The organism is Rhizobium sp. R635, from assembly GCF_002211285.1.
Lineage (GTDB): Bacteria > Pseudomonadota > Alphaproteobacteria > Rhizobiales > Rhizobiaceae > Rhizobium.
Genome location: NZ_LOKX01000007.1, coordinates 55259 through 111601, shown reverse-complemented (window position 1 = coordinate 111601; position 56343 = coordinate 55259). Strand labels below are relative to the sequence as shown.

Annotated in this window: 57 protein-coding genes (2 of these 57 only partly in view); 33 read left to right on the top strand and 24 right to left on the bottom strand. The window is 61.9% G+C overall.

Annotation, left to right across the window (positions count from 1 at the left end; translation table 11 throughout):
- Positions 1-603, top strand: the 3' portion of a protein-coding gene (locus ATY78_RS08105) for a LacI family DNA-binding transcriptional regulator (RefSeq protein WP_088681830.1). 471 nt of this gene lie to the left of the window's left edge; 603 of the gene's 1074 nt are visible here — the last part of the coding sequence; its start codon lies off the left edge, out of view; the stop codon is at positions 601-603.
- 6 nt (positions 604-609) lie between these two features.
- Here ATY78_RS08105 and ATY78_RS08100 read toward each other — a convergent pair whose 3' ends face one another.
- Both ATY78_RS08100 and ATY78_RS08095 read right to left on the bottom strand, forming a co-directional pair.
- Complete coding sequence (locus ATY78_RS08100; protein WP_088681829.1) at positions 610-1641, bottom strand: L-idonate 5-dehydrogenase; 1032 nt, start codon at positions 1639-1641, stop codon at positions 610-612.
- Positions 1642-1651: 10 nt separating this feature from the next.
- Positions 1652-2593, bottom strand: coding sequence for a 2-hydroxyacid dehydrogenase (locus tag ATY78_RS08095; protein WP_088681828.1), 942 nt, complete (start codon positions 2591-2593; stop codon positions 1652-1654).
- 135 nt (positions 2594-2728) lie between these two features.
- On the opposite strand from ATY78_RS08095, the gene ATY78_RS08090 reads away from it, so the two are divergent.
- The 12 genes from ATY78_RS08090 (at position 2729) to ATY78_RS08035 (ending at position 14583) form a co-directional block, all read left to right on the top strand.
- Positions 2729-3493 (top strand): SDR family oxidoreductase, encoded by a 765-nt coding sequence (locus tag ATY78_RS08090; RefSeq protein WP_088681827.1) that lies wholly within the window; start codon positions 2729-2731, stop codon positions 3491-3493.
- 13 nt (positions 3494-3506) lie between these two features.
- Entirely contained in the window at positions 3507-4061 is a 555-nt protein-coding gene (locus ATY78_RS08085) for a gluconokinase (RefSeq protein ID WP_088681859.1), read from the top strand.
- Positions 4051-4944: an NAD(P)-dependent oxidoreductase gene (locus tag ATY78_RS08080; RefSeq protein WP_088681826.1), complete on the top strand. Its 894-nt coding sequence runs from the start codon at positions 4051-4053 to the stop codon at positions 4942-4944. The genes ATY78_RS08085 and ATY78_RS08080 overlap by 11 nt, the downstream gene beginning before the upstream one ends.
- A 107-nt stretch (positions 4945-5051) precedes the next feature.
- Positions 5052-6548: a sugar ABC transporter ATP-binding protein gene (locus ATY78_RS08075; protein ID WP_088681825.1), complete on the top strand. Its 1497-nt coding sequence runs from the start codon at positions 5052-5054 to the stop codon at positions 6546-6548.
- An 18-nt stretch (positions 6549-6566) separates the two neighbouring features.
- Entirely contained in the window at positions 6567-7607 is a 1041-nt protein-coding gene (locus ATY78_RS08070) for an ABC transporter permease (RefSeq protein WP_088681824.1), read from the top strand.
- Between the two features lie 51 nt (positions 7608-7658).
- On the top strand, positions 7659-8756 hold the full coding sequence (locus ATY78_RS08065; protein ID WP_088681823.1) for a substrate-binding domain-containing protein: 1098 nt from the start codon (positions 7659-7661) through the stop codon (positions 8754-8756).
- A 94-nt stretch (positions 8757-8850) separates the two neighbouring features.
- Positions 8851-9189 carry a hypothetical protein gene (locus ATY78_RS08060; RefSeq protein ID WP_088681822.1) on the top strand — a complete coding sequence of 113 codons (339 nt, stop codon included), beginning with the start codon at positions 8851-8853 and terminating at the stop codon, positions 9187-9189.
- A gap of 241 nt (positions 9190-9430) precedes the next feature.
- Positions 9431-10456, top strand: a complete 1026-nt coding sequence (locus tag ATY78_RS08055; protein WP_088681821.1) for an ABC transporter substrate-binding protein — start codon at positions 9431-9433, stop codon at positions 10454-10456.
- A gap of 32 nt (positions 10457-10488) precedes the next feature.
- On the top strand, positions 10489-11388 hold the full coding sequence (locus ATY78_RS08050) for an ABC transporter permease (protein ID WP_088681820.1): 900 nt from the start codon (positions 10489-10491) through the stop codon (positions 11386-11388).
- Positions 11364-12113 carry an ABC transporter ATP-binding protein gene (locus ATY78_RS08045; protein WP_088681819.1) on the top strand — a complete coding sequence of 250 codons (750 nt, stop codon included), beginning with the start codon at positions 11364-11366 and terminating at the stop codon, positions 12111-12113. Before ATY78_RS08050 ends, ATY78_RS08045 begins: the two co-directional genes overlap by 25 nt.
- A gap of 20 nt (positions 12114-12133) precedes the next feature.
- Positions 12134-13501, top strand: coding sequence for an LLM class flavin-dependent oxidoreductase (locus ATY78_RS08040; RefSeq protein ID WP_088681818.1), 1368 nt, complete (start codon positions 12134-12136; stop codon positions 13499-13501).
- A gap of 59 nt (positions 13502-13560) precedes the next feature.
- Positions 13561-14583 (top strand): LLM class flavin-dependent oxidoreductase, encoded by a 1023-nt coding sequence (locus ATY78_RS08035; RefSeq protein ID WP_088681817.1) that lies wholly within the window; start codon positions 13561-13563, stop codon positions 14581-14583.
- Between the two features lie 16 nt (positions 14584-14599).
- Here the strand turns inward: ATY78_RS08035 and ATY78_RS08030 are convergent, their stop codons facing one another.
- Complete coding sequence (locus ATY78_RS08030; protein ID WP_245313515.1) at positions 14600-16225, bottom strand: GGDEF domain-containing protein; 1626 nt, start codon at positions 16223-16225, stop codon at positions 14600-14602.
- A gap of 679 nt (positions 16226-16904) precedes the next feature.
- Between ATY78_RS08030 and ATY78_RS08025 the strand changes: the two genes are divergently transcribed.
- Positions 16905-18866, top strand: coding sequence for a methyl-accepting chemotaxis protein (locus ATY78_RS08025; RefSeq protein WP_088681816.1), 1962 nt, complete (start codon positions 16905-16907; stop codon positions 18864-18866).
- A 120-nt stretch (positions 18867-18986) separates the two neighbouring features.
- On the opposite strand, the gene ATY78_RS08020 is transcribed toward ATY78_RS08025, so the two are convergent.
- From ATY78_RS08020 to ATY78_RS07955, 14 genes are all read right to left on the bottom strand, one after another.
- The gene (locus ATY78_RS08020) at positions 18987-19694 is read right to left on the bottom strand and encodes a glycosyltransferase (protein WP_088681815.1); all 708 of its coding nucleotides are present in this window, start codon (positions 19692-19694) and stop codon (positions 18987-18989) included.
- 32 nt (positions 19695-19726) lie between these two features.
- Positions 19727-20650 (bottom strand): glycosyltransferase family 2 protein, encoded by a 924-nt coding sequence (locus ATY78_RS08015; RefSeq protein ID WP_088681814.1) that lies wholly within the window; start codon positions 20648-20650, stop codon positions 19727-19729.
- Between the two features lie 2 nt (positions 20651-20652).
- Positions 20653-21372 carry an ABC transporter ATP-binding protein gene (locus tag ATY78_RS08010; RefSeq protein ID WP_088681813.1) on the bottom strand — a complete coding sequence of 240 codons (720 nt, stop codon included), beginning with the start codon at positions 21370-21372 and terminating at the stop codon, positions 20653-20655.
- A gap of 2 nt (positions 21373-21374) precedes the next feature.
- Entirely contained in the window at positions 21375-22109 is a 735-nt protein-coding gene (locus ATY78_RS08005; protein WP_190237419.1) for an ABC transporter permease, read from the bottom strand.
- A gap of 54 nt (positions 22110-22163) precedes the next feature.
- A complete protein-coding gene (locus ATY78_RS08000; protein ID WP_088681811.1) occupies positions 22164-23462 on the bottom strand; it encodes a glycosyltransferase family 4 protein in 1299 nt (432 codons plus the stop codon).
- A gap of 8 nt (positions 23463-23470) precedes the next feature.
- Positions 23471-24337: an SDR family oxidoreductase gene (locus ATY78_RS07995; RefSeq protein ID WP_088681810.1), complete on the bottom strand. Its 867-nt coding sequence runs from the start codon at positions 24335-24337 to the stop codon at positions 23471-23473.
- Positions 24338-24361: 24 nt separating this feature from the next.
- Positions 24362-24910, bottom strand: coding sequence for a dTDP-4-dehydrorhamnose 3,5-epimerase (gene rfbC / locus ATY78_RS07990; protein WP_088681809.1), 549 nt, complete (start codon positions 24908-24910; stop codon positions 24362-24364).
- Entirely contained in the window at positions 24895-25791 is an 897-nt protein-coding gene (gene rfbA, locus ATY78_RS07985) for a glucose-1-phosphate thymidylyltransferase RfbA (protein ID WP_088681808.1), read from the bottom strand. The genes rfbC and rfbA overlap by 16 nt, the downstream gene beginning before the upstream one ends.
- The gene (gene rfbB / locus ATY78_RS07980) at positions 25788-26867 is read right to left on the bottom strand and encodes a dTDP-glucose 4,6-dehydratase (RefSeq protein WP_088681807.1); all 1080 of its coding nucleotides are present in this window, start codon (positions 26865-26867) and stop codon (positions 25788-25790) included. The genes rfbA and rfbB overlap by 4 nt, the downstream gene beginning before the upstream one ends.
- Before the next feature lie 560 nt (positions 26868-27427).
- Positions 27428-28903 carry a sodium:solute symporter family monocarboxylate transporter gene (mctP, locus tag ATY78_RS07975; protein WP_088681806.1) on the bottom strand — a complete coding sequence of 492 codons (1476 nt, stop codon included), beginning with the start codon at positions 28901-28903 and terminating at the stop codon, positions 27428-27430.
- The gene (locus ATY78_RS07970) at positions 28893-29090 is read right to left on the bottom strand and encodes a DUF3311 domain-containing protein (RefSeq protein ID WP_088681805.1); all 198 of its coding nucleotides are present in this window, start codon (positions 29088-29090) and stop codon (positions 28893-28895) included. Before ATY78_RS07970 ends, mctP begins: the two co-directional genes overlap by 11 nt.
- Positions 29091-29362: 272 nt before the next feature.
- Entirely contained in the window at positions 29363-30007 is a 645-nt protein-coding gene (locus ATY78_RS07965) for a response regulator transcription factor (protein ID WP_088681804.1), read from the bottom strand.
- Complete coding sequence (locus ATY78_RS07960; protein WP_088681803.1) at positions 30004-31389, bottom strand: cache domain-containing protein; 1386 nt, start codon at positions 31387-31389, stop codon at positions 30004-30006. The genes ATY78_RS07965 and ATY78_RS07960 overlap by 4 nt, the downstream gene beginning before the upstream one ends.
- An 87-nt stretch (positions 31390-31476) precedes the next feature.
- Positions 31477-31941, bottom strand: coding sequence for an Lrp/AsnC family transcriptional regulator (locus tag ATY78_RS07955; protein WP_088681802.1), 465 nt, complete (start codon positions 31939-31941; stop codon positions 31477-31479).
- A gap of 163 nt (positions 31942-32104) precedes the next feature.
- On the opposite strand from ATY78_RS07955, the gene ATY78_RS07950 reads away from it, so the two are divergent.
- From ATY78_RS07950 to ATY78_RS07915, 8 genes are all read left to right on the top strand, one after another.
- Positions 32105-32884, top strand: coding sequence for an ATP-binding cassette domain-containing protein (locus ATY78_RS07950; RefSeq protein WP_088681801.1), 780 nt, complete (start codon positions 32105-32107; stop codon positions 32882-32884).
- Between the two features lie 46 nt (positions 32885-32930).
- Positions 32931-33704: a transporter substrate-binding domain-containing protein gene (locus ATY78_RS07945; protein WP_088681800.1), complete on the top strand. Its 774-nt coding sequence runs from the start codon at positions 32931-32933 to the stop codon at positions 33702-33704.
- A 9-nt stretch (positions 33705-33713) separates the two neighbouring features.
- The gene (locus ATY78_RS07940; protein WP_088681799.1) at positions 33714-34439 is read left to right on the top strand and encodes an ABC transporter permease subunit; all 726 of its coding nucleotides are present in this window, start codon (positions 33714-33716) and stop codon (positions 34437-34439) included.
- Between the two features lie 12 nt (positions 34440-34451).
- On the top strand, positions 34452-35141 hold the full coding sequence (locus ATY78_RS07935; protein WP_088681798.1) for an ABC transporter permease: 690 nt from the start codon (positions 34452-34454) through the stop codon (positions 35139-35141).
- A gap of 77 nt (positions 35142-35218) precedes the next feature.
- The gene (locus ATY78_RS07930) at positions 35219-36127 is read left to right on the top strand and encodes a homocysteine S-methyltransferase family protein (protein WP_088681797.1); all 909 of its coding nucleotides are present in this window, start codon (positions 35219-35221) and stop codon (positions 36125-36127) included.
- 175 nt (positions 36128-36302) lie between these two features.
- Positions 36303-37421 (top strand): ABC transporter substrate-binding protein, encoded by a 1119-nt coding sequence (locus ATY78_RS07925; protein WP_088681796.1) that lies wholly within the window; start codon positions 36303-36305, stop codon positions 37419-37421.
- A 69-nt stretch (positions 37422-37490) separates the two neighbouring features.
- The gene (locus ATY78_RS07920; RefSeq protein ID WP_088681795.1) at positions 37491-38543 is read left to right on the top strand and encodes an iron ABC transporter permease; all 1053 of its coding nucleotides are present in this window, start codon (positions 37491-37493) and stop codon (positions 38541-38543) included.
- Positions 38540-39328 carry an ABC transporter ATP-binding protein gene (locus ATY78_RS07915; RefSeq protein ID WP_088681794.1) on the top strand — a complete coding sequence of 263 codons (789 nt, stop codon included), beginning with the start codon at positions 38540-38542 and terminating at the stop codon, positions 39326-39328. The genes ATY78_RS07920 and ATY78_RS07915 overlap by 4 nt, the downstream gene beginning before the upstream one ends.
- A gap of 18 nt (positions 39329-39346) precedes the next feature.
- Here ATY78_RS07915 and ATY78_RS07910 read toward each other — a convergent pair whose 3' ends face one another.
- Entirely contained in the window at positions 39347-39781 is a 435-nt protein-coding gene (locus ATY78_RS07910; RefSeq protein WP_088681793.1) for a helix-turn-helix domain-containing protein, read from the bottom strand.
- Positions 39782-39993: 212 nt separating this feature from the next.
- Here ATY78_RS07910 and ATY78_RS07905 point away from each other — a divergent pair, with 212 nt between their 5' ends.
- From ATY78_RS07905 to ATY78_RS07895, 3 genes are all read left to right on the top strand, one after another.
- Positions 39994-41808, top strand: coding sequence for a chloride channel protein (locus tag ATY78_RS07905; protein ID WP_088681792.1), 1815 nt, complete (start codon positions 39994-39996; stop codon positions 41806-41808).
- A gap of 93 nt (positions 41809-41901) precedes the next feature.
- On the top strand, positions 41902-42168 hold the full coding sequence (locus ATY78_RS07900) for a type II toxin-antitoxin system prevent-host-death family antitoxin (RefSeq protein ID WP_088681791.1): 267 nt from the start codon (positions 41902-41904) through the stop codon (positions 42166-42168).
- The gene (locus ATY78_RS07895) at positions 42165-42587 is read left to right on the top strand and encodes a type II toxin-antitoxin system VapC family toxin (RefSeq protein ID WP_088681790.1); all 423 of its coding nucleotides are present in this window, start codon (positions 42165-42167) and stop codon (positions 42585-42587) included. Before ATY78_RS07900 ends, ATY78_RS07895 begins: the two co-directional genes overlap by 4 nt.
- Positions 42588-42625: 38 nt before the next feature.
- Here ATY78_RS07895 and ATY78_RS07890 read toward each other — a convergent pair whose 3' ends face one another.
- The 5 genes from ATY78_RS07890 to ATY78_RS07870 form a co-directional block, all read right to left on the bottom strand.
- Complete coding sequence (locus tag ATY78_RS07890) at positions 42626-43396, bottom strand: ABC transporter ATP-binding protein (RefSeq protein WP_088681789.1); 771 nt, start codon at positions 43394-43396, stop codon at positions 42626-42628.
- A 9-nt stretch (positions 43397-43405) separates the two neighbouring features.
- On the bottom strand, positions 43406-44389 hold the full coding sequence (locus ATY78_RS07885; RefSeq protein WP_088681788.1) for an ABC transporter substrate-binding protein: 984 nt from the start codon (positions 44387-44389) through the stop codon (positions 43406-43408).
- 39 nt (positions 44390-44428) lie between these two features.
- A complete protein-coding gene (locus ATY78_RS07880; RefSeq protein WP_088681787.1) occupies positions 44429-45280 on the bottom strand; it encodes an ABC transporter permease in 852 nt (283 codons plus the stop codon).
- A gap of 10 nt (positions 45281-45290) precedes the next feature.
- The gene (locus ATY78_RS07875) at positions 45291-46643 is read right to left on the bottom strand and encodes an LLM class flavin-dependent oxidoreductase (RefSeq protein ID WP_088681786.1); all 1353 of its coding nucleotides are present in this window, start codon (positions 46641-46643) and stop codon (positions 45291-45293) included.
- A 316-nt stretch (positions 46644-46959) separates the two neighbouring features.
- Positions 46960-47745: an IclR family transcriptional regulator gene (locus ATY78_RS07870; RefSeq protein ID WP_088681785.1), complete on the bottom strand. Its 786-nt coding sequence runs from the start codon at positions 47743-47745 to the stop codon at positions 46960-46962.
- A gap of 240 nt (positions 47746-47985) precedes the next feature.
- Here ATY78_RS07870 and ATY78_RS07865 point away from each other — a divergent pair, with 240 nt between their 5' ends.
- From ATY78_RS07865 to ATY78_RS07830, 8 genes are read left to right on the top strand one after another with little or no spacing between them, the layout of a single operon-like run.
- Positions 47986-49056 carry an ABC transporter substrate-binding protein gene (locus ATY78_RS07865; protein ID WP_088681784.1) on the top strand — a complete coding sequence of 357 codons (1071 nt, stop codon included), beginning with the start codon at positions 47986-47988 and terminating at the stop codon, positions 49054-49056.
- Between the two features lie 34 nt (positions 49057-49090).
- A complete protein-coding gene (locus ATY78_RS07860; protein WP_088681783.1) occupies positions 49091-50605 on the top strand; it encodes a sugar ABC transporter ATP-binding protein in 1515 nt (504 codons plus the stop codon).
- Positions 50602-51567, top strand: a complete 966-nt coding sequence (locus tag ATY78_RS07855) for an ABC transporter permease (protein WP_088681782.1) — start codon at positions 50602-50604, stop codon at positions 51565-51567. The genes ATY78_RS07860 and ATY78_RS07855 overlap by 4 nt, the downstream gene beginning before the upstream one ends.
- Complete coding sequence (locus tag ATY78_RS07850; RefSeq protein ID WP_088681857.1) at positions 51564-52505, top strand: ABC transporter permease; 942 nt, start codon at positions 51564-51566, stop codon at positions 52503-52505. The genes ATY78_RS07855 and ATY78_RS07850 overlap by 4 nt, the downstream gene beginning before the upstream one ends.
- Entirely contained in the window at positions 52502-53458 is a 957-nt protein-coding gene (locus ATY78_RS07845) for an amidohydrolase family protein (RefSeq protein WP_088681781.1), read from the top strand. The genes ATY78_RS07850 and ATY78_RS07845 overlap by 4 nt, the downstream gene beginning before the upstream one ends.
- Positions 53451-54761 carry an alanine racemase gene (locus ATY78_RS07840; protein ID WP_088681780.1) on the top strand — a complete coding sequence of 437 codons (1311 nt, stop codon included), beginning with the start codon at positions 53451-53453 and terminating at the stop codon, positions 54759-54761. Before ATY78_RS07845 ends, ATY78_RS07840 begins: the two co-directional genes overlap by 8 nt.
- Before the next feature lie 34 nt (positions 54762-54795).
- Positions 54796-55140, top strand: coding sequence for a RidA family protein (locus tag ATY78_RS07835; RefSeq protein ID WP_088681779.1), 345 nt, complete (start codon positions 54796-54798; stop codon positions 55138-55140).
- A 31-nt stretch (positions 55141-55171) separates the two neighbouring features.
- On the top strand, positions 55172-56185 hold the full coding sequence (locus ATY78_RS07830; protein ID WP_088681778.1) for a succinylglutamate desuccinylase/aspartoacylase family protein: 1014 nt from the start codon (positions 55172-55174) through the stop codon (positions 56183-56185).
- Here ATY78_RS07830 and ATY78_RS07825 read toward each other — a convergent pair.
- Positions 56182-56343 carry the 3' end of a hypothetical protein gene (locus ATY78_RS07825; protein WP_088681777.1) on the bottom strand. It continues 1023 nt past the right edge of the window, so only the last 162 of its 1185 coding nucleotides appear in the window; the start codon falls outside the window, past its right edge; its stop codon occupies positions 56182-56184. The genes ATY78_RS07830 and ATY78_RS07825 overlap by 4 nt on opposite strands.

Here is a 56343-nt window from a genome sequence, read left to right as displayed (position 1 = left end):
CCGGTGGTCGAAACCTGGGAAATTCCGGAGGAGCCGATCAATCATGTCGTCGGCTTTTCCAACGGCGAGGCGATGTCCCTGCTGGTGCGGACGCTTGCGAGCCAGGGCTATCGGCGGTTCGGCTATATCGGCGGTACGACGGCGCGTGATACGCGCGGCAGCCAGCGGCGAAGCGGTTTCCTGAAGACCGTCGAAGAACTGGGCCTGGGACCGGGCCGGGCGATTTCCTTCGGCGTGCCGCCGATCACCATGGAACAGGGCGGCCAGGCGGTGGTGAGCCTGCTGGAACGCTGGCCGGACACGGAAGTGGTTCTCTGCGTCTCCGACCTTTCCGCCTTCGGCGCGATCATGGAATGCAAGCGCAGGGGAATGAGCGTGCCGGGTGATATCGCCATTGCCGGCTTCGGCGATTACGAGATCTCGTCGATCTGTCATCCCAGCATCACCACCATCAATGTCGACTGTTACGGCATCGGCCGCCAGGCCGCCGCCCGCCTGCTCGATGCCCTGCAGGGCAGCGGCGAGGCGACCGGTGACGAGATCACGTTGACGGGCTACAGGGTCGTTCTGCGCGAAAGCACGGATCGCGGCGGCGCCGCATAGCTGACTCTAGAAGGCGATCTGCACTTTCATCGATTTGCTGCGGTCGCTGGCCAGTTCGAAGGCGGCGACAGCCTCTTCGATGGCAAAAACCCCTGTCAGCAGCGGCTTCAGATCGACGCGGCGCGCGTTGATCAGCTCGACGGCGAGCCCGAATTCCTCGTGAAAGCGGAATGTTCCGCGCATCTCGATTTCCTTGGCAACGATCATGTTCTGCGGAATGGAGACATCGCCGCCAAGGCCGAGCTGCACGAGAACGGCACGGGGCCTCAGCACCTCGATGCCCGCGCGCACGGCCCGCTCATTGCCCGACGCCTCGAACATGACGTCGAAATATCCCTTGTCGGCGCCATAAGCGGCAAGGTCGGCGGCATGCGTGGCAACGTTGATCGTGCGATCCGCGCCGCTGGTGCGGGCGATGGCGAGAACGCTGTCGGTGACGTCGGTCGCGACGATTTCACGGGCGCCGAGAACGCGGGCGGCAACGATCGCCAGCATGCCGATGGGGCCGCAGCCGGTGACCAGCACCCGCTTGCCGAGCAGCGATCCGGCGCGGCTTGCCGCATGCAGCGTCACGGCAAAGGGCTCGGCGAAGGCAGCCTCGTGAATGGAAATGCCGTCGGCGACCTTGTGGCATTGCCAGCGCTCCGCCACCAGCCGCTGGCGGAAGCCGCCCTGAATATGTGGCATGGGCATGGCGCTGCCGTAAAACCGCATGTTGAGGCAGTGGTTCTGCTGGCCCTTCAGGCAATATTGGCAATGGCTGCACGGCCGGCTCGGGGAAACCGCAACGCGGTCTCCAACGGCAAGGTCGCTCACGCCGGCGCCCAGCGCCTTGACCGTGCCGGCAATCTCGTGGCCGAGGATCATCGGTTCGCGCAGGCGAACGGTGCCGAAGCCGCCGTGATTGTAATAATGCAGGTCGGAGCCGCAGATGCCGCCGGCTTCGATTGATATCTCCACCTGCCCAGCGCCCGCGACCTCCGGTTCGCGCTCTTCGACCCTGAGATCCTTGGCGGCGTGAATGACGATGGCTTTCATATCGGGATCCTCACACGACGGGGGTCGGAAGCGCGCGACCGGCAAAATGCGCGGCGAGATTGTCTCTGACCAGCCTGCCCATGGCCTTGCGGGTCTCGATGGTGCCGGAGCCGTGGTGGGGCTGCAGCACGACGTTCGGCAGCGTCAGGAAGCGCGCATCGATTTTCGGCTCGTTGAGGAAAACGTCAAGGCCCGCGGCCTGGATGGTGCGGTTCTGAAGCGCTGCGATCAGTGCCTCCTCGTCGACGGTCGTTCCGCGCGAAACGTTGATCAGCATGCCTTCCGGACCGAGCGCTTCAAGCACCTCGGCATTGATGATCTTCGTGGTCGCGGCCCCTCCGGGAACGATGACGATCAGGAAGTCGGCCCAATTGGCAAGCGCGACCAGATTGGCTTCGTAACCATAGGCGACATCCTGGTCCCTATTGCGGGCGAAATAGGAGATGTCGCAGCCGAAAGCGGCAGCCCGCCTGGCGATCGCCTTGCCGATCCGCCCCATGCCGACGATCCCGACCTTCTTGCCCGAAACCCGCGTCACCAGCGGCATGGGAACGTTGCCCCACTGGCCGGTGCGGACGAAAACGTCGGCCTGCGGAATCTGGCGCGCCGTGGAAAGCAGCAGTCCGATCGCGATATCGGCGACGTCTTCGGTCAGCACGTCGGGGGTATTCGTCACGCGAATGCCGTTGGCGCGGGCGTAGGACAGGTCGATCGCGTCGGTGCCGACGCCGTAACAGGAGACGATCTCCAGCTTCGGCAATTGCTTCATCAGGTCGGCGGAAGCGCCGAGTTCGCCGCGCGTCGCGATGGCGCGGATATTGCTGCCGACTTTCGAAATCAGTTCCTGCCGATCCGCGGCTTCCCAGAGGCGGTGGACGCGGTAGGTCGCCTCCAGATCCACCATGTCCCACTCCGGATAGGCCCCGGCCATCAAGATTTCTACGTCAGGCATTTCGTCTCCATCCCGCATTTTGGCTGTTGATTATGTTATCGATAACATATAATCCGAGAAAGGGATGTCAAGTGAGTTTCACCGCAAGCGGCGGTATAAGCCGTCATTCGCAGCGACACCGGAGGAGTTATTTGCATGAAGAACCTGTTTGATCTTACCGGGCAGCTTGCCCTGGTCACCGGCTCGAGCCAGGGGATCGGTTATGCGCTGGCCGAGGGCCTGGCGCAGCATGGCGCCGAGGTCGTCATCAACGGCCGCACGCCCGAAAGCGTCAAACGCGCAGTCGAAAGCCTCAAGGCTCAAGGTCTTTCTGCCCATGCGGCCATCTTCGACGTGACCAGCAAGGACGCTGCCGCGCAGGGTATCGCCGCGATCGAGGCCGATATCGGTCCGCTCGATATCCTGATCAACAATGCCGGCATGCAGTTCCGCACGCCGCTGGAAGACTTCCCGGCGGACAAATGGGAATTGCTGCTGACCACCAATATTTCGAGCGTCTTTTACGTCGGCCAGGCGGCGGCCAAGGCGATGATCGCGCGCGGGCATGGCAAGATCATCAACATCGCCTCCGTCCAGAGCGAGCTCGCCCGTCCCGGCATTGCCCCCTACACGGCGACCAAGGGCGCGGTGCGCAACCTGACGCGCGGCATGTGCGCCGACTGGGCCAAGCACGGCCTGCAGATCAACGCGATTGCGCCGGGCTATTTCAAGACACCGCTCAACCAGGCGCTGGTCGACAATCCCGAATTTTCCTCGTGGCTCGAAAAGCGGACGCCGGCCGGCCGCTGGGGCAATGTCGAGGAACTGGTGGGGGCTGCCGTCTTCCTGTCGGGCCGCGGCTCGTCCTTCATCAACGGCCATACGCTTTATGTCGACGGCGGCATCACGACCTGCCTCTAAGGGAGGTGAGATGATGAACCTGGAGAAAAAGGCACTGCCCTTGGCCGTGATTGTCATGGGCGTCAGCGGCTGCGGCAAATCCTCGGTTGGAGAGCGCATCGCCGCCCGAAACGGCATGCCGTTTGTGGAAGGCGACCAGCTCCATCCGGCGGCCAATGTCGAGAAGATGGCGCAGGGCATACCCCTCACCGACGAAGATCGCCTGCCCTGGCTCGACCGGATCGGTGAGGAAATAAAGACCGCGCTAAACGCATCGCGAGGGCTGGTCGTTTCCTGCTCCGCGCTGAAAAAAAGCTATCGGGACAGGCTGAGGCAGGCGGCGGGCGGGCGCCTGGCGTTTGTTTTCCTCGAAGGATCGCGCGATCTTCTGCTGTCGCGGATGCAGGCCCGTCAGGGCCATTTCATGCCGGCCTCGCTGCTCGACAGCCAGTTGCAGACGCTGGAGCCGCCGACCGGTGAGCCCGGTGTCGTGACGGTCGCAATCGATGGTGCTTTGGATGATATGGTGGCGCTGGCTTGTGAGGAGCTGAGAAGCGCGGCCATCAAGGGAGGGTTTCATGCAGGATGACTACAGAGCAGATGTCGCCGTCATCGGCGCGGGCATCATGGGGACGGCGATCATCACGCGCTTGATCGAGACCGGTCAGAACGTATCCGTCTTCGATCTCGATGCCGAAAAAGTCGCGGCGCTGGAAGCCAAGGGGGCTCGCGCCGCGAGTTCTGTCGAGGATGCGGTCGCTGCGTCGCAATTCTGCGTGCTCAGCCTCAATCACGCAAACATCGTGCGCGCCGTCGTTTTCGGCGAAAAGGGTGTTGCGGCGGCCGCGAATGCCGGCAAGCTGCTGATCGACATGTCCTCCATCGATCCCGCCGAGACGGCCGACATGGCGACGCGGCTGCGTCGGGAAACGGGAATGGCGTGGGTGGATTGCCCGCTCTCCGGCGGTGTGCCCGGCGCGCTGGGCGGCAAGCTGACCATCATGGCCGGCGGCAGCCCGGAGGATTTCGAACGGGCGCGTGTGGTGATGCGGCATCTTGCCGCCAATTACACGCTGATGGGCGCATCCGGCGCCGGGCAGACGACGAAACTGATCAATCAGCTCTTTTGCGCCGTGCTGTTTCAGGCGGTCGCGGAAGCGGTCAAGCTCGCGGAAGCCGGAGGCGTCGACCCGGCCGCAATTCCGGCGGCCCTTGCCGGCGGGCGGGCCGATAGCCGTATCATGCAGGAATTCATGGCGAAATTCGCCGCCCGCGATTTCTCGCCGACGGGCAGGATAGACAACATGCTGAAGGACCTGGATTCGCTTCAGGCCTTTGCGCTGAAGACGAAGACGCCGCTGCCGATGACGGGCGCCGTGGTCGAAATCCATCGCCTGCTTTGCGCAGCCGGCCTCGGGCCGAAGGACTCGGCCGAGATGATGCGTCTTCTCGACGGATTTCAGGCAGGCTGAAAATCTCTGGCGGGAAATGCGAGATCGTCATCTTTCCGCTTGACCATCCGCGAATGTTATCGATAACATATGTTCAGGATAACAACGCAGCTTTGGGAGGAGCCACGGTGGAAGCCAAGAGACTGCTGGAGTTCCAATCGATCACCAAGAGCTTCGGCGGCACGCAGGCATTGCGTGACGTCTCGATCGATCTGCGCGAGGGGGAGATCCTCGCGCTGCTCGGCGAAAACGGAGCCGGGAAATCGACGCTCATCAAGACCCTCGCGGGTATCTATAAGCCCGATGGCGGGGACATTCTTTTTCGCGGCCAGAGCTACCATCACCGCCCGCCGAAGCCGAACGAGCGGCAGCCGGTCGCCTTCATCCATCAGGATCTCGGTCTGATCGAATGGATGACGGTCGGCGAGAACATGGGCCTGTCGCAGGGCTTCTCGATGCGCGGCGGCCTGATCGACTGGAGAAAGACGCAGGCCCGCGCCAAGGAAGCCCTAAAGCTCGTCGGCTGCGACTTCGATCCCACGACCCGGGTTTCGGCGCTGTCGCGTACGGAGAAATCGCTCGTCGCCATTGCCCGCGCGCTTGCCGTCGAAGCCGACGTCCTCGTGCTCGACGAGCCGACGGCGAGCTTGCCCGCCGATGAGGTCGACCGGCTGTTCAATGCGATCCGTCCTCTGAAGGATCGCGGCGTCGGCATGATCTACGTTTCCCACAGGCTCGACGAGATCTTCCGCATCGCCGATCGGGTCGCCGTTCTGCGTGACGGGCGCATGGTGGGGCAGAAGCCGGTCAGCGAGACGACCCCGGACGAACTCGTGACGATGATCATCGGCCGCAGCGGCGACAGTCTCTTTTCGAAGACCGAGATCAAACCCGGCAAGGCGATCGTCAAGGTGCGCGATCTCGTCTGCGCCGGTACGAGCCCGATATCCTTCGAGATAAGACAGGGCGAGCTTCTGGGCCTCGCCGGCCTGCGCGGCGCCGGTCAGGAACGGATCGGCCGGGCCTTGTTCGGCTGCGAGCCCTTCGGCGGCACGATCCTGCTGCACGACCAGAGCCCGGACCTTTCGAGCCCGCTGAGCGCAATGGCGTCGGGCATCGGACTGATCGCCCGCGACCGGACGGAGGAATCCGTCGCGCTCTCGCTGTCCATTCGGGAAAATACCTATATCAACCCCGGCGCCGTCGGACGCGGGCTGTTTTCCTTCCTGTCTCCGCGTGGGGAAGCCGACCTTGCCCATGCGATCGGCCAGTCCGTCGGCCTCAGGCCGAACGATCCGGATCTGCCGGTGGAGGCGCTCTCCGGCGGCAACCAGCAGAAGGTCGTCGTCGGCCGCTGGCTGGCGACCGGCCGGAAGCTGCTGATCGCGGAAGATCCGACCGCCGGCGTCGACATCGGCGCGCGTGCGGAAATCTACCGCTTGATCACGCAGGCGCTGGAAGCTGGTCTCGCAGTCGTCGTGGTCTCGACGGACTTCGAGGAAATCGCCCATATCTGCCACCGCGCGCTGGTTTTCTCGCGCGGCAAAATCGTCAGCGAACTGACTGGAAGCGCGCTCACGACGGAGGCGGTCATCACGGCCGCATCCGCATCGGAAGCCGCTTGAGCCATCGGGAGAACAGCCATGCAATCCATTGAATCCACGGCGCTGGAGCCGACCAAGAGCGAAATGGCCGGCTTGTCCACAGGACAGAAGATCGGACGCCTGATCCCCGTCTACGGACTGGTGATCCTGACCGTCGGCCTGATCCTGCTCTTCTCGATCATGCTGCCGGATACGTTTCCGACGGTCTTGAACGTCCGTTCGATCGTTTCCGACAAGGCGATCATTGCGCTGCTGTCGCTCGCCGCGATGATCCCGATGGCGTCGGGCCGTATCGACCTGACGGTCGGCTACGGCATCGTGCTCTGGCACATCCTCGCCATCAGCCTGCAGACGGTCTACGGCCTGCCCTGGCCGGTCGCCGTCCTCATCGTTCTTGCGCTCGGCGTCCTCACCGGTTTCATCAACGGTCTTTTGGTCGAGGTGGCGAAGATCGACAGCTTCATCGCCACGCTCGGCACGGGAACGGTGCTTTACGCGCTCGCCCTCTGGCACACCGGCGGCCGGCAGGTGGTCGGCGTCCTGCCGGATGGGTTCTACGCGCTGAACGGCACCATGCTGTTCGGCCTGCCCATCACCGGTTTCTACGTGCTGCTGATTGCGATCTGCATGTGGATCGTTCTCGAATACCTGCCGATCGGCCGTTATCTCTACGCCATCGGCGCCAATCCCAAGGCCGCCGCGCTCAACGGTATTCCGGTCCGCAAGTTCGTGATGGGCGCATTCGTCACATCGGGCCTGCTGGCGGCTCTGACGGGAGTTCTCCTCGCCTCGAAGCTGCGCATCGGCCAGGCGAGCGTCGGCCTCGAATATCTCCTCCCGGCGCTCGTCGGCGCTTTCCTTGGATCGACGACGATCAAGCCGGGCCGGGTCAACGTGTGGGGCACCTTGATCGGCGTCATCATCCTGGCGGTCGGGATATCTGGAATTCAGCAATTCGGCGGGTCGTTCTTCGTCGAACCGCTGTTCAACGGCGTGACCTTGCTGATCGCCATCGGCATAGCAGGTTACGCCCAGCGCAAGCGCGGGGCCGTGAGGAGGATCACACCCGCATCCAAATGAGGATGCCGGCTCATCCCGGCATTCCACAACAAACAAAATGGAGGAGTGAACATGAAGCGCAGGACTTTATTGCAGGCAACGGTCGCAACCGTCGCCGTTATGCTCAGTGTGCCGGCAATGGCCGATTCCATGGCTGACGCCAAGGCCGTGGTCGAGAAATATGCGTCCAAGGTGAGCGCCTGGGATGGCCCGACGAGCGGCCCCAAGGGCGCTGCGGGCAAGAACATCGTCATCCTGGCCGGCGACATGAAGAACGGTGGCATCCTCGGCGTGGCCAACGGCGTCCAGGAAGCGGCAGGCGCGCTCGGCTGGACGGTCAAGGTGCTCGACGGCGCCGGTTCGATCGGCGGGCGTACCGCGGCTTTCGGCCAGGCCATGGCGCTGAAGCCGGATGGCATCATCATCAACGGCTTTGATGCCGTCGAGCAGAAGCCGGCGATGGAAGCGGCCAAGGCTGCGGGCATTCCGATGGTTTCCTGGCACGCCGCCTCGGCTGTCGGCCCGGTTGCCGATGTCGGCGTCTTCGCCAACGTCACCACCGATGCGATGGAAGTATCGAAGTCCGCGGCAGACTGGGCCTTCGTCGATGCCGGCGGCAAGCCCGGTGTCATCATCTTCACCGACTCCACCTATGCGATCGCGATCGCCAAGGCGGACCGCATGAAGAAGGAAATCGAGGATCTCGGCGGCACGGTGCTGGAATATGTCGATACGCCGATCGCCGAAACTTCCCAGCGCATGCCGCAGCTGACCACGTCGCTTCTGCAGAAGTACGGCGCGAAGTGGACGCATTCGCTGGCGATCAACGACCTCTATTACGACTTCATGGGACCGTCGCTCGCTTCGGCTGGTATCGCCGGTGATGGAAAGCCGGTCAACGTCGCAGCCGGCGACGGTTCGGAGAGCGCTTATCAGCGTATCCGCGCCAAGCAGTTCCAGGCCGTCACGGTCGCCGAGCCGCTCAATCTCCAGGGCTGGCAGCTCGTCGACGAATTGAACCGCGCTTTCGCGGGCGCCCCGTGGTCCGGCTATGTATCGCCGCTCCATGTCGTGACCAGCGCGAACGTCGAATTCGACGGTGGACCGAAGAACAGCTTCGATCCCGATAACGGCTATCGCGATCAGTACAAGAAAATCTGGGGCAAATAAGCCTCACGATCGGGGGCGTATCGGCCGATACGCCCTCACCTCCATAAGCACGTCAACATCGATCCAGCTCCGCGAGTTTTGGAAAAGAGAACCCATGATCATTCGTTATGCTTTGTTTGAAGGCGAAATCCATTCCGGTCGGGAAGAGGAGTTTCGCGATTTCGTGAAGCAGCGGCTCGTCCCGCTATGGACGCAATTTCCGGGCGCCGAGGAAGTCCGGGTGCTGGATGGAATGGAACGCGACGAAGGCGCCCCGGTCTATGCCATGGCGCTCGCCATTCGTTATCCCGACATGGATGCCGTGGACGCGGCGCTGCGCTCCAACGTGCGCTTCGAGAGCCGCGAGGTGACAGGAGAGCTCCTGAAACTCTTCACGGGCAAGGTGCATCATCACGTCTTCTCGGCCAGCGAATACCCGCCCGCTGCTGCCTGACTTCGAGCGCCCCTGACTTTCGCGAGCTTATGAAAGCGCCCCGGATGAGCCTCCCGGGCGCTTTCCTATGCTTGGCGCGTTCACCATCGGCGGATGCGGCGGTTCCGCCTGCTCGACTTTCGGGGATATTTTTTCACCAGCGACCCCAATATTAAACTAAATAGTCTATCGATTTAGTAGATTATATCCGATCTTGTCGTGCATCGTTCCTGCAACAACAATCCAAACGGGAAGATCGACGATGACATTGGCAAAGACATTCAAAATTGCGTTGTTCAGTCTGCTTGGCTTCGGCACCATCCACGGTCCGGCTGCGGCCCAGGCGGATGCTCCCCTCCTGGCCAAGGTACCGGCGGGCACGGTGCTGACGATCGGCGACCCGGTCACCCAGAAGGCCTTCGAACTGTCCGGCCTCGACAAGGAGCTCACGTTCGAAGTGAAATGGGCCAATATCAGCGGTGGGCCGCAGACGTCGGAAGCCTTCCGCGCTCATGCGCTCGATGTCGGATCGGTGGCCGAGATCCCCTCGATCTTCGCCAACTGGAACAACCTGCCCGTCCGCAACATCGCTTATCGCGAACGCCGCGATCCGATCGCCAATCCGATCTACCGCTTCGGCATCGCACCGGGCGCGGAGGTGAAAACCCTTGCGGATTTCCGCGGCAAACGCATCGCCTTCAGCCCGGGCCAGGCCCAGGGCACTCTCGTTCTGCGCGCGCTGCACGCAGCCGGGCTGAAGAGCGGCGACGTCACCCTGGTCGAGCTGCCGAGCACCGGCGACGTCTACCCGAAGGCGCTGGCGAGCAAGCAGGTCGATATCGCGCCGCTCGGCGGGGTCTATATCAGGCGCTACATCGGTCAATATGGAGCCGACGGGGCGACCCTGCTGGAGCATGGACTGCGGGACGATCCCAGCCATCTCTACGCGCCGCAATGGGTTCTGGACGATCCCGCCAAGGCGGCCGCCCTCGCCGAATATGTCGGCCTTTGGGCTCGCGCGACGGAGTGGGTAAACCGGAACCCGGAGCCTTGGATCAAGGGATACTACGTCGACCAGCAGGGCCTCAGCCGGGAAGATGGGGAATATCTCGTCAAGCTGACCGGCGAACAGATCGTTCCCGCCGATTGGAGCGAAGTGAAGAAGCGTCACCAGGAAACCATCGACCTGCTGGCGGATGAGCTCGGCTACAAGCCTTTCGACGTGGAGCAGATCTTCGACAATCGCTTCGAAAAGCTCGGCGCCGCGGCTTTGGCCAAGAGCCTGTAATTTTCCACATCCATCCAGGAGGAGATCCGTTCATGGCAACCATTTGGGATGCGGATGAGGCGAAACTATCGCGGCCATCCGCCGGCAGAATAGCGCACTCAGGTTCACGCCGGGCCAAACCTGCCGGCTTTGCCGGCCCCACCGGTCCTCGCGTTCGGCGCAGGCTGGGTCCCGGACCGGCCATACCTTTCGGATTGCAGATCGGGCCGGCCTTGCTGGTCTTGGCCTGGGTGGCAGGCTCGGCGCTCGGATGGATCGATCCGCGGATCCTGTCGGCGCCGTGGACGGTCGCCGAGGCTTTCGTAAGGCTGATCGAACAGGGCCGCCTGCAGGATAATTTCGTGACGTCGGCAACGCGCGCTCTGCTCGGCCTCGGTCTCGGATTGCTGATCGGCACGGTGCTGGCCGTGATCGCCGGCCTTTCCCGGATCGGCGAAGCCCTGATCGACGGGCCGGTCCAGATCAAGCGCGCCATACCGACGCTCGCGCTCATCCCCTTGCTGATCCTGTGGTTCGGCATCGGCGAAAGCATGAAGGTAACGACCATCGTGCTTGCCGTCATCGTGCCGATCTACATCCACACGCACAATGCGCTTCGCAGCATCGACAGCCGTTACGTCGAACTGGCCGAGACGCTCCGCATGAGCCAGAAGGACTTCATTCTGCAGGTGGTGCTGCCGGGCGCATTGCCCGGTTTCCTTCTGGGCCTGCGGTTCGCCGTTACCCTCTGCTGGGTTTCCCTCGTCGTCGTCGAGCAGATCAACGCCACCAGCGGGCTCGGCTATATGATCGATCTCGCCCGCAATTATGGGCAGACCGACGTCATCCTCGTCGGCCTGGTCGTCTATGTGCTGCTCGGTCTCGTTTCGGACGGCCTCGTCCGCCTCATCGAACGGAGGGTCCTCTCATGGCGCCGCACTCTGGCAAATTGAAGTCTGAAACCAAGGCCGTCCATGTGCGGAGCCTCGTCCGCCGATTTGCGGCGAAGACGATCCTCGACGGCGTGGATCTCGATATCGAGAGAGGCGAGTTCGTTGCCCTGCTCGGCCGCAGCGGCTCCGGCAAAAGCACGTTCCTCAGGGCTCTTGCCGGCCTCGACCACGGTGTCGAAGGCACCGGCACCCTCGAGACGCCGGAAAACCTTTCGGTGGTTTTCCAGGATGCCCGCCTGCTGCCGTGGCGCAGTGTCATCGAGAACGTCACCCTTGGCCTGCGTGGCGCCGCCGGTCAGGAGGCCGGAAGGAAGGCCCTGGTGGAAGTTGGCCTTGAAGGGCGGGAAACGGCGTGGCCGAACCAGCTTTCTGGCGGCGAGCAGCAGAGGGTTGCGCTTGCCCGCTCCCTGGTGCGGGAGCCCGCCCTGCTTCTGGCCGACGAACCCTTCGGCGCGCTCGACGCGCTGACCCGGCTGAAGATGCACGATCTGCTGCGGGAGCTCTGCGCACGGCATCGTCCTGCGGTGCTGCTCGTCACCCACGACGTCGACGAGGCGATTTCGCTGGCCGACCGGATTCTGGTTCTCGACGAAGGCCGCCTCATCGAGGATCTCAGGGTCGACCTGCCGACACCCCGCGATCACGGCGATCCGCGCTTCTCGGAATTCCGAATCCATCTTCTCGGCCGGCTGGGCGTCGACGTCCCCCGCCGCAAGGCAGCCTGAACCAGCGAGGGATTAAGTCAATGAGCACATCGAAAAGGCAAATCCGGCTTGGCGCGTTCATCATGGCGACCGGCCATCATATCGCCGCCTGGCGTCATCCGGAGGCCCAGGCCGATGCCGGCCTCAACATCGACCACTACCGGGAACTGGCTGAGACCGCCGAGCGCGGCAAGTTCGATCTCGTCTTCGTCGCCGACAGTCCGGCGGGATGGGAGCGTGCCAACGACCTCGAAGCATATCGCCGGACCGCCCAGGGCGCTCATTTTGAACCCTTGACCCTCTGGGCTGCCCTCTCCCAGGCCACCAGGCACATCGGCTTCGTCGCCACGGCATCGACGACCTATGAGGACCCCTATCTTCTCGCCCGCCGGTTCGCGTCGCTCGACTATATTTCCAAGGGCCGGGCGGCATGGAATGTCGTCACGACGGGCGCAGACGTTTCGAAGAATTTTTCGATCGCAGGTCATCCCGCACATGCCGACCGCTATGAGCGGGCGGAGGAATTCGTCGACTTGGTCAAGGGATTGTGGGATTCCTACGAGGACGACGCCTTCATTCGGGACAAGGAAAGCGGCGTCTATCTCGATCCCGACAAGGTGCATCTGGTCAATCACAAGGGCAAGTTCTTCTCGGTAGCCGGTCCGCTCAATGTCGGCCGCCCCGTTCAGGGCTACCCTGTCATCGTGCAGGCCGGGGCATCGGAACCGGGACGTGAACTGGCCGCCCGCACGGCCGAGATGATCTTCACCGCCAATCAGACGCTCGATGATGCCCAGGAATTCTATTCCGACGTCAAGGGGCGGCTCGCCCGCTACGGACGGCGGCCGGAGGATCTTCTGATCAGTCCCGGCATATTTCCGGTTCTCGGCGGGACGGAAGCCGAAGCTGAGGCGAACTACGAGTATATCCAATCGCTCGTCCATCCCTCGATCGCCTGGAACATCCTTGCCCGTCACTACAGGGGCGTCGATCTTTCCGGCTATTCACTGGATGATCCCGCCCCTCCCCTGCCTGGAGATACCGAACTCAACAAGAGCCGCCTCAAGCTGGTTTCGGATCTCGTCTCGCGCAACAATCTGACGCTGCGCCAGCTCTATCTCGCGGTCGCCACCGCGCGCGGCCACCGGACCGTTGTGGGAACGCCCGAACAGATCGCCGATGCGATGCAGACCTGGTTCGAAAACGGCGCCGCCGACGCCTTCAACATCATGCCGCCGGTCCTGCCGGCCGGGCTTACCGATTTCGTCGATCAGGTCGTACCGATCCTGCGCAAGCGCGGCCTGTTCCGGCATGAATATGAAGGCGCGACGCTGCGGGAGAACCTCGGCCTCAGGCGTCCGCCGAATGGGTTCACCCTTCAGGTGCAGCAGGCACAGGCGGCCGTATGATCTCTCGGGAGGCCTCTCCTCGGCCTCCTTTTCCCAACCATCCGGAACCGCAGCATCGCATGAGCAATATTTCCGAATTTCTCTGGTATATTCCGAACGACGTCCGGCCCGGCCATCGCGGCGATTCCGCCGTCGAGAACCATAACAGCCTCGATACCCTGACCAGCCATGCAAAGGCGCTGGAGGGGCATGGCTGGAAGGGCGCGCTCATCGGCACTGGCTGGGGCCGGCCAGATACATTCACCGTCGCGGCTTCGCTCGCCGCGCGGACCACGACCTTCGAGCCGCTGATTGCGATCCGCCCGGGCTATTGGCGGCCGGCGAACTTTGCGTCCGCCGCGGCCACGCTGGACCATTTGACGGGCGGACGCGTGCGGATCAACATCGTTTCGGGCAAGGATAACCTGCCGGCCTATGGCGACAGCGAAGGCGATCAGGCGCATCGATACGCCCGCACCAAGGAATTCATGCGGCTGGTTCGTCGATTGTGGACCGAAGAAAACGTCACCTCGGCGGGCGATCACTTCCGGGTGGCCGGCTCCACCGTGGTGCCGCGCATCGAGGCCCGCGGCGAGCGCCGGCACCCCAAATTCTATTTCGGCGGTGCCTCGGAGGCGGCCGAACGCGTGGCGGCCACCGAGGCCGATGTCCAGCTTTTCTGGGGCGAGCCGCTCGACGGCGTGCGTGAACGGATCGAGCGGCTGAAAGCGCTGAGCAGGCAGCTCGTCCGCGACACGACGGATGAGGCCTGGGCCGATGCGGAGGCGAAAGTCGCCGAGATGGCAAAGAGCAAGGGCGCCGGCTGGCACGACCACCAGCGTGTGCTTGCCGTCGGCCAGCAGCGGCTGCTTGCTCTTTATGAGCGCGGCGACGTGCTCGACGACAATCTCTACACCGCGCCGGGTAAGTTCGGCGGCGGTGGCGCCGGCACCACCTGGCTGGTCGGCTCGGCGGCGGACGTCGCCCGCTCGCTGCGCAAATACCAGGATCTTGGTATCACGCATTTCGTGCTTTCCGACACGCCCTACCTATCGGAGATCAAGCGTCAGGGCGATCAGCTTCTGCCGCTGCTGCGTGGCTGATGTCTTTTTGAAAACGTCAGGCCGCAGCCACACATCGGTTACGGCCGGTATTCTTGGCGACGTAGAGGTTGGCATCCGCCACTTGCAGAGCCGCTTCCAGGCTATCGGCCAGAAACCAGTCCGCTAGGCCGATGGAGCAGGTGACGGCGAGCTCCGGGGCCACCTGCGACCAATCGTGATCCTGCACCCGCAGGCGCAGCCGCTCAGCCTCAACCAAGCCATCCCCGGTCGTCGTGCCGGGAAGCAAAAGAAGGAATTCCTCACCGCCCATTCGGATCGCCAGGCTGCCTTCCCGGCCGGTATCGCCGAGCAAGCCGGCAAGCCGGCAGAGGACGATATCGCCGATCGAATGGGAAAAGACATCGTTGATGCGTTTGAAATGGTCGATGTCGACCAGCATCAGCGCCGCATGGGTGACGCCTGTTTCGATCCAGTCCTTGCAGCGCAACTGCAATTCACGCCGATTGCCGAGGCCGGTCAGCGGGTCGGTGCGCGATGCGAGGGCCGCCTCGCGCTGCTCGGAGGCAAGCCGCAGATTTTCCTCCAGCAAGCGCTCGCGCTCCAGCCGGGCGCTGTCTTCCTTGCGGCGCATCGTTTCCAGATCGAGCGTAAGCTTCATCGTATAGGCGCGCGCCGAGGCAAGCCGCCGATAATCTTCGAGCACCAGCCCGTGATAGACCCTGTGATGGCCGAAGGCCGCCCTCCAGTCGCCGGCCATTTCGGCAATCCGGAAGCGCATCTCGAAATGGCGCAGCTTCATGCGCGGTACGGAAAGAACCTGCTCCATCGCCTCGATGCCGGCAAGCAAAGACACCGCTTCATCGAAAGCGCCCTGTCCTGCCAGAAGATAGGCATACCAGTAGAAGGTCTCCGCCTGCAGCACATCGTCCTGGGCGGCACGGGAGGCGGCGATCGCCGCCACATAGCGGGCCGCGGCCGCTGCTTCGTCGCCGCGCGTCCATGCCAGGAGCCCGAGATAGCAATGGCACTCGGCAATCTCATAACTCAGCTTTTCCGCCTCGGCCTGCGTCAGAATCGAACGCAGCTGTTCTTCCGTGCGGGCAAGCAGAACGTCGTCGATTTCCCGGCCTGCCAGACGATGTTCGCCGAGCGAGCGCGCCGCCAGGCGGCTGGCGATCGAGCGGGCAATCAGCACGGAGCCCGTCGCCAGACCGCTCGCCTCCGCATAGTCCAGACTTTCGGCTGCGGCTTGCGCTGCGCGATCGAAGTCTTTCGTATCGAACAGCGCCATCGCATAGGCAGTGCGCGCGCGCCAGTTGGCCAGGGGATCGGTGCAGGTCTTGGTGCGCTTCTGGCAGTCGATCAGCAGGGCGAAGCCGGTTTCGAGGTCGCCGAGCGCCACGAGAATGCCGCCATGGATCGATTGCAGGGAAATGATGGCAGCCTCATCCTGGCAATATCTCAGCCAGGTATCGGCGCGAAGGCACATCTTCAGCCCTTCGGCCAGGGCATCCTTGTTGAAATGGATGAGCGCCAGCCGATGCGAGACGCGCAGGGCTCCGGCGACGTCGCCGGCTTCGAGTGCCGCCTCGTAGGCAGCCTCCGCGGCTTCGAGCGCCTCGCCGGTGCGGCATTCCCAATCCAGGCTCACGGCACGGTCCAGCAGTTCCTGCCAGTTCACTGGCAGGTTCTCGTCGTGCCTTGATTTGGAAGAAGCCCGTCGTGCCACCTCTGCCCCGCTCATTTCTGCCGATATAGTCCACGAGAAATTCTAACAATTCTCAAAGAGTAGCGCTTGATGACCCGCGATCTTCGCCATGAAGCATCGTCCGCACCCTGCGAGTGCATCCGAAGAGATTCGTCGTCAGTGCCGAGATTATTGTTCGCGGAGAGAATCGGCGGCCTGGTTTGCAACAGGAGATGTACGCCGAATTCTGTCGGACAACTTGGCATACTCTTCCGAGCGAGGTGTCTATGCACTTTACGCGAAAGAATGCCCAAAAAATATACGAAAAGCGCAAGATAATGATGCTCCGCCGCCTTCGTTTACACTCTCTAAAATATATTCCCATAATTTTTTAGGATATCGGAACGACGCTCCCAGGATCGTCACCTACGCCATGATGGCGAGCCAGGCACCCGAAATCTCGCATGAAATCGACGCTGTTGCTTTGACGCACGCCTCGTACCTTGGGTGCGATGGCTTCGCTTACTCGAAGAGTAAAAGCGCTGCGTGCATGCAAAGTGGCATGGTTCCGGCACGCGAAGACGCGCGAGGCTCCACACTTGAACGAGACGTGACGAACGATCCTGGCGGCCAAGACACCTTTGACAAACCTCGCCAACGATGGAGAGTGCCAATGAACAGCATTAAGAGTTTCGGGATCGCGGTGCGCCTGACCCTCGGTTTCAGCTTCCTGCTTCTGCTGATGGCGGGCTTGACCATCTATTCGGCGGAGAAGGTTGCTGAGATCAACAGCAATCTTGGAGCGATCAACGACGTCAACAGCGTCAAGCAGCGCTTTGCCATCAACTATCGCGGCAGCGTGCACGATCGGGCGATCGCCATTCGCGACGTGACCCTGGTGACATCGGCCGATGAACGCAAGGCGGCCGAAGCCTTGATCGAAAAGCTTGCCGCCTCCTATGCCGAAAATGAAAAGCGCATGGCGGAGATGATTGCATCGCCGGCAGGTGCTACGGATCAGGAAAAGACCATCCTCGCCGAGATCGCCGACATACAGGCGAAAACCAATCCGCTGGTCGCTCAGATCATTGCGCTGCAGGAGAAGGGCGATGGCGAGGCGGCCCGCAAAATCCTGCTCGAACAGGCCCGTCCGGCCTTCGTTGCCTGGCTCGGCGCCATCAACAAATTCATCGACTATCAGGAAGCGCTGAACAAATCGGTCGGCGGCGAGGTTCGCAGCACGGCGAGCGGCTTCAAGCCGATCGCGCTGACGGCGCTCGCCATCGCGGCTCTTCTTTCCATCGCTGCCGCTGCCATTACATCTCGCACGATCGTCGGCCCGCTGGCAAAACTCCAGCTTTCGCTGAAAGCGATGGCGGAGGGCAATCTCGATGGCGATCGCCGCCTCGAAGCGCGGGGCGATGAGATCGGCAAGCTCGCACGCGCCGTTGCCGGCTTGCGCGACGCAATCTCGGCAAAGGCCGAACGGGAAGCCGATACGGAAGCAAAACGGGCTGTAGTGGAACGGCACCGGCTCGAGCAGGATGCCGATGAACGTCGCACCCTTGCCGAGCAGACGGACAAGGCTGTCGGCCAGCTTGGCGATGCCCTGCAGGCGCTTGCTGACGGCGACCTCACGCAGCAGATCGATACCCCGTTCATTCCGTCCCTGGAAAAGCTCCGGGCCGACTTCAATGCCGCGGTCGAAAAGCTTCGCGCCGCCATGCAGAAAGTTTCTCAGAACGCCAGCGCGATTGCAGCCGGCGCGCAGGAGATCCGCTCCGCCTCGGACGATCTCGCCAAGCGGACCGAACAGCAGGCCGCATCCGTCGAGGAAACCGCCGCCGCCCTGGAGGAGATCACCACCACCGTCGCCGACTCGAGCAGCAGGGCGCAGGAGGCAGGGCAGCTCGTTCGCAAGACCAAGGACAATGCGGAGCGCTCGGGCAGCGTCGTTCGCGACGCGGTCGATGCCATGGGCAAGATCGAATCCTCCGCCACCGAAATCGGCAGCATCATCGGCGTCATCGACGAGATCGCCTTCCAGACCAACCTGCTGGCGCTGAACGCCGGCGTCGAAGCGGCGCGTGCCGGTGAAGCCGGCAAGGGCTTTGCCGTCGTTGCCCAGGAAGTGCGCGAATTGGCGCAACGCTCCGCCAAGGCGGCAAAGGAAATCAAGGAACTGATCAATGCATCGAACGGCCACGTCAAAAGCGGCGTGGCCCTAGTCGGCGAGACCGGAAAAGCCCTGCAGGAAATTGCGGTTCAGGTGCAGCAGGTCGACGGCAATGTCGGCGCCATCGTCGGCGCTTCGCAGGAACAGGCGACGGGGCTGAAAGAGATCAACGCCGCCGTCAACAAGATGGATCAGGGCACGCAGCAGAACGCCGCCATGGTGGAAGAAGCGACAGCAGCGGCTCACAACCTTGCCAAGGAGGCCGATGCGCTGTTCCAGTTGCTCAGCCAGTTCAACATCGGGGGAGCATCGGCATCGAGGCGCCCGTCACAGCCGGTCGCCGCAGCACAACATACTCAACCCGTAGCCTCGCCCGCGCGCCAGATGGTTGCCAAGGTGGCCAATTCTTTCCAGACGAACGGGAACGCGGCTCTGGCCGGCGATTGGGAAGAGTTCTGATCGCCCGATCTCTCTTCAGCCTCCGCTGAAAAGGAAATGAACGAAGGGCAGCGTTTGCTGCCCTTCGTATTTTTATCCTAGAGCAATTCCGGACGTCACCTGTCCTGCAAGCGGCGTCAGTCAGCGGCTCAATAGAAATCTCGCGGCGCTGCGGGCGTGCATCACCGCAAACTTCAGCTTTCGCCTGCTGTCCCTGCGTGCGTCGTGGATAACGGTGAGATCCAAAACCTGCCTCAGCCGTCCGCCCTGGCGTCTCAGCCGCCGGCAAATGTCTACATCTTCATAATACAGGAAATACCGCTCGTCGAAGCCGGAAAGACGTGCAAAGAACTCCGTCTTGAAGAACATAAACATTCCGGCCAGCCAATCGGAATCCAACAGGTCATTTTCGGGCTTCGCTGTCGTAATGCCGGGATGCCCGGACAGTAGCTTTCGAGCAAGGCTCAATAAAGTCGGAAAGTGGCGAGCGGAATCCTGCACGATGCCATTCCTATCGGCAACGACCGGTGCCAATAGATCAAATCCCTGATTTTTGGATATTTCCACCAGACGGGGGAAAGGATCGGTTATTATCGAAATATCCGGGTTCAATATGCAAAAGAACGGGGTCTTTACATGTTGAAAAGCCGCGTTGTGGTTTTGGCCATAACCCTTAGGAAGACTGTTGTGTATTATTCTGATCTTCGGGTGGATCGATGATGAGGGGAGATTCTCAGGCGTATTGACTGTGAATATGATGGATTCGACCAATGGAAGGGCGCATAGCCGAGTGAGCAGGCTGCCCACCAATGCGCCATGTCCGTGTGATACGATCGATACAGTGATCATCGGAAAGTCCTATCGCTCGCTCAATCTCGCAATCACAAACTACGCGTAGCTTTGCCGAGCCTCCCACGCACTCCATCTGCAACACCAAGAAGCATGCTCTTGGCGTGGGAACGGGTTCTGGCGGTCATGGCGTAAATGACGAAGCGCGATATCAGCCGAGCAGTCTCGATCAACTTCCACTGCAACGGCAGGCGGCCCCTTGATATCAACCAGGTTCCATTTCTGAAGAGGTAATAATCACGGAGGGGGCTGTGCAATCCGACGCTGGCGCCAAATATATTGACGATATTGTCGCCCAGGGAATGGTACATCTGGCTCTCGGGTACGCCATAAAGAGCGTATCCCTTCATGCGGGCGCGCATACACCATTCGATATCGACGTAGTCTATGAACAGGCTGTCATTCATCAAACCGACGTCATCGAAAACATCTGCTCGTATCAACGTTCCGGAGGAAATCAGATGATCGACTTCGATCGGGGCTCTGGTGTCACCAGGGTAGATCCGTCGATATCGAAGCCCGTGCATCCTGACGAACGGTAGCTGGCGCGACCATCTGCCATCGACGCAGGCAGGACCTACGGCCGCAACACGACTGCCGCCCAGATTGAAAGCCCGCAAAGTTCGGAGCAAACCATCAATCATTTCCTCCTGAGGCAGGCTGTCCTGGTCAAAGATAACAACGTATCGAGCGCCTAGAGCACGTGCTCTCCTTATCCCGACGTTTTGCGCGGAAGCGACTCCTACGTTGCTATTTAATTTTATGATCTCGATACTCGATAGATCCGGCGGGATTCTTTCAATGTCATTCGAGGAGTGATTGTCGACGACGATGATATGCTGCGTCTGTCGGCGTAACTGCCGAAGCAGCAAAACCAGAGCATCCATGTCCGGATTGTAAGTGACGACCACTGCGCCCACGACCAGATCTTGGATGCTTTCTGACGAAGGTTTCATTGTCAAATGTCGCCCTCATTCACTTCGTTTATCTTCCCATTTTCCATGCGGAAGAACCGGTTGCACAGCCTTCGCAACAAGCCGTGATCGTGCGAAGCGAAGACGGATATGTCGGCTTGCTCGAACATCTTGGAAATCCGCTGTTCGGCTTTCTGGCGAAACTGCTCATCGCCCGTGCCGAAAACTTCGTCGACCAGGAGTATGTCCGGTTGAGACATGGTCGAAACGGCAAACATCAGCCGCGTCATCATGCCGGCGGAATAGGTCCTGATCGGCAGATGAAGATAGTCGGATAATTCGGTAAATTCTTCGATTTCCGGGAAGATTTCGGTGGCTTCTCGCCGTGATTTTCCGAGCAGCAACATCACGCGGATGACGTTCTCGTAGCCCGACAATTCCGGGTCCATGCCGGCGCCGAGCTCGAAGACGGTGCCGACTGATCCCTTGCGGGTGATCGTTCCGGAGACTGGACGGAAAATGCCGGCCATCGTTCGCAGCAAGGTGCTCTTGCCGGCGCCGTTATGGCCAACCAGTCCGACGAAATCTCCGCCATTCAGCTCGAAGCTCACCTCTTCGAGGGCGGTGACGGTTATATTCTTTCCGGCTTCGGAGCCAATTCTTCCTCCGGTTCCAAGTCTGACGAGATTGTTGCGGAGGGAGGTCGCCCTGGAATTGTATACCGGATATCGAACGGTGACCTGAGAAAAAGAGAGATGGGACATAGCTAGATCCAGAAGGGCAGCCGTTTGCCCTTCGACGACAAGAGCAGGTAGGCTGCCGCATTGGTGGCAATGGTGAAGGCTAGCGCAACGAGATAGACGGCCGGCGACGGTATATTGCCGAAGAAGGGACCGCGCACGATCTCGATCAGGTAGCTCATCGGATTGAGCCATACGACATACATCCGCGGGCCAAGCTGACTCGGCTCGTAGAGCACCGGCGTAACGAAAAATATCAGCGGCATGACCGATTGCAGCAGGGGCTCGACATCCCGGAACCGGGCTCCGATGGAACCGATCACCGCTGCAGCGCCGGAGAGCGCGAATGCTGTGAGCGCAAGTCCAAAAACCGAAAGATATGCCTGTCCCGAAAACTTTTCAGGAAAGACGAGAAACACCGCGACCACCACGACGAGGTTGTGGCAAAGCGTGGCCAAATGCCGAAACACGAGCTGGCAGGGATAGACCCAAAAGGGCAAGGCGAAGTTGCGTATCACCTGCCCCTGCCGCACGTATACTCCGGCGCTTTCCAGAACGCAGCCTGAAATGAATTGCCACAGGATCAGGCTCACCGCCAGACGCGGGACGAGATCTGCCGTCGGGACATTCAGCAGGGTGCTCCAGACGAGGCCCAAGCCGAGGACGCCGATCGCCGCACCCAAAGTAAGCCACCAAGGCCCGAGAATGCTGCGTCGATAACGGCCGCGCAATTCGCTGGATGCGAGGCCGGCTGCAATCACCAGCGTCTTGCGAAAGTGATTGAAGCTTCCAGCTCTAGGAAATGACATGTTCGCTTAGCTCTTGTCTGACGAGACAGAGGGCGCATTGGTCTGGACGTAGTGGAAGATCTTGTCCATCTCGCCTTCCCAAGTCGTTGGCGCCGTCGTGGAGCGGCCATTGGTGGCGAGGTGTTGACGCAATGCCTTGTCATTATGGAGACGGGTGAAGGCGTCCAGAACGGCCTGAGGGGTGGGGTCTACGAGAAGGGCATTCTGCTCGTTCTCACAGAACCATTCCACATGAGCACCATTGTTGGATATGACAGGCACGCCCGACTGCATCAGTTCGACGGGCAGATACGAAAGATTGGTCCCCGAGAAGGCGATGCCGACATCGCAGGTTCTGTAGAGATCGCCGGTTTGGGCTAAAGTCATGTTGCCAAGCAGGGTGGCTTTGAACGGGGGGCTTTGTGCAAGATCCAGACCGCCGATGATGATTTCCACATCGGGAAAGGCATCGGCGATTTTCTTCAGCGCGACGATACCGAGCTCGAAACACCGGCGCTCCGTGGACGGCCGGCCGTAGAAGAAGATCCTCTTGACCTGCTCACGGACCGCGGCGGAAGGCTCTGCGGGATAGAATATATCCTTATCGGCCGCAAAACGGTAATTCTGCGCGGTTCCGCCGTGAGCCTCGTACCGGCTTCTCAGCCATCCGCCGCCGGTAATGCCATGAAACCCGAATGCGTATGTCGCGTTCGCCTGCATCGAGGCCGTGCCATGCGCATAGAACTGGCTTTCATAGTCCTGCATGAAATAGAATTTGTGCTTTGCATGCGCAAAGGCACGAACATGATAAGCCGATTGCCAGGTGGTTGCGATGGCAACGTGGGCGGCAGGCAGATCTTTCGGGTTCGTCACGACTTCGAGCAGGCAACTCTTGAAGGCGCCGTCGAGCTCAGCCTGCAAAGCCTTGGGATTCGAATGCCTGCGGTTGTCGTAGATATAGATGATGTTTTTCGTTCCCTTCTTCGCAAAATGCTGGGCAAAGCGAAACAGGGTGAAATGACCGCCGCCCCAGACATTGAGCCAATCGGGCACGAACCAGACATAGGCGGGTTCGCCGCTTTTCGAGCGAGCGGGTGATGCCGAGCCACCGAATTGGGTCCAGGGGGCATAGTCGAAAACCGTGTCGAAAGACGTGCGGTAGTCCAGAGCGGCGACCAGCGGGGAAACCGATGTTTTGCCGGCTCCGAGTTTTTGCGCCAGCAGGGCGAACTTTCGGGGAAACAACTTGAAAAGCGCGAAGAACGCCGCGTTGCTCCAGCCGAACTGCTTCGCGTAGGCGCTGAATAGGCGGAAATTTTGAAGCATTTTTGGCCTTACTGCAGGAATGTCTCGACGTACTGCGTGAGGTCGTCCTTCCAGTTTCCTGGTTGTGGAGCGCCTTCGAGCGTCGGTGTGTAAATCGATGTCATGCCCTCAGAAAAAGGTCTGGGCGCAGACAGTGGGAAATCCGAGGAGCGAACCGAAGCGACCTGCACTTGTCGTTCCAGTGCGGCAACGATTTGCTCGGCGATGTTATGGCGCGTTACGATGCCGCTGCTGGAGTAGTGGACCGTGCCGGTGTGCCGTTGCGCAAGCGCCCAGACGATGAATTCGGCCAGGAGCGACGCGCGCGTGATGGAGCCATATTTGTCTCCCACGGCTCTCAGCGAAGTCGCTCCGTTCAGAATTTGCTCGATGACTTTTCCTACGAATTTATGGTCGCGAGCCCTGCCGCCGCCGATCATCCAGCCTGCTCTGACAATCAGGTGGTTGATTGGGTTGAAGCGGCGAACCTCAAGCTCTCCCATAAGCTTGGAGCGCCCGTAGTAGTTCAGCGGGCACGGCAGATCGAGTTCGTTGTGCTCGAACGTGCCTGATCCGCCGAATACATTCGATGTCGAGACGTAGAGCATCCAGGCACCGCAGGCAGCGCTTGCCTTGGCTATGTTGGCGGTGGCCAGGTGATTGCGAATGCCGGCCCGCTGAGGGTCGCGCTCGCACAGGTCCACATCGGTCTCAGCGGCGAGATGGAGGACGGCGGCAGGCTTCGACTCCATTATGTAGTCGAATATCCCCTGTGGATTGCCCAGCTCGAAACGCGATCTGTCGACTGCGACAGCATCGATATTCATACGCGTCAGGGCGTCCGAGACATATTTTCCAAGCATACCGGTGGCGCCGGTGACGAGAACGTGCGTCATTGTGGGTTCCTTATAATTTGCACGTCATGCAAAGTAGTCCGCGTCAGCGAACTCGACGCCCTTGGCATCCTTGCTCGAGATGATGGGCTCGATCTCTGCCGGCCAATCGATCTTAAGATGCTCGTCGTTCCATCGTATGCAGCGTTCATGGGCTGCCGAATAGAACGCGGTCGTCTTGTAAAGAAATTCCGCGTTATCAGACAAAGCGCAGAAGCCATGCGCGAAGCCCGGCGGAATCCAAAACTGCTTCTTGTTCTCGGCCGTCAGCGTCACCCCGACCCACTTGCCGAAGGTGCTGGAAGACCTGCGCAGGTCGACCGCAACATCGAACACCGCGCCGGCGACGACGCGGACGAGCTTGCCCTGGGCGAAAGGAGGAAGCTGATAATGAAGCCCCCTGATGACGCCCTTTTGCGAACAGGAGTGGTTATCCTGCACAAAGGCTACAGGGTGGCCGACGGCGGAATTGAATTTTTCTTCGTTGAAGCTTTCGAAGAAAAAGCCGCGTTCGTCACCGAATACCTTGGGTTCGAGGATGATGACACCAGGGAGCTGAGTTAGTTGACCGTCCACGCCATTTCCTTTTCCTGGAGAAGGCCCAGAAGATATTTTCCATATCCGCTTTTCAGCAGGCGCTGCGCGAGAGACAGCAGTTGATCGTCGTTGATCTGGCCATTGCGCCAAGCCGTCTCTTCCGGGCATGCGATCTTGACGCCTTGGCGATGCTCTATCGTTGCTATGAACTGGCTTGCTTCCAGCATGGACTGGTGCGTGCCGGTATCCAGCCAGGCATATCCCCGCCCCATCGTCTCGACCGACAGGCTTCCTTCCTCGAGGTACAAGGTGTTGAGGTCGGTGATCTCAAGCTCCCCTCGAACTGACGGCGTAAGCTGCTTTGCCTTGTCGGCCGCCGTGCCATCGTAGAAATACAGTCCGGTAACGGCGTAATTCGACTTGGGTTTTTCGGGCTTTTCCTCGATCGAAAGCGCCGTCTTGCGGCTGTCGAATTCAACGACGCCGTAACGCTCGGGATCGTTGACGTGGTAGGCAAAGACCGTTGCTCCGGTCACTCGATCCGACGCGGCGCGAAGGATGCGCGCAAGGCCGTTCCCGAAGAAAATATTGTCGCCCAGTACGAGCACGCTCGGCGCTCCGTCGAGGAATTTCTCACCGATTATCAGCGCTTGCGCCAGACCGTCCGGACTTGGCTGCACGGCATAGGTGATATTGATTCCCCATTCCTGGCCGCGGCCAAGGAGCCGTTCGAAACTGGGAAGATCCTGCGGGGTGGTTATCAACAATATGTCGTCGATACCCGCTTCCATCAGAGTGCATAACGGATAGTAGATCATCGGCTTGTCGTAGACTGACAACAGCTGCTTGGATCCCGCCAGCGTCGCAGGATGAAGACGCGTTCCCGATCCACCTGCCAGAATGATGCCTTTGCGTTTCATTGCCATGCCTTCCGCTCGCTCGCGTACTGACGATCTATCCACTGCCGGTATTCGCCGCTGGTCACGTTCTCGGTCCATTGAGAATTGGCGAGATACCAAAGGACGGTCTTTCGCAGACCGCTTTCGAAGGTTTCCTTGGGAGACCATCCGAGTTCGTGTCGGATTTTCGTTGCGTTGATCGCATAGCGGCGATCGTGGCCGGGGCGATCCGTCACGAATGAAACTTGAGAGACGTAGCTTTGCCGATCTTCCCGAGGACTGAGGTCATCGAGCAGCGCGCATATTTTGTTGACGACGTCGAGATTGGTGATCTCATTGTTGCCGCCGATATTATATGTCTGGCCGGGCGTTCCATGCTCCAGGACATTGCGAATTGCTTCGCAATGGTCGTCGACATACAGCCAGTCCCGGATTTGTTTTCCGTCCCCATAGACCGGGAGTTGTTCGCCCTTGAGCGCCCGGTGAATGATGAGCGGGATCAGCTTTTCAGGAAAATGCCGCGGCCCGTAGTTGTTGGAGCAGTTCGTTATCAAGGCCGGCAGTTTGTATGTTTCAAAGTAGGAGCGGACCAGGTGGTCGGAACCCGCCTTGGTCGCCGAGTATGGGCTGTTCGGCCGGATCGGGGTTTCTTCGTCGAACGGAGGATCGTTCGGACCAAGAGTGCCGAAAATCTCGTCCGTCGAGACGTGCAAAAAGCGGAAGCCGGACTTCGCTTCACCGTCGAGTTCATCGAAAAACGTCCTGGATGCTTCCAGGAGGTTGAACGTCCCAACGAGGTTTGTTTGGATGAACTGCTCGGGAGATGCGATTGATCTGTCGACGTGGCTCTCGGCCGCGAAATTGATCACCGACTTTACATTCTCACTCCTGAGAATGTCGGACACCATTTCGGCATCGCCGATATCGGCCCTTACGAATTTATAGCGGGGATCTCCTTCGATGGCCGAAAGATTTTCGAGATTGCCCGCATATGTGAGCTTGTCCAGATTTACGATGCGCTGATTTTTGTTTATCAGCCACTGGAGTATGAAGTTTGAGCCGATGAAACCCGCACCACCCGTTACCAAGATCGTCATCCGATAAGTCCTTGCATCTCTTGCGGGTTGGGTGTCGTTCTAAGACAACGGAGTTCGGCGGCGTCTTTGGAACGGTTCATGCTCAGGCCCGGAATTTTCGCATCGCGCGATTTTGGCGTCTGATGTGAACTGTTCTTCCATACTGACCGGTGCCTTTCTGGTCGGCCCCTCTTGGGCTTCCACATGCGGAAGTGGTGATGGTACGACGATTTACAGAACTTATGAGTTCTCTAAATCGAATCCGCTAGCCGCTCAATCTCAAAAATCATGGGTAAAAAATAGTAGCTTCTTTCCCGGAGGCGCGAATTTTTGGTGCGGGAGGATAATGCTGTCCTGCAGAAAAAATGGGACGGGCGGCCCCGGCAGTGTTGCGGGGATCATAGCCGACGAAGCAAGGGAAACGCGGGGATTGTCCGGCGATTTAAAGCGGTCGGCTCGTCATTCTCGTCGAGATACCGGGCATTCCGCAGCCGAACTTATCTCTCCAGGGCTGCGGCGGTTCTGAAAGGAACCTGCGCTTACGGCGAAGGGCAGCATTTGCTGCCCTTCGCATTTTCAAACTATGCGCGTGCCGGCGCCCTGGCCGGAAGCACGGCGCTGACTGCGACCGCGACGACGATGTTTGCCGCAAGCGCCAGCAGGCCGGTATAGACGGTGAAAGGTTCGCCGCCGAGGCTGATCAGGTGCAGGGGCTTCCAGCCGGCATCCCAGACGAGGTAGGTGCCGCCGCAGAAGCCGACGAACCAGCCGGCAAGCAGACCGGGTGCACGGAACCAGTTGGTATAGAGGCCGAAGACCAGGGCCGGAAGCGTCTGCAGGATCCAGATGCCGCCGAGCAGCTGCAGGTCGAGTGCGAACTGCGTCGGCAGGAAGATGATGACCAGAAGTGCACCGACCTTCACCACCAGCGACGTCACCTTCGCGACCTTGGCCTCGCCCGCATCGCTGACTTTGGGATCGACATAGGCTTTCCAGAAATTGCGGGTGAAGAGATTGGCGGCGCCAATGCTCATCACTGCCGCCGGCACCAGTGCGCCGATCGCGATCGCCGCAAAGGCGAAGCCGGAGAACCAGCCTGAAAACAGCGTCTTGAACAGCGTGGGAACGACGTCGTTGGCGCTGTCGAGCTTCAGGTTGGCGGCATGGCCCATATAGCCGAGCAGCGCCAGGAGGCCGAGCAGCAGCGTATAGGCGGGCAGCATGATCGCATTCTTGCGGATCGTCTTGCCACTGTTGGAGGCGAAGATGCCCGTCAGCGTATGCGGATACATGAAGGCCGCGAGCGCCGAACCGAGAGCGAGCGTGGCATAGGCGACATACTGATTGCCGCCGAGCAGCAGGCTGCCGGAGCCCTTGGCCTGGAAGGCCGCATCGGCCGAGGCGAAGACATTCGCATAGCCCCCGAGCTTCGACGGGATGAGCGCGACGGCTGCGATCACCACGATATAGATCATGATGTCCTTGACGAAGGCGATCAGGGCCGGGGCGCGCAGGCCCGCCGAGTAGGTATAGAGCGCCAGCACGATGAAGGCGATCGCGAGCGGCAGTTCGCCATGCAGCCCGAGCGCCTTCAGGACCGCCGTCATGCCGACGAGCTGGAGAGCGATATAAGGCATGGTGGCGATGACGCCGGTTGCCGCGACCGCAAGTTCGAGGCCGCGAGATCCGTATTGGCCGTGCACGACGTCGGCGGCCGTCACATAGCCGAAATCCTTGGCGCGTTTCCACAGAACCGGCATGACCATGAAGACGAAGGGATAGACGACGATGGTGTAGGGCAGCGCGAAGAAGCCGTAGGCGCCGACCGTATAGACCAGCGCCGGGACGGCGATCACGGTATAGGCGGTGTAGAAATCGCCGCCGACGAGGAACCAGGTGATCCAGGTGCCGAAGTTGCGCCCGCCGAGACCCCATTCATCGATATGGGCGAGTGTCTCGGGCTTGCGCCAGCGGCTGGCGACGAAGCCCATGACGGTGACGAGGGCGAAAAAGAAGATGAAGACGGCCAGTGCCGTGCCGTTGATGTCAGTCGTCATGGCGGGTGCTCCGATAGGCGATCCAGGTCAGCGTTGCGGTGATCGGCACCCACAGAAGCTGATACCAGTAAAAGAAGGGAAAGCCGAAAAGCGACGGTTCGCGAAGATTGTAGAATGGCGGCCAGAGCAGACCTATGAACGGAATGATCAGCAGCCAGAGCGCTGCCTTGCTACGTGGTTTTTCCATGTCGGATACCTTTCAGGCGCCGCGGGCGGCGGTCGCCATGTTCCAGTTGTCGGCGTGGAAGGCAGGTCTGTCAGCCGGCGGCCGCGGCAGGCCCTGTTGGGGTCGCTCGAGGTTTTCCGACTAATCGGAAGCTGATGTAACGCATGTGAATTCCTCCCAACGGCTCACCCTCGGCCAGCCGTGGATGGAGTCCTAGGACGTCGGTTTTGCCCTCACAAGATGGGTGTCAGGCTGAAATGCCGGGGCCTACCCAGAAGTGGGTAGACCGGAATTCACCCCACTTTGGAGACGATGCCGTGATCCAGCGCATAGCGGATGAGGCCAGCCGTCGTTGCGATGCCGAGCTTCTTCTTGAGGTTCTTGCGATGCGTTTCCGCCGTGGCGGGGGTGATGCCGAGCGCTTCGGCGATCTCCCGGTTGCTCCTGCCGGCAACGATCAGTCCGAGGATGTCGCGTTCGCGCGGCGTCAGCGGATCGCTCCCCTCCTCCACCCGTTCGCCCATCAGCGCATCGAAGACACCGGAGGAAAAATAGGTGCCTCCATCGGCCACGGTCTCGATGGCCGCGACGATCTCGTCCGTCGAGACGTCTTTGAGCACGTAGCCGGCTGCGCCATGCAAGACCGAGGAGGAAATATACTCGCGGCTGTCATGCATGGAGAGCATCACGACGCGGGTCTGCGGAAGTTCGTTCCGGAACAGCTCGATCGCATCGATGCCGCTGAGTTTCGGCATGTTGATATCCATCAGCACCACCTGCGGCTGGATCTGCCGGGCGATGTCGAGACCCGTTTGCGCAAGCCCGGCGGTGCCTGCGACTTCGATATGGTCGAAGGTCTCGAGCACGGCCTTCAAACCGTCCAGCACCAGCGGATGGTTGTCGATCAGGAGAACCCTGATTTTCGGGCGTTCGTTCATGCGGCTTCCGCCTGCTTGCCGGCGGGAAGATTGGCCGACCGCGGCATCATCGCCGTCAGCGTCGTGCCGGCTTCGCTGCTGTTGATGAGCAGCAGCCCGCGGAAGTGGGCCATCCGCTCCTGCATGTTGCGCAGGCCGAGACCCGATCCGCCGGATGCGCTATCCTTGCTGCCGTCGAAGCCTGTGCCATTGTCCGAAATCGTCATGCGGGCGCGGCCGCCGTCGCTCCACAGCTTGACCGAAAGCTTCGAAGCGCCCGAGTGCCGCTCGACATTGTTGAAAGCCTCCTGGGCGACACGATAAAGGGCCGTGCTGGCTTCCGCCTTCAGCATGCCGGTGAAGCCCGAGGCGTCGATATCAGTCTCGATCCCCGTCCGCTCGGCAAAGTGATGACAGAGCGCCTCCAGCGCGGCGGTCAGACCGAGATCGTCGAGCACGCGGGGGCGCAGATCGTGCGAGAGCAGCCGTATTTCCTTGATGGCGCCGTTCAGCGCCTCGACGCCGCGCTCGATGGTCAGCGCCGCCTCGTCGACATTGGTCCTGACCTTACGGCCGGCGAGGTCCATTGCATAGCGCACGCCGAGAAGGGTCTGCGAGATGCCGTCATGCAGTTCGCGCGCCAGCCGCGTGCGCTCCTCTTCCTGGGTGTCGATGACCCGCTGCGTCAGCTCCTTGAGCCGGCTGTCGGCCATGCGGCGCTCATGGAAGGTCAGGAGCATGCAGGTCGTGAAAACGACGAGCACCGATGGCACGGCGATCAGTGCGACGATGACGAAGGTGCGTCTGATGTTGGCGCGCATCACGGCGTTGGCGGCCGCGCTCTGGGCAAAGACGTCGTCCAGATAGACGCCGGTTCCCACGACCCAGTGCCACTTGTCGAGGCTGACGACGAAGGAGAGCTTGTCGGCGATCTGGCCGGTGGAAGGCTTCTGCCATTTGTACTGATGCAGGCCGCCGCCGGCCTTTGCCGTGGCGATCAGTTCGGCAATCACTTTGTCGCCATCCGGATCCGTGAGGTCGAGCCAATTTTGCCCATGCCGGAAGCTCTGGCGCGGATGGACGATATTATTGCCGTCATAGTCGTAGACGAAGAAATAGCCATCCCTGCCGTAGTCGAGCGAGGTGAGGATCGCGGCCACCTGCTGCTTGGCGGCTTCGTCGTCGGGGCCGGCCTTGTCATAGATCGTTTGGATGGCGGACAAGGCAAGGTTGGTCAGGTTGAGGATTTCGCCTTCCTTGGTCTTCAGCATGTTCTGTTCGAACGTGTCGATGCTGTTCTTGGCGAGATTTGCCGATTGCCAGGTGATGAAGGTGGTGATCGCAAGGATCGAAATGACGAGCGGGACGATCGCCAATGCGATGATCTGGTGTCGTAACGTCAACGATCGTTCCTCCCTGGGATCTGCGCCCGGAATTATGCGCTTTGTCCAATGCGAGTCCAGCCGCTTGTCGGTGCGGCCGGACCAGTGTCATTCGAGCGGCACGAACAGGCCGAGCTTGACGTCCCGCAGCACGACATTGGTGTGCATGCGGCGGATTTGGGGATTTTCCGCCATGATCAGGGCGGCGATGTCGTCATAGTGCTCGACATCGCGGGCCGTGACGATCGCGATCAGGTCGACGGCGCCCGTGACGTAATAGACCTGCTGGATATGGTCCTGCTTCTCCGCCCAGACACGAAACTTCGCCAGCGCATCGTAATTATCCCGCTCGATCTCCATCCCGACGATGAAGACCATCGACGTTCCCGTCGCCTTTCGGTCGAGGACGGCGACCTCCGCCTTGATGATCCCCTCCTCGCGCAACCGCTTCAACCGCCGCTGCACGGCCGAGACCGATAGTCCGACCCGCTCGGCAATCGTTTCAGCCTTCAGCTGGCAGTCGCGCTGAACGATATCGAGTATGTCACGGTCAAAACGATCCAATTGTTCCATTGTCCAGTCCTAATTCTTGCCGCAGCATTTCACGCGTTCTGCTGCATTCGCCGCGTGAAGAAGATTATTTTGCACAAATTATGCAGAAGAGATAAAAATTGCGCGAAAAAACCGCGTTCTTTTATCATTATCCTTTGCAAATTCAGTTCAGCCGGACCCATGCATGTCGGATCAACCCTTTCCTGCTCTTCGCGTCGAAGATCTCCATAAAAGCTTCGGCTCGCAACAGGTTCTCAAGGGTATCTCGACCGAGGCCCACAAGTCGGATGTGATCTCCATTATCGGCTCGTCGGGTTCTGGCAAGAGCACCTTTCTCAGATGCATCAATTTTCTGGAAACGCCCGATCACGGCCGCATTGCCGTGAACGGCGAGGAGATCGCGCTGAAACCAGGCCGCGGCGGGCGGCTGCAGCCGCGCAGCTGGCGGCAGATCGAACGGCTGCGGACCGGACTTGGCATGGTCTTCCAGAGCTTCAACCTCTGGGCCCATCGCACCGTGCTGGAAAACGTCATCGAGGCGCCAGTGCATGTCATGGGCATTCCCAGGTGCGAGGCGATCGAAAAGGCCGAGGCCCTGCTCCACAAGGTCGGGCTTTTCGACAAGCGCGACGCCTATCCGGCTTTTCTCTCCGGCGGCCAGCAGCAGCGCGCGGCGATTGCGAGGGCGCTCTGCATCGATCCCGCCGTCATGCTTTTCGACGAACCGACATCGGCGCTCGATCCGGAGCTGGTCGGCGAGGTCCTCAAAGTCATCCGCGATCTCGCCGAAGAAGGCCGGACGATGCTGATCGTCACGCATGAAATGCGTTTCGCCCGCGATGTCTCCAGCCGCGTCCTCTTCCTGCACCAGGGCCGGATCGAGGAGGAAGGTCCGCCGGAGCAGGTATTCGGGGCGCCTGTCAGCGCCCGCTGCCGGGAGTTCACCGGTCTCAGCACCCACTGATGCACCCAAGCCGTCATCGATAACACCAACCAGGAGAACCCTGCGAATGAAACTGCTCCCCATGCTCTTTGCCGGCGCGGCACTTGCGCTTTCCGCGGTCACGGCACAGGCCGAAGTTCGCTTCGGCGTCATGAACGAATCCTATCCGCCCTTCTTCGCCAAGGATGCCTCGGGCGAATGGCACGGATGGGAAATCGATCTGATGAACGCCGTCTGCGAAGAGATGAAGGAGAAATGCTCGATCGTCGACATTTCGTGGGACGGTCTCATTCCGGCTCTCCAGAGCAAGAAGTTCGACGTCATCTGGTCCTCGATGTCGAACACCGAGGAACGCTCGAAGGTGATCGACTTCACCGACAAATATTACAACACGCCGAGCACGCTGATCGGTCCCAAGGACCAGAAGCCGGGCGCCACTGCCGAGGACGTGAAGGGCAAGACGATCGGCATCCAGGTGTCGACGATCCAGTCGGAATATTACAAGAAGTATTTTGCCGCTGCCGCCGAGGAAAAGACCTACCAGACGCTCGATGAGGCTTTCCAGGACCTCGCTTCCGGCCGCATCGACTATGTCTTCGGTGATTCTCTGGCGCTCGACGCTTTCCTGAAAAGTGATGCCGGCAAGGATTGCTGCGCCAATATGGGCGATGTCGCCGACGACAAGGAGATCCTCGGGGCTGGCGTTTCGGGCGGCCTGCGCAAGGAAGACACCGAGCTGAAAGCCAAGCTGAACAAGGCGATATCAGCGGTTCGCGCCAACGGCCAGTACGACGCGATCACCAAGAAATACTTCGATTTCGATATCTACGGCGCGAAGTAAGCAGTCCTGATGGCGACCGCGCATCAAGGCATTCTGGACCTGCTGTCCCCCTATCCTCCGGGATGGGGCGGCGTTCTTCTGGCAGGTGCGGTCTCCACGGTCGCCATCTCGGCCTGCGCTTTCGCCGTCGGTCTGCTGCTCGGCACGGGCGGCGCGCTTGGAAAGCTTTCCGGCAATCCAGTGCTCCGCCTGTTGCTTGATTTCTATACCACCGTCATTCGCGCCGTTCCCGAGCTGATCCTGATCGTCGGGCTCTATTATGCGGGCACCGATGGCCTCAACCGGTTGCTGGCTGCGCTGGACCTGCCGCCGGTAGAGGTGAACGGCTTCGTCGCGGCCGTCGCCGTTCTGGGCTTCGTGCAGGGCGCCTATATGACCGAGGTGCTGCGCGGCGCGATCCTTGCCATTCCTATCGGCCAGGTCGAGGCCGCCAAGGCTTTCGGCATGGGACCGGTGCTGCGGTTTCGCCGCATCCTGCTGCCGGCGCTGTTGCCGAACGCGCTGCCGGGCCTTGCCAATCTGTGGATGTCGGTCACCAAGGACAGCGCGCTGGTCGCGGTCGTCGGCTATCAGGAACTGGCGCTCGCCACCCGTCTCGCCGGGGCAAGCACCAAACATTACTTCGTCTTTTTCCTTGCCTCGGCTCTTCTCTATCTCGCCATCACGCTCGCTTCCAACGTCGTCTTCAAACTGATCGAAGCACGGGTGCGGCGGGGTCAGCCGCGTCTTGCCTGAAGAAAGCGCCTCATGAGCTTCGCCTGGATCTCCTCCTATTGGCCGCTTCTTCTGACCGGCGCCTGGCAGACCGTGGCGCTGCTTGTCATATCAGTGGTGTTCGGTTTCGTGATCGCCATCGGTCTCGCCTTCGCGCAGGTCAGCGGCGGCAGGCTGACCCGGCTTCTCGCCCGCGGCTACTGCACCTTCTTCCGCGGCACGCCGCTGCTGATCCAGCTTTGGCTCCTCTATTACGGCGTCGGCTCGCTGCTGCCCATGATCCCCGGCATCCGCCAGAGCCTGTTCTGGCCGATCCTGCGCGAGGGCTTTTTCTTCGCCTCCGTCAGTTTCACGCTGAATTATGCGGCCTATGAGGCCGAGGTGCTGCGCGGCGCGCTGCTTGCCGTTCCCAAGGGTGAACTCGAAGCCGGCCGGGCTTTTGGCCTCTCGCCCTGGAAGCTGACCCGCCGCATCTGGCTGCCGCGCGCCATTCGCATCGCCCTGCCGACCATTGCCGGGGAGATCGTCATGCAGCTGAAGGCGACGCCGCTCGCCTTCACGGTGACGGTGATGGATCTCTACGCCGTCGCCAACAAGGTTCGCCAGGACACGCTGCTCGTCTACGAACCGCTCATCGTCGTCACCCTCTTCTATCTCGCCCTGACCGCCGTGATCGCCCGCGTCTTTCGAGGTCTCGAAGCGCAGGTGCCGGTTCGCCGCTAGGCCAGCGGAAGCTCGCCGCATTGTTTTGAAAAGCCCGCTGCCGGTGACGGCGCGACAGCCTGAATGGAGACTACCTCATGAGCACAACGCGAATTCTCGATGGCGGCATGAGCCGCGAGCTTCTGCGGCTGGGCGCCGAACTGAAGCAGCCGGAATGGTCGGCGCTGGCGCTGATGAATTCACCTGACATCGTGCGGCAGGTGCACCAGGAATTCATCGCCGCCGGCTCCGAGATCATCACGACGAACAGCTATGCGCTCGTGCCCTTCCATATTGGCGAAGACCGCTTTCAGCAGGAGGGGCCGGCATTGATCCGCCTCGCGGGTCGCCTGGCGCGTGAGGCCGCCGATGCCGTGACCGACAGGAAGGTGCTGGTCGCCGGCTCGCTGCCGCCGATCTTCGGCTCCTACGAACCGCAGAATTTCCAGCCTTCCCGGGTGCAGGACTATCTCAAGGTGCTGGTCGAAAACCTCGCTCCCTTCGTCGACCTATGGCTCGGCGAGACATTGAGCCTGATCGCCGAGGGCGAGGCTGTCCGCGCGGCGGTGGCGGCATCGGGCAAGCCGTTCTGGATTTCCTTCACATTGGCGGATGACGAGGCCGATATCGCGGGCGGCGAAGCGAAACTTCGCTCCGGCGAGAGCGTCGAGGATGCGGCGTCCTGGGCGGTTTCCTCGGGCGCGGCGGCTTTCCTGTTCAATTGCAGCAAGCCCGAGGTCATGCAGGGCGCGGTCGAAACGGCGGCACGCGTGTTCCGGGAGAGGAATGCTCGCATCGAAATCGGCGTCTATGCAAACGCCTTCGAAGGCGAAACAGGCGAGGCAGCCGCCAATGAAGGCTTGCACGATACCCGCGACGACCTGAACGGTGACGCCTATTCGCGCTTTGCCTGCTCCTGGGCCGAAGCGGGTGCCACGATCATCGGCGGCTGCTGCGGCATCGGCACGGCCCATATCCATCGCCTCAGGAATACGCTCTCAGGCTGACGCGGCAGGCCGGCAACGGGCCGGCTTCACCATGCGCCGATCACTCTACGCCGGCCGTTATTTCCAGCACGTAAGCTCCTGTTTCCTCTGGCGAAGAAGCCCATCGATAAATAACTTGATTTAGTTGATCAACTTTAATAACTCGATCTCCTATTTTAACTGATGGAAGGTCGTTATGAATTCTAGATCCGTGGCCGGCTGGCTGGCTGCCTCGTTTATTTCTGTTTCCGCTGTTTTCTTCGCACCGTCCGCCATGGCGGAACAGAAGACGATCACCGATGTGATCGGCCGCGAGGTGAAGGTCGATCTTCCGGCCAAGCGCGTGGTCCTCGGTTTCTATTTCGAGGATTACATGGCCGTCGGCGGCGAGAAGGCTTACGACTCGGTCGTCGGGATTTCCCGCGAAGCCTGGGAAGGCTGGGTTCCGGCGAACTGGAAGATGCATCTTGCCCACCGCGCTTCGATCGGTGACATCGCCGATGTCGGCGAAGTGGAAGCGCAGACCTTTTCCATTGAGAAGGTGTTGAGCCTCAATCCCGACCTCGTCATCCTCGCGGACTGGCAGTACCAGGCGCTCGGCCAGGACGCCCATCGCTTGGAAGAGCACGGGATTCCGGTTGTCGTCGTCGATTACAACGCCCAGACGGTCGAGCGCCATGTCGCTTCGACGCTGCTTTTCGGGCAGCTGACCGGCCAGGATGCGCGCGGCAAGGAGATTGCCGATTTCTACGCCGGCGCCCTGAAGGACGTCGCCGACCGCATCGCCGCATCGGGCAAGCCGAAGCCGAAGGTCTATGTCGAATTCGGCAACAAGGGACCGGCGGAATATTCCTTCACCTACGGCAAGAACATGTGGGGCGCCATGTCCACCGCGGCGGGCGGCGACAATATCGCTGCGCCCTTCGTGGAATGGTGGGGTCCGATCAATCCGGAGCAGGTGCTGGCGTCCAAGCCCGATGCCATCTTCATCTCCGGCCGTGAGAACAACAAGAGCGAGACGGCCTTGCCGATGGGCCAGGGCGTGAAGGCCGACGAGGCCCGCGAAAAGCTCAAGGCGTTCGAAACCCGCCAGGGCTGGAGCGAATTGCCGGCGGTCAAGGACGGCCATCTCTTCGGCGTCTATCAGGGCGCGTCCCGCACGCTCTCGGATTTCGCCATGGTGCAGTATATCGCCAAGCAGCTCTATCCCGAGCAGTTCAAGGACGTCGATCCCGTCGCCGACTACCTCGGCTACTACAAGAAGTATCTGCCGGTGGTTCCGGAGGGCACCTTCGCCATCGCCGTCAAAGGCTGATCCCGATCCGTCCATCTTCTGCGGGCGCCATAGCCATGGCGCTCGTTTCCCGTCGAGACAGGGTTTCCCATGACAGTGACCGCCAGCAATGCCGAAGCGATCGGCGCGCACAGGCTGCGTGAGCGCAGGCGCTGGCGCAACCTTCTGATTTTCGTGCTCCTGATGGCGGTATGCCTCGTTCTCGATATTGCGACGGGTCCGTCGCTGCTGTCGCCGGCCGAAGTGGTGCGCTCGCTGACAGGGCTCGGCGAGCGGGCGGCCATGACTGACGCCATCGTTCGCGGTCTGCGCCTGCCGATGGCGCTGATGGCGCTTGCGGTCGGCGCAGCACTTGGGGCCGGAGGCGCGCAGATGCAGACGCTTCTGAACAACCCGATGGCGAGCCCCTATACGCTCGGCATGGCGGCGGCTGCAGGGTTCGGGGCAGCCCTCGTCCTGGCGCTCGGCGGCTTCGGCCTCGATGCGATGATCGCCGTGCCACTCGGCGCTTTCGTCTTCTCCATGCTGGCGGCGCTCTTTCTCTTCACGCTCGCTTCGATGCGCCGCATGACGGCCGAAACCATCATTCTCGGTGGCATCGCCCTTCTGTTCCTCTTCCAGTCACTTCTGTCGCTCATCCAGTTCCTCTCCTCGCCGGAGCTGTCGCAGCAGATATTGTTCTGGCTGTTCGGCAGCCTGACGAAAGCGACCTGGCCGACGCTTGGTTTGACCGCAGCGGTGACGTTCATCTGTTGCGCCTTGCTGATGGCGGATTCCTGGAAACTGGCGGCCTTGCGCATGGGCGAGATGCGGGCCGCGAGCCTCGGCGTCAACGTCCGGCTGCTTCGCATGAAGGTCCTCGTCATCGTTGCGGTCATGACCGCGACGGCGACCAGCTTCGTCGGCGTGATCGGCTTCATCGGTCTCGTTGCTCCCCACATCGCCCGCATGACGGTGGGCGAGGATCAGCGCTTCTTCCTGCCGATGTCTGTCGTCAGCGGTGCGCTGATGCTGTCGGCGGCTTCGGTCGTCTCGAAGTCGATCATACCGGGCGCGCTCTTTCCCGTCGGCATCGTCACCGCCATCGTCGGTGTGCCGTTCCTGCTGTGGCTGATCTTTTCGCCGAGGAAAGCAGGCGCATGATCCGCCTTGAAAACATCGCCATCGAGCGCGGCGGGCAGAGGATCGTTTCCGGTATCGACACCTGCCTGGAAGCTGGAAAGATTCATGCCGTCATCGGTCCCAACGGCACCGGCAAGACCACGCTTCTGCGCGCGCTTTTCGGCGACCTGCCGCTCGCCGATGGCAGGCTCACGCTCGGCCGCGAAAGTCTTTCCACCGGGCGGACGAGCGGGCGGGCGCTGAAGATGTGGCGTGAGAGCTTCGCCTATATGCCGCAGGACACTGCCACCGATATTGCTCTCACCGTTCTCGAAGTCGTGGTTCTCGGTCGGCTGGGCCGGCTCTCGCTGCACATCGACGACGAGACGCTCGACATTGCGATGACGCGTCTGACGCAGGCCGGCATCGCCCATCTCGCCGGCCGCGACATCGCTTCGCTGAGCGGCGGGCAAAGGCAGATGGCGCTGTTTGCGCAAGTGCTGATGCGCGAGCCGAGGGTGATGCTGCTGGACGAGCCGGTCAGCGCGCTGGATCTCAAGCATCAACTCGCCTTGCTCGATGTGGTGCGCCGGGAAACGCGCGCCAACGGCTGGATAACGATGGTCGTGCTGCACGATCTCAATCTCGCCTGCCAATATGCGGACAATCTGTTGGTGATCGCGAACGGCGCGATGAAGGCGAGCGGACATCCGCAATCGATCGTGACGCCGTCGCTCATTGCCGAGACTTACGGCGTGGACGTCGAGGTCTTGCGCGACCGGCGCGGCCAGCCCGTCATCCAGCCGCTGGTCGCCGAGAGTTTGTGAGCCGCGCGGCGGATCGATTCATTCGGCCTTCGGCGCCGTCTTCTGAAGCTCGAGGAGAAGCTTGATCAGCTTCGGGGCCATCACCCTGATTTCCGAGAGATGGACGGCGCTCAGTCTCGTCAGAAGCTCGTCCGCCTTCTCGGTCAGGGCAAGCGTCTGGCGGCGCCTGTCCGTGGGATCGGTATGACGTTCGACGAGCCCCGCGTCCGACAGCCGCCCGACGAGCTCAGTCGCCGTATGGGGCGCGATGATGAGCCGTTCGGCCAGCATGCCGATGGTCATGGCATCGCCGCGTTGCCCCTTGATCGCCAGCAGCGCCTGATGCTGTTGCGGCGGCAGCCCTTCCGACTGTGCGGCGGAGGCGCTGAAATCCATGAACTGGCGAAGCGCGAAGCGGAGGTCGGCGAGCGCCTCGTAGTCTTCCTGTCTCAGCGGCGGCGCGGACTTCTTCAAACTCATTCTCCTCTGCGCCTGCGCCACTTGGGTGAAGTCACTGCAATCGCGGCATTTATTCCTTGATCTCGAATAAATGGGCAGCCGCCGGCCGGTCAAGTGAGGCGTGTTCCGAGACATTTCCGTCTCCATGTTTTCATCCATTGATTTATATCGTATTACGATATAATTACGCCACTCAAGCATACCCATTCCGCGTAGCAGAGGCTTCCATGGCGCAGCATCAACCCAGTAACCGGCCGCACGATTTCACGGGCGGCCTTTCCCGGCGTGAGGCCGGGGATTTCACCACCGACAGGCGGGTCCTCGTCCTGATCGGCATGTCCATCATCATCGGCTCGGCCGGCGCCTTTGCGGCCTGGTGTCTCGTCAGCCTCATCGCACTGGTGACGAACGTCATCTGGTTCGGCCAGATCGGCATCGAGCCTGCTTCGCTGGCCAGCGTGCCACGTTCGCTGTGGGTGGTGCTGGTGCCGCCGCTCGGTGGCCTCGTCATCGGACTGATGGCCCGCTTCGGGTCGGAGAAGATCCGCGGCCACGGCATTCCCGAGGCCATCGAGGCCATCCTGATCGGCGGCAGCCGGATGTCGCCGAAGGTCGCGGTCCTGAAGCCGCTGTCCTCGGCAATTTCCATCGGAACGGGCGGCCCGTTCGGCGCCGAAGGGCCGATCATCATGACGGGCGGCGCGATCGGATCGCTTTTCGCGCAATTCTTTCACATGAGCGCGGCCGAGCGGAAGACACTGCTCGTCGCGGGTGCGGCCGCGGGCATGACGGCGATCTTCGGCTCGCCAATCGCCGCGGTCATGCTGGCGGTCGAACTTCTGCTGTTCGAATGGAAGCCGCGCAGCTTCATTCCCGTCGCCGTTGCCGCCTGCGTGTCGATCTGCTGGCGTCCGCTGCTATTCGGCGTCGGGCCGCTGTTCCCGACCCATTTCCAGGTGGCTTTGCCCTGGTGGGGAATTTTCGCCTGCGCGGCGATGGGCATCATTTCAGGGCTGCAATCGGGACTGCTGACGACGCTGCTCTACAGGATCGAAGACCTGTTCGAAGCCCTGCCGATCCATTGGATGTGGTGGCCGGCGCTCGGCGGTCTCGTCATCGGTCTCGGTGGCCTGATCGAACCACGAGCCATGGGCGTCGGCTACGACATCATCGACGGTCTGCTCAACAACCGGCTGCTTGCGCCGGCTGTCATGTCGATCCTGCTGGTGAAGACGGTTATCTGGCTGTTTGCGCTGTCGTCGGGCACTTCGGGCGGCGTGCTCGCTCCTCTTCTCATCTTCGGCGGCGCGCTCGGATGGCTGGTCGGGATCGTCATGCCGGGCAACGATCCCGGCTTCTGGGCGCTGCTCGGAATGGCCGCCATGATGGGTGGAACCATGCGCGCGCCGCTGACCGGGACTTTCTTCGCCATGGAGATCACCGGCGACGTCAGCACGCTCGTTCCCCTGCTCGCCGCAACGGTGGTTGCCTATGCCGTGACCGTGCTTCTGCTGCGCCGCTCGATCCTCACCGAGAAGATCGCGCGCCGTGGCCAGCACATCACCCGCGAATATGGCGTCGATCCGTTCGAACTCTCCCGGGCCAGGGAGATCATGATCGGCGACGTCGACACGCTTCCGGTCACCATGACGGTCGGCGAGGCTTGCGATTTCTTCGCCTCGCGAGAGAAGACGCACCGGATCTATCCGCTGGTCGATGCCGCAGGTAAATTGGCCGGCATCGTATCGAGGGCCGACGCCCTGCTCTGGCAGGGAAAAACGGAGTTGGCGACCCAGACGCTTGCGGAAAACGTCACCGACGACTCGGTTCCCGTGGGGCACCCTGACGATACGGTCGCCTTCATCGCCGACCTGATGCTGTCGACGGGCAGCGGCCGCATTCCGATCGTCGATCCGGCGTCGGGTAAGCTGTGCGGCCTGATCGCCCGCAAGGATCTGCTGCGGCTGCGCAGTTCCTACCGGTCGGCGGAACTGGATCGGCGGCCCTATCTGACGGCCGGAGCGAGGAGCAGGCCTTCATAATCGCCCACGCAAGCTAACCGATGACGGCTGCTTGCCATTCACCCAGTCTCGGCCTATATAGTCATTATAGTCATTCTGGTCAGGAGATGCGCGATGCAGCCGTCACCGCAAGTCGATGAAAGCTGGACCGTTGCCAGCGCAAAGGCGAAGCTTTCCGAGGTCATCGAACGCGCGCAATCCACGCCACAGACAATCACACGCAACGGCAAGCCGAGCGTCGTCGTCGTCTCTGTGGAGGAATGGCAGCGCAAAACCGCCCGCAAGGGGACGCTTGCCGAATTTCTGATGGAATCGCCCTTACGCGGCGCCGAGCTGGACCTCGAGCGGCAACGCGACGAACCACGCGATCCTGAACTGTGAGGCTTCTGCTGGACACCAGCGTCCTGTCCGAAGTGACCAGGCCGAACCCTGATGCAAGCGTCCTGGAATGGTTGGACAGGCTTGATGAGGATCGCTCCTTCATCAGCATCGTGTCGATCGCGGAGATCCGGCGCGGTGTTGCGCTGATGGACAAGGGACGCAAACGCGACGCGCTGGCCGAATGGCTTGCCCACGACCTGACGCAACGCTTCGAGCATCGCATCATTCCGGTGGATGAACCGGTTGCCTTGGCCTGGGGAGACCTTATGGGCGATGCAAGACGGAGAGGCCGCGGCCTGTCGTCAATGGACGGCCTGATCGCGGCCACCGCGATTGCTCACCATCTCAGCCTTGCGACGCGCAACAGCAGAGATTTCGAGGGCTTCGGGATCAAACTGATCGATCCCTGGGCCGGGTGAAATGTCTCCGGCCTGCAGAACGGACGGAGCCGCAGCTTTCAGTGCAGTCCGAACAGGTTCAGCAGTTCCTCGCGGTGCCGGACGAATTCCGGCGCGCTGCGATCGCGGGGACGTGGCAGATCGATTTCGATCAGGCGCGGCGCGGCTCCCTTTTCCCGCGGCAGGATCAGGATCCGGTCGGCAAGATAGATCGCCTCTTCGAGATCATGTGTGACGAGAATGGTCGTCACATCCTCATCGCGCCAGATCCGTGCGAGTTCCTGCTGCATGCCGATCTTGGTCATCGCGTCGAGCGCGCCGAGCGGTTCGTCGAGCAGCAGGATTTCGGGCTGGACGGCAAGCGCCCGGGCGATGCCGACACGCTGCGCCATGCCGCCCGAGAGCTGCCGGGGATAGGCCGCTTCGAATTGCTGCAGGCCGACGAGCTTGACGTAGTGACGCGCCCGGTTCCTCGCCTGCTCGCGGGACAGCCCCCGCGTTTCCAGCCCGAAGGCCACGTTGTCGAGCACCGTGAGCCAGGGAAGAAGACGCGGCTCCTGGAAGATGACGGCGCGCTCCGCGCCCACACCTTTTATAGCCTTGCCGTCGACGAGTACTTCGCCGGTATCGGATTCCTCGAGCCCGGCCAGAACCCTGAGCAGGGTCGTCTTGCCCGAACCGCTGGCGCCGACGATGGCGAGGCTTTCGCCGGAGCGGATGTTGAGATTGATATCCTTGAGAACCTGCAGGGGGGTGCCGTTCAGTCTGTAGGATTTGGAGAGGTGACGGATCGTCACCTCTCCGCGGCGAATGTCCTCAGCGACGCTCATCACGGTTCCTCAATTGCTTGCCGGCTTGGCGTCGGCGGTAAAGAGAATGTTCTTGGCCGCCAGTTGGCCTTCCTTCAGCTTGCCCTCGCGAACGAGCACGTCGATCCAGAACTGAATGTCGCGTTCGACCGGCAGGCCGCCGGCGCGCACGCCGTAACCGCGGAAATATTGTGCGATATCAGGGTTCTCACCACGCTCAGCAAGCGCCTTGGCCAGGATCTTCTTGGTTTCCTCAGGATGTTCGCGTGCATAGTCGAGGGCGCGGGCCGACTGCTCGACGAAGATTTTCGAGGCTTCCGGATGCTGCTGTATGAAATCGCGGCGCAGGACCACGAAGCCGCCGGCGATGTCGCCGAGCACGTCGGTATCGTCGAAAACGGGACGAAGACCGCCGTTCTTCAGCGCCGCACCCTCAAAGGTCGTCTGCCAATAGCCGAAGGCGGCAATATCGACCTGCTTGGAACGCAGCACCTGCTCGAGCTGCGGGCCGGGAACGACGACCTGATTGGCGGAGTCGCTCGGCAGGCCGACGGAATGCAGGGCCTCGCGGATGGTGTAGTCGAGATGAGCGCCGAGCGTGTTGACCGCGATGCTCTTGCCGGCAATGTCCTTGATTGTTTTGATCGGGCTGTCTTCGAGCACGTAGAAGGTCGACTGCACCTCGTCATTGATGCCGTTCGACGGATAGGCGGCGACGAAGGCGTTGCCGCCGATGATCGAATTCAGCACGGCGGAGGTGGCGGCGCTGCCGATCTCGACATCGCCGGATGCGAGAGCGATGAGGGAGGCCGGTCCGCCCTGGGCGTAGCCGACATTCTCAAGCGTGATGCCTGTGTCCTTGAAATATCCGAGTGCATCGGCCAGTTCATGGGCGGCAAGGCCGCCTTGGCTGGCGAGGTAGCGCAGCTTCACGGCGTCGGCGGCTGCGGCCGGCGTGGCGAGACCGAGAGCGATCACGGCCGGCAGGAGAAGGTTGCGGGGATGGAATGTCATGGGATGTCCTTTCGGAAGAAGAAAATTGGAGGAAGCGGGTCAGGCACTCGGCTGAGACCAGCGGCAGAGACGGCGCTGCAGGAGAACGAGCAGGGCATTGGCGGCAAGGCCGAGGAAGGCGAGCAGCAGGATCGCCGCGAACATCAGCGGGATCTGGAAATTGTACTGGGCGTTCATGACCTGGAAGCCGATGCCCTTGTTGGCGCCGATCATCTCGGCCGCGATCAACAGGAGAAGCGCAGTCGTGGCCGAGAGACGCAGCCCCACGAAGATCGCAGGCACGGAGGCCGGCAGGATGACGCGGCGGAAGACGGTGAGCGGTCCGGCGCCGTAGGTCCGCGCCATCTCGATGAGCTTCTTGTCCACTTCCTTGACGCCGCCGATCGTGGCGAGCAGCACCGGAAACAGCGTCGCCCAGAAGATGACGAAGATCTTGGAGGTTTCGCCGAGCCCGAGCAGCAGGATGAAGACCGGGTAGAGCGCGAGCGCCGAGGTCTGGCGGAAGAGCTGCAGGATCGGATCGAGCGCCTGTTCGACCGTCCGAAACTGGCCCATGAAGAGGCCGAGCGGAATGCCGATCACGACGGCAAAGGCGAAGGCGATTCCGGCCCGCTGCAGGCTGATGGCGATGTCGTCGAGCAGCGCGCCGTTGGCAAGGTTGGTCCAGAGGGCCGACAGGATCACGTTCAAGGGCGGGAAGACGGCGGGATTGACCCAGCCCCGGGTGCTCGACACCTGCCACAGCACGAGAAAGGCGATGAGCAGGCCGTAACGCGGGAGAAGCGATGCGAGCACCCCGCGCACATGCGATGCGAAACTGGGCGTATTGCTTTCGCGGTTTTTCAGACGGCCAAAGCTTCTCGGAAGGACCTGGTTGATCTCATAGGTCATGGATTTCTCCTTACTCCGCTGCCTGCAGAGCTGCGCGTCCGGCAGCCCATCGGTTGGTCGGGAAAGGCAGGCCGAGGTTCTCCCGCAGCGTCTTGCCTTCGTAAGCCGTGCGGAACAGGCCGCGGCGCTGCAGTTCCGGGATGACCAGATCGACGAAGTCGTCGAGCGCCGTCGGAAGCCAGGGCGGCAGAATGTTGAAGCCGTCGGCGGCTTCGTTTTCGAACCACGTCTGCAGCGTATCGGCGATCTGTTCGGCCGTTCCGACGATGGTGAAGTGTCCGCGGGCGGATGCGATCCACTGATAGAGCTGGCGGATGGTGAAGTTGTTTTCGTCGGCAATCTGGCGAATGAGTGCCTGCCGGCTCTTCATGCCTTCCGTCGGCGGCGCGGGCGGAAGCGGCCCGTCGAGATCGTAACCATGCAGGTCGAGCGTGCCGCCGGTCAGGCCGTTGAGAAGGCCGATTCCGTCTTCCTCGACGATGAGCGAGGTCAGGCGATCGTATTTCTCGCGTGCCTCTGCTTCGGTCCTGCCGACGAAGGCGGATACGCCGGGCATGACCAGAATGTGATCGGGGTTCCTGCCCAAGCCGCGGGCGCGCGCCTTGATGTCCCGGTAGAGCTCCTGGGCGGTTTCGATGTGTTGATGGGCGGTGAAGATGACCTCGGCCGTCGCGGCGGCGAGCCCGCGTCCGTCGTCGGACTGACCGGCTTGCACGATGACGGGATGTCCCTGCGGCGATCTGGAGATGTTGAGCGGACCGCGCACGCTGAAATGCTCGCCGCGGTGGTCGGTGTCGTGCAGCTTTGTCGGGTCGAAGAAGACGCCTGATGCCTTGTCGCGGATGAAGGCATCGTCCTCGAAGCTTTCCCAGAGTTTGCGGACGACGTCGACATGCTCGGCGGCACGGCGATAGCGTTCGGCATGCGGCAGCTGTGTTTCGCGGTTGAAGTTCTGCGCCGTGAGATCGCCTGTCGTGGTGACGACATTCCAGCCGGCACGGCCCTCGGAGATCAGATCGAGCGAGGCGAACTTGCGGGCGGTCGTATAAGGCTCCTCATAGGTGGTCGAGGACGTCGCGATGAAGCCGAGATGGGTGGTCAGGGGCGCAAGGGCGGAGAACAGCGTCACCGGCTCGAAGCCGGCCACGCGGGCGTTGCCGCCTTCCCGCGCCCCGCCGAAGCCGACAGCCAGTCCATCAGCCAGGAAATAGGCATCGAAGAGCCCGCGTTCGGCTGTCAGGGCGAGCTGCTTGTGAAACTCGAAACTGGTCGCGCCGTCGACCGGCTGGTCTGGATGTCGCCATGAGGCAACATGCTGGCCGCCACCGGGAAGAAATGCTCCAAGCCTGATTTTCCGTGTCATTTCGCGTCCTCTCCGTTTGTTGCCGGCAGCCCGGCCTTCCCCAAGGCCAGGGCGTGATATCGGCTGTCGGAATGCTAAAATACGTTCTCCATAGATTTTATAGAGAAACTTCATTCCGTAGTTTTGGAGGAAGAGTGAATAGATTTGCGGGATTGGCGAAAAACCGGAAATCAATCATCGGAACGACGAGTGGCGTCCTGCGCGGCGTGGAGATCCGAGCGAGCGTGAACATGCGTAAGGGAGCGTGCAGCCGCACACCGGTTTAGGCCCGGACGTCCGTGCCGCTCGGCATCATGCTTGGGCTGTGTTCAGGGCGTCAGCCGCGTTTCGGCCGTGCCGGGGCGTGGTCGAGACCGGCTGCCGCCTTTTTCAGGCAGTCGAGATAGCGGTCGCGGTTGGCGATGCCGTCGTCGCGCGGTGTGACCAGGCAGAGCGTCGCGGCGGCATGGCCTTCCTCGTCCTTGACCGGCACGGCAAAACAATGCGTGAAGCTGTCGACGATGCTGTTGAAGGTAAAAAAGCCTTCACGCTCGGACTGGCGCACTTCGGTGATGAAGCTTTGCGGGTCGAGCCATTCGCCGCTCGGCAGCCTGAAATCCTGCGGCGGAATGAAGTTCAGGATCTCCTCGTCCGACAGATGCGCGACGAGCAGACGGCCGGAAGCCGTCCACGGGATCGGCACCGACTGGCCGATATCCGTCGAAATGCGAAACGGCCGAGCGCCTTCGCGCATGCGCACGACGGTGTATTTGTTGCCATCGAGCATGCAGAACTGCGCCGTCTCCCGCGTCTCATCCGCGAGCTGTTCCAGCGCCGCTTCGCATTCGCGGGTGAAATCGAAATGGTTCTCGTAGGCGGCGCCGAGGAAATAGAGCTTGCGGCCGAGATAGACGCGCCCGTCGCCGCCGGTGAATTCGAGAATGCCGTTGCTCAGCAGCAGATTGACGAGCTCGTAGACCGACGAGCGCGGCGCGCCGATCTGCGCGGCGATTTCGTTTGGCTTCAGGGCCTGCCGCTTCTGGCGCAGGAAATCGAGGATTTCGAAGGCGCGGTCGAGCCCGCGGCCGCGCTTGCCGACTGCTTCGTCCTGAATTGCGTCCATTGCTGTCAATCCCGTTCTTGTTGGGCCCTGTTCCTGTCCGGCCAAGCTTTTCAAACCCTCCGCCGCATCTGTCAACCGATCCTGTCATTCCTCGCTAAGGAAATTTTTCCACCCCTCTTGCGAGGCAAAAAAATCGGCATAAGATCACCGCGTCCGGTATTTAGATCATATGTACATTATATTGGACAATTGGGAGATGGCAAGCCGTCAGCGCTGCCGCATAGAAAAAAGGGGATCGACATGAAGCATCTTGAAAACAGCATTTCCGCCTCGTTACGCCGTCGCCTTCTCGCGGGCGCTGCCGCCGCTGCGGCCCTCCTCGTCTTTTCCACCGGCACGGCGTCAGCCGCCGCCAATTGCATCAAGGGTGACAGGAAAGCGCCCTACACGATCGGCTGGGCGAACATCTATTCGGTGCCGACCTGGATGAAGCAGACCGAAGGCACCATCACCGCCGAAGTGGAAGAGTTGAAGAAGGCAGGCCTCGTAAAGGATCTGATGATTACGGACGCGCAGGGCAACGCCCAGACGCAGATCCAGCATATCCAGTCGATGATCGACGCCAATGTCGACGCCATCGTCGTGATCGCCGGTTCCTCCACGGCGCTCGACCGGGTGATCTCCGACGCCTGCGACAAAGGCATCGCCGTCGTCAACTTCGACAGCCTCGTCGACACCGACAAGGTGACCGCCAAGATCAACACCGATTCCAATGAATGGGGCGCGACCGCTGCCAAGTGGATGGTCAGCCAGCTCGGAGGCAAGGGCAAGATCATCATCATGAACGGCCCGGCCGGCATCTCGGTGAGCGACGACCGCCGCAAGGGCGCCCAGCCGGTCCTCGATGCCAATCCGGGCCTGCAGGTGATCACCGAGACGAACACGGAATACAACGTCGCTCCGGCACAGGAAGCGATGACCAGCCTGCTCTTCGCCAATCCCGAAATCGACGGCGTGCTGTCGCTTGGCGGCGCCCTGTCGGCTGGCTCCGTCCTCGCCTTCGAGCGCCAGGGCCGCGAACAGGTGCCGACGACGGGGGAAAACGCCCGGCAGTTCCTGGAACTTTGGAAGGAGAAGGGTCTCAAGGGCTGGGCGACCATGCAGCCCAACTGGCTCGGCGCTCTTTCCGTCTATACCGCCGTGCAGGCGCTGCAGGGCAAGGACGTTCCGGCCTTCGTCAAGGTGCCGCTGCCCGTCATCGACGACAGCACGATCGGCAGCTACCTCGCGCGGGCCGACAAGTTCCCCGCCGACGGTTATATCTACTCGGACTACGATCAGGCGCTCTTCGACAAGCTGCTTGCCAAGTAATCCGACCAGATAACCCGCATCAAGGGCAGCCGTCATGACGGAACAAACGCCCCTGCTGGAAGCCCGGCAGGTGTTCAAGGGATTTTTCGGCAACCCGGTCTTGAAGGGTGTCGACATTGCCCTTCTTCCGGGCAGGGTTCACGCCCTGCTCGGCGAGAATGGCGCCGGCAAGTCGACTCTGATCAACCTCCTGTCGGGCGCCCTCCAGCCCGACAGCGGTTCCGTCCTCGTCGACGGCAACCCCGCCGGGCGCTTCAGCCCGGCGGCGGCGCGCGCGGCCGGCATTGCCGTGGTGCAGCAGGAGCTGAGCCTGACGGCCAGTCTCTCGATTGCGGAAAACATCGGGCTCGGCGCCTTTCCACGCCGGTTCGGCCTCATCGATTATGCAGCGCTTCATCGCGGCGTGCGAGAGGTCTGCGACATGGTCGGACTGACCGAACCGCTCGACATGCCGGTCGCCGATCTCGCGCTTGGCCGCCGCCAGATGGTGGAGATCGCCAAGGCGCTGTTCCGCAAGCCGCGCGTGCTCATTCTGGACGAGCCGACCTCCTCGCTTTCCGCGCATGAGGCCGGCATCCTCGCCCGCCTGATCGGGACGCTGAGGGATCGTGGCACGGCGCTTCTTTATATTTCCCATCGCCTGAACGAAGTGCAGGCGCTCTGCTCGCATGTCACGGTGCTGAAGGACGGCGTCGTTACGGCGGATCAGTCGCTCTCCGGCATCGACGGCGAAGGGCTGGTGCGTCTCATGGTCGGCCGCGAGACCGGCGACCTCTTCCCGCCGCGCGCCGCCGCCAAGCCCGGCGCAATACGCATCAACGTCGAAGATTTTTCCGCCGGCATGGTGCGTCAGATCGGCTTTTCCGCCCGTGCTGGCGAAATCGTCGGCATCGGCGGGCTCGTGGGACAAGGCCAGGAAGATTTGCTGCTCGGCCTCTACGGCGCGATCCCGGCCTCCGCTGCCCGAGCGCAGATCTCCGGAAAGCCCGGCCTGCCGGCCCATGTCGGCGAGGCGAATGCGGCCGGTATCGTCTATGTCCCGGCCGATCGGAAGCATGAAGGACTGGTGCTGCCCCATTCCATCGCCTCCAATCTCATCCTGCCCTCGCTCGGGCTGCTCGCCCGCAAAGGCCTGCGCGACCGGCCGGCGGAAACCGGCCTGGTCGCCGATCTCGCCCGCCGCCTGACCATCAAGGGCGACACGGCCCGCCCGGTGCAGGCGCTTTCCGGCGGCAACCAGCAGAAGGTGGCGCTCGCCAAATGGCTGCCGCTCGATCCCTCCGTTCTGCTCCTCAACGATCCGACGCGCGGCGTCGATATCGAGACCAAGCGTGAAATCTATCTCATGCTGCGCGCCTTCGCCGCCGAGGGGCGGCTCGTCATTCTCGCCAGTTCCGACACGCCGGAACTCGTCCATCTCTGCGACCGCGTCGTGGTCCTGCGCGAGGGGCGCGTCGCGGCGACACTGTCGGGCGATGCGATCAGCGAAGGCGCGATCGTCGGCGCAGCCATGGGCATTGCGCCGGCGACACAAGGAGAGGCGGCATGAGCACAATTTCGTCACCCGGCCGGCTCTACGGGGCGATCCAGCTTCGCCGCAACCGCGGCCTCGGCGGGCTGTACCTTGTCGTCGCCGCCTTTCTCATCCTCTATGCCGTGCTCTTTCCCGGCATTCTTTCGATCGGCGGCTTCTCGAAGTTCACGCAGAACTGGTTTCCGCTCGCCCTCGTCACCATGGCGCAGGCGCTGCTGATGCTGAACGGCGGCATCACGCTGGCGATCGGTCCACTGGTCAGCCTTGGAGCCGTGATCGCCGCGACGACGATGGAAGGGGCGCTCGGCGTTCCCGGCGGTATTCTCGCCGTCGCAATTGCCGGCCTTTTTATCGGCGCCATCATCGGCGCCATCGTCACATATCTCAGGTTGCCCGCGATCATCGTCACGCTTGCCGGCTCCTTCATCATCAGTGGGGTGGCGCTCATCCTGCTGCCGCGGCCGGGTGGGTACATTCCCGATTGGCTGTCGACGGTGCTTGCCGGCCACACGCCTGTCGCCTTCCTGCTGCTCGTCGTGATCCTGGCGCTCTGGAAAGCCTTTCTCGCGACACCGCTCGGCCTCGGCATCTATGCCGCCGGCGACAATCCGGTCGGGGCATTCCGCTCCGGCGTCCCGGTCGAACGGGTGAAGGTCGCAGCCTTCGCGCTGTCGGGTCTGCTCGCCGCGCTGACCGGTCTCTTCGTCGCCGCGCAGACCGGTTCCGGTGATCCTGTCATCGGTACGCCCTTCACGCTGAATTCGATCGCCGCCGCCGTGCTTGGCGGTGTCGGTTTCCTCGGCGGCAAGGGCACGATGCGCGGCGCGATCTGCGGCAGCCTGCTGCTCTCGGTCATGATCAACGTCATGTTCTTCCTGGGCTTCCCGCCGGTCGCGCAATACGTCGCCCAAGGCCTGATCATCGTCGGCGCGGTCGCCGTTCCGGAACTTCTTGGCGTATGGAGGGCAAGGCGATGAACGTCATCAGATCCGCATTCCGCAATCCGCCGGCGCTGACCCTCCTTCTGGTCGTCCTCGTCTGGATCGTCGCAAGCTTCACGCTGCGCGGTTTCGGCGCTTACGGCCACCTGCGTTACCTCCTCGAACTCGCCGCGGTGATCGGCATCGTTGCCGCCGGCCAGACGCTCGTCATCCTGATGGGCGGCATCGATCTTTCCGTCGGCGCCGTTATCACGGTCACGGCGATCCTGCTGCCGTTGATTTCGCCCGCCTGGGACCCGACCGGGCTCGTCGGCATCGCAGCGGCCCTTGCCATTGCCACCGGCATCGGCCTGATGAATGGTGCTGGTGCCGCCTATCTCCGCGTGCCGCCGATCATCATGACGCTCGCCATGGCGACCTTCCTGCAGGGCCTGCTCGTCATCGTCGCCGGCGGAAGTGCGGTCACGGTCAGCAATCCGGCGGTTATCCTGCTCGGGCAGTCGCGGCCGCTCGGCATCCCGGCCGGCATCATCCTGTGGATCGTGGTTTCGATCGTCGTCCTCCTCCTCGTCCACCGCATGCCGATCGGCGCACGGTTTCTGGCGCTGGGCGCAAACCCGCTGGCGGCCCGGCTTTCCGGCGTCAGCGTCACGCGCAACACGCTGATCGTCCATACCCTCTCCGGTTTCTTCGCCGGCCTTACCGGCATTCTCGTGCTCGGCATGAACCGGCAAGGCTATGTCGGCATCGGCGACCCCTATCTGCTGACGTCGATCGCGGCCGTCGTGCTCGGCGGCACGTCGATTTTGGGCGGCCGCGGCACCTATGCCGGCACCATTCCAGGGGCGATCCTGCTTGTGACGACGACGGCGCTGATCACCGTCGTCAACGCCTCGCCCGGCTGGCGCTCGATCATGTTCGGCACGCTGATCCTGGCACTTCTGCTCGTTTCGGGCCGCGAGGCGCGCAGATGACGAAACTCTATGACGGGCCGGTGATCGATCCGCATCACCATCTCTGGGATCTCAGCCTGCAGCGTCACCCCTGGCTTCAGAAGGTGCGGGCCTCAGGCGAGGAGATGGTTTTCGGAAGCCTCGCGCCGATCCTGCGCGACTATGGCATCGACGATTATCGCGCCGATGCTGCCCGCCAGAACGTGATCGCAACCGTGCATGTGGAGGCCGGCTGGTCCGTTGCTTATCCGCTGGAAGAGAGCCGCTGGCTGGATGGCCTCGACCGCAGCTCCGGCGTTGCGCACCGTTACGTCGCGCGCGTTCCCCTTGATGGGCCGGACGCCATCCGCCTGCTCGAGGCGGAAGCGGAAAATCCCAACGTCGTCGGCATCCGGGATATTCTAAGCTGGCATCCTGATGTGGCGAAGCGTTTTGACACGCGTCCGGATCGCATGAGCGATCCCGCCTGGCGGGCGGGGCTTGCCCATGTCACGCGGCTTGGGCTGGTCTTCGACCTGATGCTCTATTCCTGGCAGATGGGCGACGCACTCGAACTCGTGCGCGCCTTTCCGCAAACGCTTTTCGTGCTCAATCACGGCGGCAGTCCCGCCGACCGCACGCAGGACGGCATGGCGCTCTGGCGCCGCGGCCTGCATGCGCTCGGGGGTGAGCCGAACGTGCGCGTGAAGATCTCCGACCTCGTCGCCTACGACAATGCATGGACGCTCGAAAGCCTGCGGCCGGTAATCGAGCATTGCCTCGAGTGTTTCGGCCCGGCACGTGCCATGTTTGCGAGCGATTTCCCGGTTGCGGGCCTGCATGCCTCTTTCGATGAGATCTATCGGGTTTTCCGCACGGTTGCCTCGCAGCTGTCTTATGACGAGCAGCACGCTTTGTTCTTTGCCACCGCTAATGACACCTATCGCCTCGGCATTGCGGATTCCACCGAGACCGGGAAAGGCCGTCATGTCTGACCTTCACGCCGCGGCGGAAAACATGGTGATCGACGAGCGGGTGCGCGGTTTTCCGCCGGGCCATCCGCCGCTCCCGCTCTCTGAAATCGGCAAGCAGGGATGGAAGCCCTATGACGGCAGCATGGCGCTGCCGCTGATCTCGCTCGACCGGCAGGCCTTCGCCGGCAATGCCGAACTGATGATGGCCTATGTGAGAAGCCACGGCGCCGAAATCTCACCGCATGCCAAGACGCCGATGTCGACGGTGCTGTCGGACGCGCTTCTCGCAGCCGGCGCCTGGGGCACGACGGTTGCCGATATTCGCCAGGCCGCCGTCTTGCTCAAGGCCGGACAGCGCCGCCTGATCCTCGCCAACGAGATCGGCGGGGCGGCGGCTGCCCGCCGGCTTGCTGCCCTGCTTAGCGGCTATCCCGACGCGGAACTGCATATCTTTGTGGATTCGGCAGCGCTCGTCGAAGCTCTTTCCTCAGCATGGCAGGAGCGTGCGGACCTGCCGCCTCTCGGCCTGATGGTGGAGTTCGGTGCTGGCCGTGCGGGTCTTCGCAGTCCCGATGCCGCTGAGGGGATCCTCGACACGATCGTCGCCGTGGAGACGCCGGCGTTCCGGCTCACGGGTATTGCCGCCTATGAGGGTGCGGCTGCGACCGCCGACGTGCAGGAGACGAGGCTGCGCATCGACGCGCTGATGGCGATGACATCGGATTTCCTGCCGAAGCTGCGTGGTCGTATAGGCAATGATCGGCCGCTCCTCGTCACGGCAGGCGGTTCGGTGTTTTTCGATATTGTGGTCGCGCGGCTCTCAGCCGCCGTCGCAGCCGATCCTGCCTGCCGGCTCGTGCTGCGCAGCGGCGCGATCTTCTTCCACGATCACGGCATTTATGAGCGCGGCCTTGCCGGTCTCGATGCGCGGGGCGGTTTCCGCATCGGCGGCGAGACGGTTTCAGCGACGGCGGGTTTCCGTCCGGCGCTGCGGGTCTGGGCCGAAGTCCTGTCGAGGCCGGAGCCGCGGCTTGCGATCTCGGGCATGGGTATGCGTGACGTGGCGATGGACCAGGGCCTGCCGCGGCCTTTGGCGCTCTATCGTAACGGCGCGCATTTTGCCGATCTCGCGGGTGCCGAAGTTCTCCGTCTCAACGATCAGCACGCCTTTCTGGCGCTGCCCGACGACAGCGATGTTTCGGTCGGCGACGTCATCGAGTTCGGCATCTCGCATCCCTGCACCTGCCTTGACCGGCATGCCATCCTCTACGGCCTCGATCCCGACCATTCGGTGACGGCGGCCTATCTCACAAGCTTCGGCTGAACTCTTCCTCAAAAGCAAGAAAAGGAAAACCTGCATGATCCAGCGTTACCAGAAAGGTTCCCGCATGAGCCAGGCCGTCAGCTATGGCGGGCTCGTCTATATCGCCGGCCAGGTCGCGGAAGATCGCAAGGCCGGCATCGAGGACCAGACCCGCGACGTGCTCGGCAAGATCGACGCGCTTTTGAAAGAAGCCGGCACGGACCGCTCGCGTCTCATCGCCGTCAACGTCTTTTTGCCGGCGATCGTCGATTTCGAGGCGATGAACGGCGTCTATGACAGCTGGATCGACATTGAAAATCCTCCCGCCCGCGCCTGCACCGAAGCCCGTCTCGCCGATCCCGACCTGCGCGTCGAAATGACCGCGGTCGCTGCCCTCTGACGGTACGATAATCCCCCGCATTGGAGACATCATGCACAGCGGCCTCGTCAATCCGATCGACTTTTCACGAGATGGCCGGCAGGCCGGCCACCTCGCCATTCCCTATTCGATCGACCGTTCGCCCTATTATCAGATCCGGGTTCCGATCCTTCACTTGCAGAATGGCAAAGGGCCGTCGCTGCTGCTGATGGCGGGCAATCATGGGGACGAATATGAGGGCGAGCTCCAGCTCGCCCGGCTGATGCGGCTCATGAAGCTTGAGGACATCCGCGGTGCCGTCACCATCCTGCCGATGGCGAACCTGCCGGCAGTGATGGTGGCCAAGCGTTGCTCGCCCTTCGACGGCGGCAACCTCAATCGCGCTTTTCCCGGCGATCCCGTGGGGTCGCCGACGGCGCGTATGGCCCATTTCCTCGAACATGAGCTCTTTCCCCGGCATGAGGTCACGCTCGACCTGCATTCCGGCGGCACCTCCATGGCGCACCTGCCCTGTACGCTCATCGAACGGCAGGCCGACGCCGCCCGCTTTGAGCGATCGGTCTCGCTGATGCGCGCGCTCGGCGCCTCGCACGCCTTCATCGCCGACAACGGACCGGCGGCGCCCACATCGATGGGTGCCGCCGCTCGCTCAGGAACGATCGGTCTTTCCGGCGAGTTCGGCGGCGGTGGAACCGTGACGCCCGAGACGATGGCCTTTACGGCGGCGGCGATCGACCGGTTGCTCATTACGCTCGGCATCATCGAGCGTCCCATCCTGTCGCGTGCGCCGCTGCCGGAACCCGGGCCGTTGCAGCTCCTCTCGCTCTCCCGCCACAGCCAGGGCATCTATGCGAACCGCAGGGGCTGGTTCGAGCCTGCCGCAGCCCTCGGCGCAACCGTCTCCGCCGGCGATCTCGCCGGCTGGTATCATGACCTGGAACGGTTGGAGCAGCCGGAGGAAGAACTGCGCTTTGCCGAAGGCGGCATCGTCATCTCCCACAGGCTGCATTGCGACAGCCAGGCCGGCGACTGCCTGATCCAGGTCGCCGAACCCATCGCAGCCTAGATGATTGCGTCGACCGCCGCCTTCACCCAGTCGAGGCGCTTTGCCGGTATCAGGCCGTAGTTGTAGAAATTGACGCCGTCAGCCCCTGCATCGATGGCGGCCCCGGCGCGTGCGGCCAGGATCGCCGGTTCGCTGACCTCGGGATAGAAGACGCGTAG

What these genes read in the sequence shown, in the direction of transcription:
- ATY78_RS08100 (WP_088681829.1), bottom strand. Translation starts at nt 1,641, where the DNA reads ATGAAAGCCATCGTCATTCACGCCGCCAAGGATCTCAGGGTCGAAGAG.
- ATY78_RS08095 (WP_088681828.1), bottom strand. Translation starts at nt 2,593, where the DNA reads ATGCCTGACGTAGAAATCTTGATGGCCGGGGCCTATCCGGAGTGGGAC.
- ATY78_RS08090 (WP_088681827.1), top strand. Translation starts at nt 2,729, where the DNA reads ATGAAGAACCTGTTTGATCTTACCGGGCAGCTTGCCCTGGTCACCGGC.
- ATY78_RS08085 (WP_088681859.1), top strand. Translation starts at nt 3,507, where the DNA reads ATGAACCTGGAGAAAAAGGCACTGCCCTTGGCCGTGATTGTCATGGGC.
- ATY78_RS08080 (WP_088681826.1), top strand. Translation starts at nt 4,051, where the DNA reads ATGCAGGATGACTACAGAGCAGATGTCGCCGTCATCGGCGCGGGCATC.
- ATY78_RS08070 (WP_088681824.1), top strand. Translation starts at nt 6,567, where the DNA reads ATGCAATCCATTGAATCCACGGCGCTGGAGCCGACCAAGAGCGAAATG.
- ATY78_RS08065 (WP_088681823.1), top strand. Translation starts at nt 7,659, where the DNA reads ATGAAGCGCAGGACTTTATTGCAGGCAACGGTCGCAACCGTCGCCGTT.
- ATY78_RS08060 (WP_088681822.1), top strand. Translation starts at nt 8,851, where the DNA reads ATGATCATTCGTTATGCTTTGTTTGAAGGCGAAATCCATTCCGGTCGG.
- ATY78_RS08055 (WP_088681821.1), top strand. Translation starts at nt 9,431, where the DNA reads ATGACATTGGCAAAGACATTCAAAATTGCGTTGTTCAGTCTGCTTGGC.
- ATY78_RS08050 (WP_088681820.1), top strand. Translation starts at nt 10,489, where the DNA reads ATGGCAACCATTTGGGATGCGGATGAGGCGAAACTATCGCGGCCATCC.
- ATY78_RS08045 (WP_088681819.1), top strand. Translation starts at nt 11,364, where the DNA reads ATGGCGCCGCACTCTGGCAAATTGAAGTCTGAAACCAAGGCCGTCCAT.
- ATY78_RS08040 (WP_088681818.1), top strand. Translation starts at nt 12,134, where the DNA reads ATGAGCACATCGAAAAGGCAAATCCGGCTTGGCGCGTTCATCATGGCG.
- ATY78_RS08035 (WP_088681817.1), top strand. Translation starts at nt 13,561, where the DNA reads ATGAGCAATATTTCCGAATTTCTCTGGTATATTCCGAACGACGTCCGG.
- ATY78_RS08025 (WP_088681816.1), top strand. Translation starts at nt 16,905, where the DNA reads ATGAACAGCATTAAGAGTTTCGGGATCGCGGTGCGCCTGACCCTCGGT.
- ATY78_RS08020 (WP_088681815.1), bottom strand. Translation starts at nt 19,694, where the DNA reads ATGATCACTGTATCGATCGTATCACACGGACATGGCGCATTGGTGGGC.
- ATY78_RS08015 (WP_088681814.1), bottom strand. Translation starts at nt 20,650, where the DNA reads ATGAAACCTTCGTCAGAAAGCATCCAAGATCTGGTCGTGGGCGCAGTG.
- ATY78_RS08010 (WP_088681813.1), bottom strand. Translation starts at nt 21,372, where the DNA reads ATGTCCCATCTCTCTTTTTCTCAGGTCACCGTTCGATATCCGGTATAC.
- ATY78_RS08000 (WP_088681811.1), bottom strand. Translation starts at nt 23,462, where the DNA reads ATGCTTCAAAATTTCCGCCTATTCAGCGCCTACGCGAAGCAGTTCGGC.
- ATY78_RS07995 (WP_088681810.1), bottom strand. Translation starts at nt 24,337, where the DNA reads ATGACGCACGTTCTCGTCACCGGCGCCACCGGTATGCTTGGAAAATAT.
- rfbA (WP_088681808.1), bottom strand. Translation starts at nt 25,791, where the DNA reads ATGAAACGCAAAGGCATCATTCTGGCAGGTGGATCGGGAACGCGTCTT.
- rfbB (WP_088681807.1), bottom strand. Translation starts at nt 26,867, where the DNA reads ATGACGATCTTGGTAACGGGTGGTGCGGGTTTCATCGGCTCAAACTTC.
- mctP (WP_088681806.1), bottom strand. Translation starts at nt 28,903, where the DNA reads ATGACGACTGACATCAACGGCACGGCACTGGCCGTCTTCATCTTCTTT.
- ATY78_RS07970 (WP_088681805.1), bottom strand. Translation starts at nt 29,090, where the DNA reads ATGGAAAAACCACGTAGCAAGGCAGCGCTCTGGCTGCTGATCATTCCG.
- ATY78_RS07965 (WP_088681804.1), bottom strand. Translation starts at nt 30,007, where the DNA reads ATGAACGAACGCCCGAAAATCAGGGTTCTCCTGATCGACAACCATCCG.
- ATY78_RS07955 (WP_088681802.1), bottom strand. Translation starts at nt 31,941, where the DNA reads ATGGAACAATTGGATCGTTTTGACCGTGACATACTCGATATCGTTCAG.
- ATY78_RS07950 (WP_088681801.1), top strand. Translation starts at nt 32,105, where the DNA reads ATGTCGGATCAACCCTTTCCTGCTCTTCGCGTCGAAGATCTCCATAAA.
- ATY78_RS07945 (WP_088681800.1), top strand. Translation starts at nt 32,931, where the DNA reads ATGAAACTGCTCCCCATGCTCTTTGCCGGCGCGGCACTTGCGCTTTCC.
- ATY78_RS07940 (WP_088681799.1), top strand. Translation starts at nt 33,714, where the DNA reads ATGGCGACCGCGCATCAAGGCATTCTGGACCTGCTGTCCCCCTATCCT.
- ATY78_RS07935 (WP_088681798.1), top strand. Translation starts at nt 34,452, where the DNA reads ATGAGCTTCGCCTGGATCTCCTCCTATTGGCCGCTTCTTCTGACCGGC.
- ATY78_RS07930 (WP_088681797.1), top strand. Translation starts at nt 35,219, where the DNA reads ATGAGCACAACGCGAATTCTCGATGGCGGCATGAGCCGCGAGCTTCTG.
- ATY78_RS07925 (WP_088681796.1), top strand. Translation starts at nt 36,303, where the DNA reads ATGAATTCTAGATCCGTGGCCGGCTGGCTGGCTGCCTCGTTTATTTCT.
- ATY78_RS07920 (WP_088681795.1), top strand. Translation starts at nt 37,491, where the DNA reads ATGACAGTGACCGCCAGCAATGCCGAAGCGATCGGCGCGCACAGGCTG.
- ATY78_RS07915 (WP_088681794.1), top strand. Translation starts at nt 38,540, where the DNA reads ATGATCCGCCTTGAAAACATCGCCATCGAGCGCGGCGGGCAGAGGATC.
- ATY78_RS07905 (WP_088681792.1), top strand. Translation starts at nt 39,994, where the DNA reads ATGGCGCAGCATCAACCCAGTAACCGGCCGCACGATTTCACGGGCGGC.
- ATY78_RS07900 (WP_088681791.1), top strand. Translation starts at nt 41,902, where the DNA reads ATGCAGCCGTCACCGCAAGTCGATGAAAGCTGGACCGTTGCCAGCGCA.
- ATY78_RS07890 (WP_088681789.1), bottom strand. Translation starts at nt 43,396, where the DNA reads ATGAGCGTCGCTGAGGACATTCGCCGCGGAGAGGTGACGATCCGTCAC.
- ATY78_RS07885 (WP_088681788.1), bottom strand. Translation starts at nt 44,389, where the DNA reads ATGACATTCCATCCCCGCAACCTTCTCCTGCCGGCCGTGATCGCTCTC.
- ATY78_RS07880 (WP_088681787.1), bottom strand. Translation starts at nt 45,280, where the DNA reads ATGACCTATGAGATCAACCAGGTCCTTCCGAGAAGCTTTGGCCGTCTG.
- ATY78_RS07875 (WP_088681786.1), bottom strand. Translation starts at nt 46,643, where the DNA reads ATGACACGGAAAATCAGGCTTGGAGCATTTCTTCCCGGTGGCGGCCAG.
- ATY78_RS07870 (WP_088681785.1), bottom strand. Translation starts at nt 47,745, where the DNA reads ATGGACGCAATTCAGGACGAAGCAGTCGGCAAGCGCGGCCGCGGGCTC.
- ATY78_RS07865 (WP_088681784.1), top strand. Translation starts at nt 47,986, where the DNA reads ATGAAGCATCTTGAAAACAGCATTTCCGCCTCGTTACGCCGTCGCCTT.
- ATY78_RS07860 (WP_088681783.1), top strand. Translation starts at nt 49,091, where the DNA reads ATGACGGAACAAACGCCCCTGCTGGAAGCCCGGCAGGTGTTCAAGGGA.
- ATY78_RS07855 (WP_088681782.1), top strand. Translation starts at nt 50,602, where the DNA reads ATGAGCACAATTTCGTCACCCGGCCGGCTCTACGGGGCGATCCAGCTT.
- ATY78_RS07850 (WP_088681857.1), top strand. Translation starts at nt 51,564, where the DNA reads ATGAACGTCATCAGATCCGCATTCCGCAATCCGCCGGCGCTGACCCTC.
- ATY78_RS07845 (WP_088681781.1), top strand. Translation starts at nt 52,502, where the DNA reads ATGACGAAACTCTATGACGGGCCGGTGATCGATCCGCATCACCATCTC.
- ATY78_RS07840 (WP_088681780.1), top strand. Translation starts at nt 53,451, where the DNA reads ATGTCTGACCTTCACGCCGCGGCGGAAAACATGGTGATCGACGAGCGG.
- ATY78_RS07835 (WP_088681779.1), top strand. Translation starts at nt 54,796, where the DNA reads ATGATCCAGCGTTACCAGAAAGGTTCCCGCATGAGCCAGGCCGTCAGC.
- ATY78_RS07830 (WP_088681778.1), top strand. Translation starts at nt 55,172, where the DNA reads ATGCACAGCGGCCTCGTCAATCCGATCGACTTTTCACGAGATGGCCGG.